Consider the following 57,671-nt stretch of genomic DNA (forward strand, 5'->3'; position numbering starts at 1 on the left):
CACCAAAGCTGGCGTGAGCCTGCTGATCGTGGCTATTGTGATCATGGTGGTGAACCAGCTGCGCTTTGTGCAGGCCATCGGCGCGGATCAGTCACAAGCCAGCACCGATTATCTCCGCGCGCTCCTTATCATCCGGAAGAAACAGGAATACACTTCCCGCACGATCATGTCCGTCTATTTCCTCCTGCTGACGGCCGGCGCCGCCTTATACCTGTTCGAGCCATTATCGCACAAGCCCGCCGCATGGCTGTTTGGCGGCTATGCCCTCACTTTTGGTTTCTTTGCCTACATGTGGTTTGTTGTAAGGCCAAAAAAAATAAAGGAACAGCAATCGGAGCTCAACAGCATCATCTCACGGATAGAGGAATGCCAGGCGCAATTGAGGGATGTGAGCATTTCTTGATTTACGGATTTTTTGATTTACGGATTTTTTGATTTGAGGGATACCTCAGTTCTCCCTAAATCAAGAAATTCGTAAATCAAAAAATCCGTAAATCAAGAAATCCGTAAATTTTCTTAGCTTGGAATGAATGTTTAGAATGGTTTATCTGCGAAAGTTAGTCACACTGCTGTTGTTATGCCTGTTATGCCAGGCCCTTGGCGCCCAGGTGCGCATCAGCGGTACGGTGTATGAGCGCACGGCCCGTATGGGCTTGTCGGGCGTGAGCGTGCGATCCGCTTCCGGAGCAGGCGCCGTCACCGACTCTATGGGACGCTATTCCATCAATCTGTCGAAAGAAGATACCATCTGGTTTTCTTACCAGGGGAAGCCCACCAACAAATTTGCCGTATCCGAGATCAATATACACCGCCCGCTGGATATCAAGATGCAGGTAGATGTACAAGTGCTGCGCACAGTGGAAGTGTCGTCCAGGAAGCTGAAAGACTACTACCGCGACTCCATCGAGAACCGGGAAGAATACCGCCGGGTATTCGATTATCAGCGTGAATATTTTTCCAATAGCGGGGGAGTGGCAGGCCTCAACCTCGATCTGCTCTTCGGCATCAAGAAAGCCAAGCGCATGGAGGCTTTCCGCCGCCTGCTGGAACAGGATGAACGCGACAAATATGTTGATAAGCGCTTCAACCGCGCTCTGGTGGCCCGTATCACCGGCCTCGTGCCTCCGGACCTCGACGTATTCATGGTACGCTATCGCCCTAGTTACGAGATGTTGTTATACTTCGCAAACGATTACCAGTTCTATGAGTACATCCGCGATAGCGGCGAATATTTTAAGGCGAACCGCCGCAGGGGCAAATAAGATTTTTTAGGTGGAAGCCATTTATTAGTCCTAACTTTAACATAGATAATCCCGATAGCACATACCCCCAAAAACAATGCATCGTAGTAGCCGACCCCGAATGGCTTGATATTCCCTCATTAAATACCTGATGTATGAAAGTCGTCATTATCCTCCTCATCCTCGGTCTGATCGTCATTTTTATTATCTGGCTTTTTTCTGCCGGACCTGTGGTAGCTGGCGCCTGTGGCCTGGTACGGCGTACCATCAGAAAAGACTATTGCAGCGGCAGCTGCGTACCTGGCGCTTTTTGTATTGTTACTGCCACGCGTTCCTGGGCTATCTTCGGTACGCAGGCAGCAGCCTGTAAATGTGCGTTTATCATCATGCCTGATGGCAGCCTGTATGAAGGCGGCGGCCTGCCGCCAGGATCGGGTATTGAAGAAGGCGCCATCCCTCATGGCGCCGATGTTATCTATATTGATTCGGGCCATTGCCTCGAGCTATGCCTCAGCATTAAAGTGGCTACCGACGCGCAAGGCAATCCTGTGATCGACGACAATCGCGTGAAGCGCGTGATAGATGGTATCAACAAGATCTGGGGCTGTGGCGGCACGGGCCAGTGTTGCCTGCGCTTTACCATCTCGGAGATCAAACATATCCAGATGAAAAATTTCATTGACCCATACGCTAACAATAAAGCCGATCTGGAAGATACGCTCAAGCTGTCGCGAAGCCAGACCTGCTACAATCTTTACTTCGTGGACAATATGCTCGCCGGTACGCCCGGCATCACGCAGTTCGGTTCCAACAACGATGGCTCACTAGTACGCACCAACGGTTATCCGAATGATGATACACTGATCACCATCGGAGCACATGAACTGGGCCATGCACTGGGCCTCGCAAGAGATACCAATGGCACTGACGATGTGGGCGTAGTGCACCACAGCAACCATCCTAAAAATCTGATGGGGCCTGTTGCCAACCTGCAAGTGGAACTGAACAGGATGCAGTGCCAGAAAGCGCGCACAAGCCAGCTGCTGAATGATACCAATACACCTTGTACCGAACAGGCACAGGAAAAATGAACCGGCTTAGATGTTGGTAGATCACTTTGGGCGGAGCTGATCGCATTAAGCCGCTGCAATCAGCTCCGTAGGAGCTAAAGCCCGGGTATTGTCACCCGTTTTTCCTGTTTTGTTGTAGTTCAGGTATGACCACGCAAATATTAAAACTCATCACCCTCGCGATACTGGCCGCTGCCTGCAGCAAGGGAGGACAGCCAACGCCAGATAACAATAGCAAGAAAGCGCATACCTACTATGTATCGCCACAAGGAAATGATAATAACAGCGGCGCGCCGGAGCTGCCGCTAAAAACCATGAAAGCCGCATTGAACAAGGCGATGGCAGGAGATACCGTGGTAGCCCGCGGTGGTATTTATTATGAGCAGCTGGTGTTTCCGCACTCCGGTACCTCCGATGCGTGGATCACGGTAAAGGCCTATCCGGGCGAAAAGCCCGTGATAGATGGCAGTTATATCACGGTGGATGGCTGGAAATCCCTCGTCGCCATCAGCAATACCCGCTATCTTTCTCTCGAAGGTTTTGATATCTGCAATCTCATCTCCAATGCTTTCAATACCGATCCGGAAGGCATCGCCATCAACGGGGATTCTCATCATATCAACATCAAAAATTGCAATATTTACAATATCAAGAACGGAGCTACCTTGCAGAACTGGCGCAGTGCGCACGCCATACTGGTGATCGGCAATGGCAGCAGCGCTATCACTAACCTGCTCATCACCGGCTGTACGGTACACGACACCTGGACCGGTACGAGTGAAAACATCACTATCGGCGGCAATGTAGACGGATTCACGATCAGCCATAACAAAATATATCACACAGAAAATATCGGTATCATCATCGCGGATGGCGGCGGCCTTAACAAAGGCGGCGCGCCTGCTACCAACTTCGCGCGTAATGGCGTAGTGAGCGATAATGAGCTGTATAATGTGTCCATGAGCAATAGCGTGGATGTATGGGGCGCCAACAACTACGGGGCCATCGCTATCTATGTTTGCGGCGGTACTAATACGGTGGTGGAACGTAATATTGTACATGATTGCGACCGGGGCATCGGCATGGTCAGTGAAAATGATCTCTTCCCCACGAAAACAACGATCGTACGTAACAATTTTGTATACAACTGCTGGCGCACTGGCATCTATATGGGCGGTTACCTGAACTTCACGTCTGGCGGCACTTACGACTGCCAGGTGGTGAACAATACCCTTTTTCAGAATGATAAGGCAAGCGGCGCTTTCGGGGAGATAGAAGGAGAGATACGGCTTACTGAAAATTGCTTTAATAACGTTATCCGGAATAATATCGTATATGCGCGACCGGTAGATATCTTCATCCATAAATATACCAATACCGGTTCTGGTAATGTGATCGATAACAACCTGTATTTCACTACCGGCACACCGCAATGGTTGTGGAACAGCACTAATGGCGCTCCCATCGCAAGTTTTGATAGCTGGAAAACTACCAGCGGCGCGGATGCGGCATCTACCTACGGTGCAGATCCGCTGCTGGTAAGCACTTCACAGCCCGATCTGCACATTCAGCCATCCTCGCCTGCAAAGAACAGTGGCCTGGTGATCAGCGATGCCGTGAATGGCACAACGGATATCGACGGGAATCCGAGGGTGCAATCCGGAAAGATCAGCGAGGGCGCGCAACAATAAGCCAGGTAGATGATGTACTAACTAGCTGCGCATCACGCTGTCGTATATCTCTTCAAACCCTTGTCCTTTGTGGCTTTGCCAGCTGCCGGTAAATTTTGTTTCCACGCCTTTGAGCAGCTGGAGGGCGAGTTGTTTATCGTCCTCGCTGAGGTCGTGCATCATCATTTCTGCGAGCTGGCTGATGCGCTTGCGGCATTGTGTCATCACTTTTTCTCCCTTCCCGGTTACTTTCAGGCGCTTGGATCGCTTGTCATCCGGATCATCGTATTCCTTGAGGTAGCCCTGCTTCCTGAGGCGGTTGAGTTTATCGGCGCCGGTAGACAGCTCTTGCAGGGCGGCATAGATCGCTTCTGTTTTGCGGGGCTCATGTAGCAACATGATCGCATTGAGCAGGGCGTATTCGTCAATATTGGCGATGCCAGTGCCTTCCAGGGCGGCGGCAGCGTAGATGGTGTGTAGTTTAAAAATGCGGCCGATGGTCCGCATGAGCATGCCCGCACTGGTATTGGGCTGGTATTTGCCGGGCTTTGCGGCCGGCGGCTGTTGTTGCTGTGCGAGGTAGTGACGGCAGAAATCTTCAAGACTGGCTTCCGGGTGCTGCGTATCAAATGCGCCCCAGGCGGTGATCAGTGTAACAGCTTTGTTCATATAGTTATTGCGTTTCCGAAGTAAATTTACAAAAAGTACTTCGGAAATTTGGATATTACTACTGAATCGTTATATCTTTGTGTAGATTACTTCGGATCTGTTATACCTTCCTGTTACATCTGTTCACTTAAAAACTGAAATCAGATGTCTACACAAACCCTTTTTCAAAGCCTGTTGCTGTTGCATATTATCGGGCTATTACTGTTTGCCGGCACCACTGTGGTGGATGCGGTTATCTTCCGTCAATTCTGGAAACAATATGACCGGGGCAGAGCCGGCGCCGGTATTGTATTACAGGCGATGTCGCCATTTATGTTGCTGATGCGTGCAGGCATTGGCCTGATCATTCTCACGGGCGTAGGCATGATGGCGATGACCCATGGCGTATTTGGCGAGCAGCTATGGTTCCGTATCAAGTTCGGGCTGGTGTTGTTATTGATCATCAACGCACTGGCTTTCGGCGGCAGACAGCGCAACCGCTTGCAGAAAGCCATGGCAGCAGGGGATAGCAATACCAACGATATGGTACTATTGAAAGGCAGGCTCAATACATTTCATATCGTGCAGCTGGCATTGCTTTTTGTCGTGATATTACTAAGTGTTTTCAAATTTTCCTGATGCCTTACTTCATCAACTCCTGAAACGCATCTGCAAACTGTCCTACCTGGTAGCCATCTACCAGTGCATGATGCACATGTATGGATACCGGCATTACGCGCCGTCCATCTTTCTGGCTCATCTTGCCAAATGCGATCTTCGGGCAGCTGTCCGGGAAGGAGAAGCAACGCGCATGGGATACCGACGTGAAATTGAGCCAGGGCATGGCGCTGTAGTGGATCACATTTTCGCCGCTGGTGGCGGGCACAAGGCCGGTGCTTTGCTGCACCTGCTCAATCTCTTTACTGCTGTGTTCCACAAAGGTTGGCAGGTGGGCATGATAATTCATGTAGGCAAATCCGAAAGTGCCATCGGGCCGGTTGATGGTAGGCGAAGCATGTACTTCATCGTATAGCCACACCTGCCCCTCGTTGATGCGATAGCGGAACGCGGGGATGCTGTTAGCCGCCACCAGCGAGGCATGCAGGTAGTACAGGAAAAACGAAACGTCTTGCGCCTTCGCCCGTTCATAAGCGCCGGTACAATCTATCTCTATACAAACGCCAAAAAATGGTTCTTCAAACTGGCGGAAGAAATGGAAATGATCTTTTCTTGCCCAGGTATCTATATTCAGCAATTGTTTCATGATATCAGGTGTGGAAGGATGTCGGCAATGGCGTCCACTTTGAAGAATTTCGGATCTTCTACATTGTGGGTCACCTCTTCGTGTATCCAGGTGATATGATAGGGGATATGTATCGCATAAGCGCCGAGGGCCAGCACGGGCAGCACGTCAGATTTAAGGGAATTACCCAGCATCAGGAATTCTTCCGGCTTGCAATCGAGGTGGCGCAGCAGTTTCCGGTAGTCTTTTTCTTTTTTGTCGCTCATGATTTCGATGTGATGGAAATAATGAGAGAGGCCGGATTTGGTCAGTTTCCGTTCCTGATCCAGCAGATCGCCCTTGGTAGCTACTACCAGCTTGTATTTGCCATGCAGCGCCTGTAACACGGTTTCTACATGGTCCAGCAGCTCGATGGGTTTGTTGAGCATCTCCTGGCCGTATTCGATCACCTTTTGTATCAGCAGGGGATTGGCCGTATTTTCCGATACCCGCAGGATGGTTTCTATCATGCACAGCATCAAGCCCTTAATGCCGTAGCCATACAGCGGAAGGTTTTGCATCTCTGTTTTGAAAAGCTCCTGTGATACGCTGTGGTGCGGGAGATAGTCTTCCAGCAATTGTGCGAATTTGTCTTCTGTTTCGCGGAAATAAGGTTCATTCACCCACATGGTATCGTCAGCATCAAAAGCGATTACTTTAATATGGTTGATCATCATTATTTTTACATTTAAGGAGCTACAAATTACATCCCGTATGATTGAAAAGCGGGAAATTTGTCCCGGAGACAAATATGCTTAGAACAAATCTACCTTTATTATCTTTTATGGAGCAGTTCTCCGTTACGGCGGGGGGCAATACCATTTACCAGAAAACCTTTACGGCGGGATCGCTGTTTATCCGCCAGGGCAGCCATATACAGCATGCTTATGTCATAATGGATGGCATCAGTAAGTGTTATATTTCGGAAGATAACGGTAAAGACTATATTTTCGAATTTCTTGGCAAAGGAGAGATCGTTGGCGACCTGGAAGGCCTGCGTGGAACGCCCTGTCTCTGCAATGTGGAGGCAGTAACAGACCTCAGCGTGTATGTGATCCGTCAGGATGTATTTACCGCTATGGTCAATACCGAACCCGCTTTTAACCGTTTGCTGATGGAGAGCCTTGCCATCCGCTTGGGACAGACCTGCGAACGCGCTTCCTATCAACAACTCTATCCCATTGAATACGGTCTGCTCCGCCTTCTGATGCTGGCCGCCGATCAGCAAATTTCTTTCTCCAAAAAGGACCTTGCAGATTACCTCGGCATCACCGTCCGCAGCTTTAACCGCACCATCCGCCAGCTCCGCGAAAAAAACGTCATCAGCCTCGCCGGCTTGCGTATTGATATCGGAAAACGCGAGCTGGAAGCGCTGTTGAAGGCGTACGCGGAATAGCGCGAAGGTTGTCTGGCTCAGGATTATTTTGATTGAAAGGATTACCATGATTTTTTTTGCAGGATTAATAAGGATTAAAAAAGATTTTCGGGTAGATCTTCGCGAATCCTTTCTTAATCCTTATTAATCCTGCAAAAAAAAATCATGGTAATCCTTTCAATCAAAATAATCCTGAGCCAGACAACCTTCGCTTGTATCTTCTTTTATTTTTGCGTATCATTAAGTATTCCTATTTCACGTTATAAAGCAATACTTCATGAGAAAACTAAGTTTGTTCCTATTGCTGTTTGCCTTCACGCAGGTGCGTGCGCAGCAGGCGGGGAGCTTCAATGGCCTGGATATGAATCTGGGCAATATATTCCGTCTTTCTGATGCGCAAACGCGGTCCATTAGTCCGGAGAATTTTACGGGGGAGAAGGGCAAGGGCGGGATGGCCCGTCCGGAAGATCAGTCGAAGCCGAACCAGGCCAATGCGGCAGGCGCCGCACGCGAGCTGGGGCAAGGCTGGAAGGTGAATCCTTTTATCGTGATCAATCCAGGGCAAACGGTGACGCTCGCGGAGATCGACGGCCAGGGCGCTATTCAGCATATGTGGATGACGCCTACCGGCAACTGGCGTTATTCTATTTTGCGCATCTATTGGGATGATGAAAAAGAACCTTCCGTGGAAAGCCCTGTGGGCGACTTCTTCGGCATGGGATGGGGCGAATATGCCTTGCTTACATCCTTGCCGGTAGCCGTGAATCCTGGCAGCGCCTTCAACTGCTACTGGCCGATGCCCTTCCGGCGGAAATGCCGCATCACCATGGAGAACCTCGATAAAGACGCGATGCGCCTTTACTACCAGGTGGATTATACCCTCACCACTGTGCCGGACGATGCCGCTTATTTTCATGCGCAATTCCGCCGCAGCAATCCCAACACTACTTCTAACTATGTGATCGTTGATAACATCAAAGGTAAAGGCCAGTACGTAGGCGTATACCTGGCCTGGGGCGTTACAAACAATGGCTGGTGGGGAGAAGGAGAGATCAAATTTTTCATAGATGGCGATAACCGCTTTCCCACGATCTGTGGCACCGGCACCGAAGATTATTTCTGTGGCTCCTATAATTTCGACAGAGAAGGAAAGTATACGCCTTTCTGCACGCCTTATTCCGGGCTGCCGCAAGTGTTGAAGCCCGATGGTACGTACCGGTCGCAACAGCGCTTTGGCTTGTACCGCTGGCATATCATGGACCCGGTGCGTTTCGGCAAAGATCTGAAAGTAAGCATCCAGGACCTCGGCTGGCGGCACGACGGGCGCTATCTGCCGCAGCATTCTGATATCGCCTCGGTGGTATACTGGTATCAATCGGAGCCGCATCAACCTTTTCCGAAGCTGCCTTCAAAAGATATGTTGGAAGTGAACTGATAAAAAAATCCCCTCGCAGCAGCGGGGGATTTTTTATAATGGGATAGTGAAGTAGTTATATTAAAACCCCCAGCTGCGCATGGCCTTGAGGTCTTCTTTTGCGCTGGCCAATGGTGTTTTATCCTGATACGATTCCTGTTCAATGATGAAGTATTTGGTGCCGCCGGCTTGCAGGCCGAGCTTGATGATATCTTTCACGGGGATGATGCCTTTGCCCAGTACGGTGCTTTCATAGCCGCCGCCCATCTCTCCTTTGCCGGAGGATTTAATTTCATCTTTCACATGCATCAGTTCAAAGCGGTTGGGATATTTTTTGAGGATATCCATCGCGATGCCGCCGGCGTGGTACATGTTACCGATATCCAGCTGTTGTGCTACCAGCGATGGATCGGTATTTTGAAGGATCAGGTCGAAGAGCTTCCGGCCATTGAGTTCCGTGCTGAATTCAAAGTCGTGATTATGGTAGCCGAATTTCATGCCGGACTTTTTACAAAGTTCACCACATTTATTGAAAACGTCCATGTATGTTTTGAAGTCGTCGTAAGTTTTGCGCAAACTTTCATCGAGCCATGGGCTGATCACATAGTGCTGGCCCATGGCGGCGGCATCTTCTACGGTATATTTCCATTCGTCGGTGAAATCTTTTTTAGCGGCATCCCAATGTTGCGGGCGCAGTACGGTATGACCACTCGGCATTTTGAGGCCGAGACCCTTGAGCAGTTTTTTAAATTCCGTGGTGGTATAGCCATAGAATTTGCGGTTCACATAGTTGGCATGTTCTACGGTGGTATAGCCCATGGCGGCGAGTTGTTTGAGGGTGCCGGCAGGGTCTTTCTTCATATCGTCGCGAACAGAATACAGTTGGATGCCAGTGATGCCTTTGCCTTTGAAGGCCGCCTGCAAGGTAGCCGGGAGCAATGCCGCGCCGCCGATGGCGAGGCTGCTGTACTTCAGAAAATTTCTTCTTGATTCATTCATGAGCATGATAATTAAGATCGTGGAATTTATGATGGGTCGTTTACATCAGATTTAAATTTACGCATTAAGCGCCGGAATTGCAACCGGCAGGCAATAAAAAAATCCCGTCTTTACGGGATATAAGGCACGGGAAGAATGCAGTAAATTCAGTTATATTTTTAAACCCTGTAATACCCACTCACAATGAAGCACACAAACAGCAAAAAACTGCAATTAGGAAAGATCAAAGTTGCCACCCTGAACCCTGCTGCCACTGCCAAGCAGCCTAATCAGTTCATTAGCAACTCCAGCTGCATGCACGTTTGCCCTACCATCTGCTCGCAGCGCTGCCCGACATTTGACTGCTTCTGAGACGCGAAGCTTGTCTTGCTCAGGATTATTTTGATTGAAAGGATTACCATGATTTTTTTTGCAGGATTAATAAGGATTAAGAAAGGATTCGCGAAGATCTACCCGAAAATCTTTTTTAATCCTTATTAATCCTGCAAAAAAAAATCATGGTAATCCTTTCAATCAAAATAATCCTGAGCAAGACAAGCTTCGCGTTTTGTAATTTAAACGCACTGTATTATTTTCACTATGCGTTTAACTGATACTGCCTTTGCTCCACGATAATGAAAAGGATCTGTTGCTCTCCATTGCCAACGGAGATGAGCGATGCTTCCAGGTGCTTGTAACAAGGCACTGGCCGCAGGTGTATGGCACCGCCCTCCGGCTTACGCGCTCGCCGGAACAAGCCAGGGACCTGACACAAGATATCTTCATCAAATTATGGAGCCATCGCGCGCAATTGCCCGCAGTGGAGAATGTACCTGTCTTCATCTATGTATGTGCACGTAATCTCATCATGGATCACCTCCGCAAAAAAGTGCTGCATACTGATAATATCGACTCACTGATCGACCAGTTGGCTGACACGCCTTTCAGCAATGCGCAGTCGGGACTGGAATACAAAGAACTCGAAAATGTACTGATGCGCGCCATCGAACACCTGCCGGAAAAGGTGCGGGAAGTATTTGTGCTGCACCGCTTCAAAGGGATGAGCCACCAGCAGATTGCAAAGCAGCTGAATATTTCGGTGGTCAGCTCCCAGACCTATATCGTCCGTGCCTTGAGAAGCATACGGGAGTACCTGCAACGCCATACAGAAATTGTTTTTGCCCTGCTGTTGCTGCTTTCAGGGCCTTTTCAATAATTTTTTAAATTTTACTGTCTTACCCCCGGTCATGCTTCCGTCCTTATGTATGGAAGGCCGATAATTCCACTGTGATATGTCTGATACCACTTTCGAAACATTATTCAAAGGCTATATGAATGGCACGCTGGATGCCGAAGGTATCCGCCGTTTCCGGGCGATGGCCTTGCAAAGGGAATACCAGCAACAGCTGTCGCAATTGCTGGAGGCGGCTTTCAGCGATCCGGCCTATATAGAGCGGGGAGATGTGGATGCCGCCGAGATGGCCCGGGAGATCACCGCAAAGATCCGCCAGCAGGATGCCGCGATCGAGGAACTGCGCGCACCACGTAAGCCGCTGCTGCTCCGTTTCTGGGCGCCTTATGCCGCCGCAGCGCTGCTCTTTCTGCTGGTGGCTATAGGTACTTTGCTATGGCTGCCCATGAAACGCCGCGCTGTGCGCACTGCCGAACCGCCTGCATTGGCCATGATCACAAGACCCACGCTCACGCTGGGCGATGGCTCCAGCATCGCGCTTGATAGCCTCGCCAATGGTACCATCGCACAGCAGAACCATACCAGCATCGTGAAGCAAGGCAACGGCCAGCTGGCTTACCAGGCCAGCGGCAGCGATAGCGGCCTGTTGTTCAATACCCTGCAAACGCCGCCCGGTACCACCTGGCAGATCACCCTGCCCGATGGCTCACGGGTATGGCTAAACGCTTCTTCCGCCATCCGCTATCCTGCTGCCTTCACGGGCAAAAACAGGAGCGTGGGCCTCACCGGCGAAGCCTTCTTTGATATCGTGAAAGATGATAACAAACCCTTCATCGTCAACGCCAAAAATGTACAGACGCAGGTGCTCGGCACCGCCTTCAACGTGATGGCCTATCCTGATGAAGAGAGCGTGAACACCACGCTGGTACAAGGTTCCGTGAAAGTGAACAGCCGCCTCTTACAAGCCGGCGAACAGGCGCAGGTGAACAAAGAGGGCGGTCTCCTCATCACCCGGCCCAGCCTGGAAGAGATACTCGGATGGAAGAACGGAGAGTTCTATTTCCGCAACACCAATATCCGCAATATCATGCGCGAAGTAGCGCGCTGGTATGATGTAGACGTGAAGTATGAAGGCGATATGTCGGAGATCACCATGTCGGGCATCGTTTCCAGAACGGCTGAAATCACACAGTTGCTGAAAGCATTAGAAATGACCAAAATCGTACGGTTCAGGATAAACGGGCGAACAATTACTGTCTTGCCTTACAAGGCCGGCTGATCATTATTTTTTTAATTCGGAAAAGACTGCTGAGAACCGCCGGAGGCGCCGCCGGCAGGGCATCCTATGCAGTGATGAAAAACAGGTTTCCACGTTGTTATGATTGCTTCATGTAAAAAAAATCCACGACTGAAAAATATGAAATTCTTCCTGACATGGTTGCTGGCCGCGGCATTGCTGCTCACAGGCCCGCTGGCCTATGCACAAAAAGTTTCCGTGGCGGTAAAGAATATGCCGCTGGAAAAAGTATTCTCCCTGCTCAAACAGCAAACGGGCTATTCCTTCATCTGGCGCGGCGAACAACTGCCGTCGTCTTTAAAAGTCACACTTGATTACAAGAACGCGCCTTTACAACAGGTGCTCGACGCCTGCCTCGAAGGCCTTCCACTCACTTATGAGATCACCGACAAGATCGTGGTGATCACCAGGAAAGAAAATGCACCAAAAGAAAATCTGCAAACCACCAAAATGGCGGTGAACGGTATGATCATGGACGAAAAGGGCGCTCCGCTGCCAGGAGTAAGCATCCGCGTAAAAGGCACTACCACCGGCGTTACTACCGATGGCAATGGCAATTACTCCATCAGCGTGCCTTCAGAGAACAGCGTGCTGCAATGCTCTTATGTAGGCTTCGAATCCCGCGAGATACCTGTGGCCGGCCAGCGTACGATCAACATCGTGCTGAAACAAAAGAGCGCTTCGCTGAACGACCTGGTAGTAATAGGTTATGGCGTACAATCTAAAAAGAACATGACCTCTTCCGTATCGTCGATCAAGGGCAGCGAGCTGACCGGCATCGCCGTAACCAGCCTGGACGCTGCATTGCAGGGCAAGGCGCCCGGCGTGCAGGTGGTACAGAACTCCGGCGCTCCCGGCGATGAAACGTATATCCGTATCCGTGGTAACGGCTCCCTCTTCGGGGAGAACAGGCCGCTGTATGTGATCGATGGCGTACCGATGAGTAATCTCCCGGCCGCGCAGTATGGCATCTCCGGCGATGGACAAAGGATCGCGACCACCAATAACATCAACCCGAATGATATACAGTCGGTAGAGATATTGAAAGATGCCGCCGCCACCGCCATCTACGGCTCCCGCGGGGCAAATGGCGTAGTGCTCATCACCACCAAAAGAGGAGCGGAAGGCAAGTCGAGATTTAATTTCAGCATGTACACCGGCGTGGCCAATATCCCGAAACGCCTGCCATTGCTGAGTGGCGACCAGTTCGTGGACCTCTTCAACGAATCCCGCACCAATGCCAACCTGCCGCTTGATCCGGCCATCGTGAAAACAGGCCGTAATACTGATTGGCAGGATGCCATCTTCAGAAATGCGCCGGTATCGGATTATAACATCTCTGTATCTGGCGGTACGCCTAAAACATCCCACTACGTATCACTGGGCTATCTCGATCAAACAGGTACCATCGTGGGCGTTCAACACTATAAACGTTTCAATGGCCGTGTGAACTTCGATTTTGCCGCTACCGACAAACTCAAAATAGGCGTGAACCTCACCGGGGTGCACAGCATCAACAACCGTATGGACAATAGCTTCTCCGGACAATCTGTACTCGCGCTGGCATTGATCGAAAATCCGAATGACCCGATCTATAATCCTAACGGTAGCTACTATACGGACCCTAACCGCCACTGGACCAACCCGGTGATGATCGCCAACAACCTGCGATTTCAGTCGATCGTGGATAGTTATATCGGCAACGTGTATGGCGAATACACCATCCTGCCTGGCCTGAAATTCAGGACCAGCTTTGGTTTCGATAACCAGCATGTAACCGACGACCGCTATCAGTCCAAACTGGTGAACAACGGAACTGCCGCCAGCGGCTTTGTATCTGTGTTCTCTCAATTCCTCTGGATCAATGAAAATACTTTGTCGTATGCGCCGGAGTTGAAAGGGAAACATAAATTGACGATCCTGCTGGGCGAAAGCTCACAGGAGGCGGCTGTGCGCAGGATCGGCGTTTCCGGCAATACCAATTCTACCGATATCATACAGGCGGTGACGGGCTTCACTACTTTGTCGTCGCCGCTGGATTACCGCTCGCAATGGGGCCTGGTATCTTATTTCGGCAGGGCTTCTTATAACTATGGCGATCGTTACCTGCTGGAAGGCGTGCTGCGCACAGATGGTTCGTCACGCTTCGGCGCCAATAAAAAATATGGCTTCTTTCCTTCCATATCAGCGGGCTGGCGTGTGATCAATGAATCTTTCATGAAAGGACAGCATATTTTCACCGACCTGAAACTCCGCGGCAGCGTGGGGGTTACGGGTAATAACGAAGGATTGGGTAATGACTTCCCTTCACTTGCTACCTATTCTACCGGGTACAATTACGGTAATGAAGCGGGCATTGCTGCTACCTCTTTATCGAACCGCGACCTGAGCTGGGAAGCTACCACGGCTACCAACCTTGCCCTGGATATGTCTTTCCTCGATAACCGCATCAACGTAACAGCGGAAGTATACCGCAAGGTCACCAACCGCCTCATCTTCAAGCTGGACCTGCCTTATACGTCGGGCTTCTTCCGTACCAATGGCGCAAATATCGGGCAGCTGATGAACAAAGGCCTGGAGATCGGCATCAATACAGAGAATATCCGCGGCGCCTTTACCTGGAACACGAATTTCAATTTATACTTCAACCGCAACAAGATTACGAGCTTACCTGAAACGGTGGCAGGAGATCCCTCCAGCTCCGATTTTACTGAAAGTTTGCCTGGCTCTTTCAATACCAGTTTGCCTACCAGCATTTTTCGTGTAGGTGAGCCCGTTGGGTCGTTCTTTGGTTATCGTAACAAAGGCGTGGACCCGGCTACAGGAAATATGATCTATGATGATATTAATAAAGATGGCAAGATCACGGCAGCAGACCGGGTGATCCTTGGCAATGCCTTACCCGATTTCACAGGCGGCCTCACCAATACATTCGGCTACAAAGGTTTTGATCTGAGTTTCTTCTGGTACTGGTCGTATGGTAACAAGGTGTACAACCAAACCCGCAGCATGCTGGAACGCATGAGCAGTTACAATAACGGTGACGCCAACACGCTGAGAAGATGGACGGCCGCCAATACCCATACAGACGTGCCCAAGGCGGTTTTCAACGATCCAGTTACGCCGGGCAGTTTAACGAACGGAGAAGTATCGCAGCGCTTTGTAGAAGATGGTTCTTTCCTGCGGATGAAGAATATCACCTTCGGTTATTCCCTGCCTGCCGCCTGGCTCAAACATGTAAAGATCAGCAGTGCGAGGGTATATGTGAGCGCGCAAAATCTCTTCCTGATCACCAACTATTCCGGTTATGATCCGGAATCACAGAACCAGTCTGTGAAGAACTCGCAACTGGGTATCGACTGGGCCGTACAGCCGCAGCCACGCACATTCCTGGCCGGTTTAAACGTGAATTTCTAAAAGCAGCACCATGAAAAGGACCACATTATTTTTGATAGCATTGGCATTTGTTTCCTGCACAAAAGTGCTGAACCAGGTGCCTGAATATACGATCGCAGACGAGAATTTCTGGCAAACCGGCAACGACGCCGAGAGCGCCGCAGTGGGCATCTATCCGGCAGTACAGAGCATTGCCATGCAGTTCCCGGTGGCATTTGACGCCGCCTCCGATGCGGCTACTGCCTTGCAGATCAACTATGCGCCTTTTAGTCAGCATGGCATCCCGGTGGATAATCCCGTGGTGGCCTCGTACTGGCAGAATAACTATACCGGTATCGGTCGGGCCAACGATCTGCTGAAACATGTGCCTGGCATGCGCGACAGCCTCTTCATCGGTAACCGCAAACAGGAGCTGATTGGCGAAGCCCATTTTTTGAGGGCCTACTTTTATTACAACCTGGTAAAAGCATTTGGCGCGGTGCCTTTGGTGCTGGAGCCATATACTTCTTTCAATGCCGACTTCACCATCGCGCGTACTGCTGTAGATTCCGTTTACAAACAGATCATTGCCGATCTGCGCATCGCTGAAACCAGCTTGCCGCCTACGTTTTCCGCTGTGGTAGATACCCGTGGCCGTGCCTCGCAGGGCGGCGCCAAAGCTTTGCTGGCAAAGGTATACCTGAGTGTGAAAAATTATGATTCTGCCGCTGCAAAAGCATTGGATGTGATCAACAGCCCGGTATACACATTGGCGAGCGGCGCCGCTGCTTACAGCAATATGTTTTCTGTGAATGGCAAGAACAGTTCCGAAGCTATTTTTGAAATACAATATGTCAATGCCGCGCAACAAAGCAATGGGCTTTTCAGTTTGTATATGCCCGTAAACGGTATCCCGGCTGCAAAGCAGCAGGGTAGCTATCAGATTGCACCTACCACGAAGATCATCAACCTGTACGAACCGGGAGATATCCGCAAGGCGGCGGCTTTAGGCATGAGCACCGGCAATCCCGCCGTGCCTTATGTCAACAAGTACGGCCGCCTTACCAGTGGTACCGAACCAGATATCATTGCATTACGACTGGCGGATATTATGCTGGTGCGTGCAGAAGCCTTGAATAGTCTTGGCCGCCAGACGGAAGCTATCGATCTTTTGAACAGGATTCGCCGTCGTGCCTTTGCCTTGCCGCTGGATGCGCCTTCTGCGCATGACTTCCCCGCCAATGGTGAAACAGATCTCGCATTAGCGATCGAGAACGAGCGTTTCAAAGAGCTGGCTTTTGAAGGCCATCGTTTCTATGACCTGGTACGTACCGGCAGAGCAAACGCCGTACTGGGCATTAGCAATGATCAAACGCTGTGGCCTATACCTTTACGCGAGATCGGACGTAACCCGCGGCTGGTGCAGAATCATGGTTATTAACCCGCCGGGCTACCAATATATCGCCCCTACGGGGCGAGGTTGGCGGTATCCTGCATTTCGGCTACCAATATTATGCCCCTACGGGGCAATATGTTGGTAACAAAACATTTGATCCGCCATATTGCGACCCATCGGGGCGATATATTGGTAGCAAAACATTTGATCCGCCATATTACGCCCATCGGGGCGATATATTGGTAGCAAAACATTTTGATCCGCCATATTGCGCCCCATCGGGGCGATATATTGGTAGCAAAACATTTTGATCCGCCATATTGCGCCCCATCGGGGCGATATATTGGTAGTAGCAAAACATTTTGATCCGCCATATTAGGCCCCATCGGGGGCGATATATTGGTAGCAAAACATTTGATCCGCCATATTGCGCCCCATCGGGGCGATATATTGGTAGCAAAACATTTTGATCCGCCATATTGCGCCCCATCGGGGCGATATATTGGTAGCAAAACATTTGATCCGCCATATTACGCCCCATCGGGGCGATATATTGGTAGCAAAACATTTGATCCGCCATATTACGCCCATCGGGGCGATATATTGGTAGTAGCAAAACATTTTGATCCGCCATATTAGGCCCCATCGGGGGCGATATATTGGTAGCAAAACATTTGATCCGCCATGTTACGCCCCATCGGGGCGATATATTGGTAGCAAAACATTTTAATCCGCCATATTACGCCCCATCGGGGCGATATATTGGTAGCAAAACATTTTAATCCGCCATATTACGCCCCATCGGGGCGATATATTGGTAGCAAAACATTTTGATCCGCCATATTACGCCCCATCGGGGCGATATATTGGTAGCAAAACATTTTGATCCGCCACATTGCGCCCCATCGGGGCGATATATTGGTAGCAAAACATTTTAATCCGCCATATTACGCCCCATCGGGGCGATATATTGGTAGCGAAACATTTGATCCGCCATATTACGCCCATCGGGGCGATATATTGGTAGCAAAACATTTTAATCCGCCATGTTACGCCCCATCGGGGGCGATATATTGGTAGCAAAACATTTTAATCCGCCATATTGCGCCCCATCGGGGCGATATATTGGTAGCAAAACATTTTGATCCGCCACATTGCGCCCCGTAGGGGCGATATATTGGTAGGGGTGAAATAACAAAATCTTCATATCGCCATTTTAAATACGAAATCTTTTTATCAGTCTAAATTTTAAAAAGATGAAAAAAATTCTATCCCTCTATTTGTTGCTGACAGCGTCGGCAAGTACTATCTATGCCCAGTACACTACTACCTGGGTGGGAAATACCTATCCCGATGTAGCCAACCACGTAGGCAACTGCGCCCGTTCCATGTGGGTATCGCCGGAAGGCGTGGTATATACGGCCTCCCTCTGGGATGAAAAGGCACGTAACATTGGTATCTATCAAAATGGCGCTGTTCTCGGTTCGATGGGCGGCAACAAAGACTCGCAAGGCAGTGCCATCGGTGGCGATGACACTTATATTTTTACGGCACAGCAGGCGCCCAACAGCGGCAAGATCGGGCGTTACAACCGCGCTACCAAAGTGCGCGATCTGCTCTTTGCCGCCAGCGCCGGCACCGTGGATGCGGTGCGTGGTATCGCCGTATCCGCCGGCCGCGTGTTTGCGACAGATTCTGCGGGCAACCGTGTTGCGGTGTTCACCACCGGCGGCGTATTTATCCGCCAATGGCCGGTGGCCAATCCCGGCGCTATTGCGGTAGACAGCTCCGGTAATGTATGGGTAGCGCAACCTGCCGCCGGCGCCGTGCTGCAATTCGATTCTACCGGCGTGCCAGGTGTTAGCATCGCGATGGGCGCCAGCGCAAGGCCTTCGGCCTTGTATGCAGACAGCGCCCGCGGCGAACTGCTGATCGGCGACCAGGGACCTGACATGAATATCAAAATTTACAATAACCTAACGGGAACGCCTGTACTGAGTAGCACCTTCGGCGATACCGGCGGTTATCTTAATGAAGTGACTGGCATCCGTGGCCAGACCGGCCCTAAACGTTTCACCCGCGTAGTGGGCATCGGACGTGATAAAGCCGGCAATCTTTATGTGCTCAACAATCCCTGGGGCGGCACCTGGGACCTGGGCCGCAATGGCGCTACCGACATCCATTGTTACAATGGCGCCGGCAATTTACAATGGACCCTGCAAGCCCTCAACTTTGAAGGCAATGCTTCCGCCGATGCCGGCACCGATGGTCAGGACCTCTACAGCGGTAATATCATTTATACTTACAACGGTACCGATGGCGGCGTGTACAAAGCCAATACGGTTGATCCTTACCGCTATCCGCAGGATGCCCGCATCCAGTGGAGCGATCATTCCCGTGGCGAACATTTCGGGCATCTCGCGAATGTAGGCGGTCATAAGATACTAGTGGCCTGTAACCAGAATGCAGACATCTTCTATACTTATTATTTCAACCCCGCCACAGACGGCTATATCGCTATCCCCGGCGACACCATTTCCAAAGTGCGCAATGGCTTCTGCCTGGATTCTCTCGGCGGCCTCTGGGTTTCGCTGGATAAAACCAATGCAATCCAATATTATCCGCTCACCGGTTTCGCGGCCAATGGCAAACCAATCTGGGGGCCGGTGGTATCTACGCCAACACCTGCGTCTATTGCCAGGTTGAACCGCATTGAATACATTCCCGCGAGCGATGTGATGGTGCTGGCCGGCGGTAATACCGACTGGACGCTGATAGGCAACAGGATCGAAGTATACCGCGGCTGGCTGGCCGGCAACCGCACGCCCAACCTGGTGATCACGCTGAGCCGCGCACAGGCCAAGTCCATGTCTGCCGCAGGCAATTATCTTTTTGTAGGTTATTATGCTATTCCTGATATCGACGTGTTTGATCTGACTACCGGTACGCTGGTGCTCACCATGACCTCCAGCAACGCCGTGTATGTAGGCAACGACGTGGATTCTGAATACGGCATCAAAGCGTATCATCGCAGCAATGGAGAATATTACATCACCAAAGATGATTACAATGGCAACAAGATCGTGCTGCATCGCTGGACGCCGGCAGTGGCGCCGGCGGCGGCCGACAGCATAGCGCATCCCGCAGCTACGGAGGCCAGGTTACTGGTATTTCCAAACCCCACGACTGATGTATTGCATATCACACTCAAACAAAGCAAGGTGCAGCAGTTGCGATGTAATATCTACGATCTCTCCGGTAAATTGATCAGCACTACACATCTGCAAAATAACGGGCAGTTGCAGGTAGATGTAAGCCGTTTGCCCGTAAACGCTTATGTACTCATACTTTCAGACGCTGCCACCGGCAAGGTGGTAGGACAAAGAAAATTTATCCGACAATAATTTATGAAGAGAGGTACCGGTATGCTGATGCTCGCGATGATCGTCAGTTTCAATAGCATGGCACAGATGAAAGCGCCACAGGAATGGGTGAATTATGAACAGGTGTTTGGCGTGAAGAATAATCAGCGGCAATACGATTATGATGTAACGGTGATCCGTTCTTCCACGCACAGCAATGTGCTGTGGCCGGGAGAGCAGCCATCTTACACCTTACAGATAGTGAACCATCTCAAAGCGCCGCTGGTAGCCGATGGCAGGATAGACGTGATCAGCTATGGCACCCGCGGAAGGCCTGGTGATATATGGCTGCCCGAGGTGGTGAAATTAAAGGAGATAGCATCGATACCGGTAAAGATAAAGATAGCGGCAGATGGATATGTGAACATCGATCAGGCGCCGGAGATACCCGATACCTTTGGTGGTTATGCGCTGGTGATGGACCTCGGCCGCTATGGCCGTCGTTTGGTGACCAGCCTGGTGCGCACTTATGCCGCCTCGCCCAAAAGGATACAGTATCCGAAGCAGTCGCTCGATGACATGGGCGCCGACTTCCTGCAACGTGTAGGCGTACAGGCGATACGTATGGGCGTGGATTATACGCCTACTACCGCCGACGACTATACGCAAAAGATGCAGGAGATAGACCGTAAGCTGAAAGAGTACCAGTCGAAGAACATCACGGTATTGCTGATGTTCGGCGCTGGCAGCGCTCCGCAGCCGCTGGGCCGGCCGCGCGCTTTCCTCGACTCGGCACATGTGATGAAGAAGACCAAACAGGATTATGTGTGGCTGCCTTCGTATGATGATGATTTCCGCCGTTTTGTAAACCGCCTCTGTACACAATACGGATGGCCCAAAGGGCCTGTAACAGCTGTGAGCTTATGGAATGAGCCATGGGAAGGACTTTCCATCTCCGGCTGGCAGGCTGATATTCCACGTTATCGCGAGATCTATAGAGCGATGGCAAACGCGGTACTGGATGCCCGGAAAACAGGAGCCGACGTGCTCGTAGGTGGCGGCGATTCCAATTCCAATGCCTGGGATAAACTCTTCGCAGATGGCAAGATGACCTTTCTACCCATCTTCGATTTTTGTTCTATTCATTACCAGGGAATTGAATCGCCGGCTATCTATCCGGAATGGATACAGCGGCAATCGCCCCGTGGCCGCGTGAAAATATGGGACACCGAAAGCTGGGTGGGTAATACCGATGATCGTATAGGCCTCAGCGTAGCCACCTGCCGCTCCGCCGGATACGACCGCTCCATGGGCATTTACGCCGGATATATGTACACCGGCGGCCGTGGCGGTGAACACTTCACGGTAAAAGAACGTACGCCATCCGGCATCAGGGAGATCGACCGCATACCTGATACCTGGTCGCCCGCTGCGGCCCTAGGCGCTGTGCAACACCTGGTAGGAGAGCGTAACTTCAAAACATTACTTTTTACCAAAGGACTGCCCTGGATCATGGTGTTCGATGGCGAACAAGCCGCGGATGACGGCACTGCCGTAGTGTGTGGAGATATTGGAGAAGCTTTCGGCCCGGAGCATGTGCTTTTCCGCAATGTGCGCGGCCTGTCTGAAATCGCGGCGAAGGAAAAGATCAGGGCCGCCATCGCCGCAGGAGCGCCGGTGAGCGATAGCCTGCAACAATTACTCAATAGCTGGCAGCCGCTGAGCGGGGGAGAGCTGACCCTGCCCGACGACTCACGGTTCCGGCTATACGATTTTTATGGCAACCGCATGCCGTCTGCCAATGGCCACCTGCGCGTTCCGCTCAACAGTCAGGGATACTACCTGCGTACCGATGGCTCCAAAGGCTCGTTTGCCGCTTTGCTATCTGCCCTCAAAACCGCCCGCATCAAGGGTTATGAACCGGTAGAGATCATCCCTAGAGATATGACCGCCCGCATCAGCGAATCGCCGGTGATGCCGCTGCAACTCACGAATATCCTCAATCGTCCGATACAGGCGAAATTGCAGGTGTCCTTAGCCGGCCTGCAAACCGATGCACCGGCGAGTATTACACTGGCGCCGCATGAAACGAAAACCATCCCGGTGAAGATCACCGGCGGCACAGCCGCTGCCAACAATACCTATCATCTCCGTGTGCACCTCGATGCCGGCGCCGATGGCATCGCCGTACAGGAAGAAGATATGCATGTGAACACGATATCACGCTTACGCATATACGTAGATGGAAAATTAGACGACTGGGCAAGCGCCCTGCCGCAAACCGTGAGCAGCAAAGGCGCCGCGGTGGTGAGCCTGACCGAGGCGGCCTGGTATCCGTTTAAAAACTTTGATACCAAAGCTACCGGTTATGCCACCGGCTATTTCGCCTACGACGAACATAATTTTTACTTTGCCGCGAAAGTGGCCGACAGCACGCCGCATCCGGGCGCCTATCGTTTTGAGCAGCGCCCGGACGACGAGTTCTTTTATCCCGATACCGCCTATGCGATGGATATGCAGCGTGCCCTGCTCAGCAAGGAGAGCGCTGTGCCAGTCGCGATGCAGGACAGCTCCGCATTGCAACACCCGCAGGGCGATGGCCGTATCCTGCGCTATCTCGAAAACGGCGATAACACGAACAGCTTTGGCATTAGTTTGCAATTGCCGCCGGGCCGTGTTATGCAGGCAGCCCTGTACCTGCCCAACCTGCGCGTATCCGGTGCAGCGATGGAAGTGTATGACAGCAGCGGCCGGCAACTGTTGCAAAGGAATATCGGAAATCTCTGGAATGGCGCCTGGGAAGTGTTGCGCCTGTCAGGCAAAGTACGTATCGTATTGCATAGCTATGGCTGGTGGTATACTGTTAAGCTCGGCGCCATACTGCTTGATGACTTGCCCGGCGAAGCCAGCGGCAATACTGCCTCTCTGATAAAAGAAGATTTCGACACGCGCGGCAACTGGAAAAACGTATATGGCCGCGCGGGATATTATTTTCCCGGCTTGGCCACACAACTGCCGTCCGGTGTGGCTTTGCTGCCATTGCAGGAAGAAGTGAAATGGCCATTGATATGGCCGGCAGGCGTGCGGCATTTCACTTATCAGAAGAATCCCGTTACGCCGGATAATTCCGGTTTGGGTTATGCCTACGACAATGTGCTGCTGGCTTTCAACGTGCTGCCTGAAGGCCAGGATGGTATGCTGGCTTGTCCGCCCGGCACGATGCCGCGCTACACAGGATATAAATGCACTGATTACGAATACGCCCTCAATCCCGTAGCGGAGCGTTATGGCGGCGGAACGGAGATCTGGCGCCTGCTGGCGCCGGGCATGAACCGCAAACACTTTTTCCCGCGGCAGCCGAAGTCGGCACAGGAAGGTCCGGTGAAGAAGGGGCAGCTGGTTATCCGCCGTGAAGGCAACACGGTTATCACCGAATGCGCCATCCCCTGGGAAGAGCTACCCGACGTGAAAGCCGCGCTGGATGCCGGTCGCCGCGTGAAGCTTTCCTTCCGTGTGAATGATAATGGCGCCCCTGGCAGCTGTATGGAACTGGCCAGGGACCGGAGTGTATCTAAACTGAATGCACGTGCCTTTCATCCTGACTGGAAAGTGCATTGGGCGAATGAGGTGGAGTTTGAGTTTGAGAAGAAATGACGGATAATCTGCTTTTTATTTTATGGATTTGAGGACGGACGATTTGCTTCAATCAGCTCACGCCAGGCATCGCCTTTTTCTTCAGAAATGATTAAGCCAGTCTTGGTGATAGGATCAAAGTAATTCCTATACCATTTGTTGAGATAAAAGATTCTTTTGCTTCCATCTTTAAAGGTAATAATCATTGGGAAGGTCGCGCCTGTCCAATAAAATGGGGCAGGGCCCTTTAGTATTTGAGTTGTTCTCAGGATATCCAGCGTCTCCTTCAAATCCAATTTTTTGCATGGCTGTTTTCTAATATCGGCTTCTTTAAGTGTGATGATCGTCTCATCAAACCTGATCCACTGAAATAGTTCTATAGAAGTTGCCTGATCCCAGTCCGGTATCGCTGATTGATTTGGAGCGGGCTTTAACATCATGAAGGCTGCAATAATTACGAAGATATTCATATGTAAGATTTTATTTGCAATTTCCAGTGTCGCTTGGAGCATTGCCTGGCGATTTATTTGCACCCGGCGTTTTTCGTATATCCTCTCCCAAATCTGCCGGATTACAACCAGGGAAAATTGATCCCTTTGTATATGGAAGATTTAGTCCAGCTGCATTGGCAACATCCAAAGCAAAATTTGTGCAATTATAACTGTAAAGATTGTACATTGATGGCGCTGAGTACGCAACATTCAGGATGGCTGATAACTGTGTTCCTGTAACATTGGTAGAAATGCTAACACTGAATGCATGTGCCTCGTCAATTCCAAATGCCTGTATATCGCTAGGGTCCAATACACCAGCATGATTCTTAGGGTAAAAACCAAATGTACGTACAACGGTTCCCGAAGAAGTGGTCTGTTCAATCGAAATAAACGCATGTCCTACTCGCTGCTGTCCAAATATGCCATCAATTACCACCCTGCTACCGTCCTTTGGTTGTTCTGCAAAAATGGTCACCTTAGCGCCACTGGTAGGAACAAAACATCGCAGATATTCCTTGATGTTAGTAATAGGATGCGCCGGCGCAACCATTACGTAACCTTCCAGGGCCGGGTTGCTTCCACCGGTCCCTCCTGGGTCTGTTGGAAGAGGATTGGGATTGGGATCAGGATTTGTATCTGTGCAGTTGCTCGTCTCTGTGTTAGTCAGTTGCCACCCTGACCCGGCGCCAATTGTTCCGCAGTCAATGACCTCCGGACCATCTTCGGGATATGGACAGCTTGCGCCCGCCTCGCCTACTGTAACTGTCACATTTGGCCCCCTTTCACACCATTTGGTCCAGGTACATTCATTATCACAAACAATACTCTCTGTTGTTGTTCTGCCAGCAATAGTCTTTTGCAGTTTGCCTGCCTTGTAACGATAAACATGAATCCCGTTAACAAAATTATCCAGGAGCATTTTGCCCGAGAAATCCACGAACCTGAACTGACTTGAAGCGGTTTTACTTTGGGTTCGAACGTATCTCGCTTTGGAAAAACTAAACACTTCTGACCTCAGTTTTACGATTAGAAAATCTTTGTACCCCACCTGATTGACCAGATACCAATGTGTGGAAGTAGATAGCATGCTCACAAGAGGAATATAAAAGAATGTAGTGGTGTCGTTTTCGACCTTTTGAGTCAGGTTTTGCCAGTCGGGTATTTCGTGAATAGTAAGTGAGTCTTTAAAATAGCGCGATAACCTGCTATTTATTCCTTGCTTTTCAAATGCTGTTTTTATCTTGTCAACCGGGATGGTTGACGGTTGCCCATGCTGAATGTTGAAGGCTTCCCTTCGACATGCATAGATGGTACATAGTCCTAACATGACAATAATCAGGAAAAATCTTGTTAGTTTGGTGGGTAACATATTTGGAGTTGTTAATTACTAAACAGGGTTAATTGTCAAATCGGACATCAAAATAAGATATTCTGAACAAAGTGCAGGTTAAGGTTTTATTGTCATAGAGAAAAATTTTGTACCTTCATTTCTCTCCCCGCTACAGCCGGAGCTATTGATGAGTATAGCTTTTTCCCGGAAAACTCCGAGATTTGAATAACATAAATCATCTCTTATGAAAGAGTTCATGCTGCTGATCCGCAACCAGGGCGATGCCAAAGCGGCCCTGCCAGCGGAAGAACATACTGCCTTCGTCAGGCAGTGCGAAGTATACATCAATGCGCTGAAAGCCGCAGGGCAACTGATTTCTGCGCAGCCCCTCTTGCGCGAAGGAATGGTGCTTTCCCGCGCCGGTGGCCACTGGGAGCAAAGGCCGCTTGCTACCAGCGGCGAAGTGCAGGTAGGCTACTATCATATACTGGCCGGGAGCCTGGAAGAGGCCATCGGCATCGCGCAACGTAATCCTGAATTTGACTATGTACCCACTGCGAGCATAGAAGTGAGGCCTATCAAAACAAAAGAGGTCGCCACCGGTTTTGAATATCCTAATAAATAAGACTAGCCCCTCACTAAAGGCGCGGGATTTTTTAATTCATTGTTATGCTTATCCGAATATTAAACACCGCATTAATTCTCTTCGCCGTATACATGGGCCTCAAGCAAGGCTGGGCCATGTGGAGCGGCAAACCTGAGATGCTGGAGATGTTTGAACGCTGGCATTTCAATAGCGGCGCAGTAAAGCTCACCGGCGCTATTACGATGCTCAGCGCCATGTTGATACTCTGGCCGCCCACCTTTATTGCGGGTAACTTCCTGATGGCGGCAGGCATCCTGCTGATCATCTGTTTGCAATTGTCGGTGCAATCGCTCAAAGGAGCTGCCATCGAAGTGCCTTTCCTGTTGCTCAACCTGTTGATCATCTACCTGCAACATCCACTTTCAAAAACAACCCCGTCATGAATACTGCTTTGCTCACCAACGCTGCCGTGAAAGCCGCCATAGCGGCCTTACAGGCGGGCGACAGCCACGCATGGTATGCCTGCTTCACGCCAGATGCGACGCTTACTGACGATGGCCGTCAGATCAATTTTCATGTGTTTTTCGATCAGGCATTAGGACATGAAAAATTTATTTCTATCGACAAGGTAGAAGAGCATGGCCTCGCCGTTTACGGCCGCTATCACAGCGATCAGTGGGGCGAGTTCAAAACATTTTTCCGTTTCCGTACCAATGGCGCGTCATTGTTTTCCGGATTGGAGATCGGGCAGGCAAACTATTAATCCCCTCAGGCTCCTGGCCGCAGAATAACCTTGATAAGAAGCATCATCTTTTGGTGGATCATCTCCCTGTTATTGCACTATCTTTATATCTAACCTGTACCACTATATGAAAAAAATAATGTTGTTATTGCCGCTGCTGGCCTGTCATCTTGTAACCCTTGCCCAGTTTGATTTTGGCATTAAAGGTGGCTATACGCTTTCCAACATCCGTTCTTTCTTCAAGCCGATGGCAGATGCACCACGGGTGCGGGAACGCTACGATGTGCTTTCTACTTTTCATGCAGGCTTCACGGTAGATATTCCTTTGTCGGCTAATTGGTCAATGCATCCGGACCTGTTATATAGCCGGAAAGGCTATAAGGGAAATGGAATCACCACGCTTGACGGTGGCGGAACAGTGAGTTACACGACCAGACTGGGTTATATTGAGCTGCCAATAAATGTGTTGTACAAGCTGAAAGCCGGATCAAACAAATTTTTCGCAGGGATGGGGCCATATCTGGCTTTCGGTGTAGAAGGAATGATCAAAGCCAAAACCAGCAGCGGGCGCAGGATTGAGGAACATATCAAGTTCAGCAAACAAACAGATGCCAACGATGTAGCGCCTCACTACCGGCCTTTCGATGCCGGCGCTAATTTCATAGCAGGCTATGAGCTGCACAGTGAATGGGTCTTCAGTGTCAATTACAGCCTGGGACTGACCAATATTACTTACTCCGACATATATACAGAGAAGAACCGCTACCTCGGCGTAAGCGCCGCTTATCTGCTCCGCAGAAAGAAATGATAACAAAATCCCCGATTATTACTATATCTTTGCCGCGCAATGGTTCGCTGGCGTCCATCCCGGATGCCGGTGATTAAAAGGGAACTCGGGTGCAAATCCCGGACAGTCCCGCTGCTGTAAGTCTCGCAAATGCACAGGCCCTCATACAGGCCACTGTTGGTTTTCAATGGGAAGGCCGCCTGTCGCAGAGATAAGTCAGAATACCTGCCATGCATGTTGGTTTTCGAAGCTTTCGTGGAATGAAGCTTGGAAATAATCATATGGCAGGCATGCCCTGCATACTTATTATTTCATATTGATCTTTCCTGAAACGAAGGCCGTTGATATTTTATCAAACCGGTTAGCATGATGCGTTTCCATGAACGGGGATATTCGTTTATAAAAAAGGTCAGCGGCTTGTTGCTATTGGCCGCCACTGCACAGGCGCAGCAGCAAGACAGCCTGCAGCTCACACACCTGCGCGAAGTGTCGGTAACGGCGCCCCGCAGCGCCCGTGAGGTGATGCCGGGACAACAGCTTCAGGGCGCCACTTTACAAAGACTCGGCAGCCAGTCGGTAGCTGATGCCATCCGTTTTTTCTCCGGTGTGCAGGTAAAAGATTATGGCGGTATCGGCGGCCTCAAAACCGTGGATGTACGTGGCATGGGCACCAGTCACACGGGCGTATTCTACGATGGCATCCAGCTCGGCAACGCGCAGAACGGACAAATAGATCTCGGGAAATTCTCACTCGATAATATGGAGTCCATCACGCTGTACAATGGCCAGAAGAGTAATGTGTTCCAGCCCGCGCGCGATTTCGCCGCTGCCAGCGCCATCTACCTCAGCTCCCTGAAACCGCATTTCGAAGAGGGCGTCCGCACGCACCTGAGAGGTACCCTGAAAACCGGCTCCTTCGGGCTTTTCAACCCCTCTTTGTTGTGGCAGCAACGCATCAGCAAAAAGGTATCCGCCACGCTCAGCACCGAATGGGTAAATGCCAACGGGCGCTATAAATTCCGCTATAGCAAAAAAAATGGCTACGATACTACCGCCATCCGGCTGAATGGCGACGTCAACGCCGTGCGCGTGGAAGCAGGCCTCAACGGCGTGATCAACGGCGGCGAATGGAGCGGCAAAGCGTATTTTTATAATGCCGAACACGGCCTCCCGGGATTTGTAGTGAACGGGGTTTTCGGGCATGTGGACCGGCAGTGGGACCGCGACATCTTCGTGCAGTCGAGCTTCCGCAAGGATATCAGCAAACATTACAGCCTGTTGCTGAATGCAAAATACGCTAACGACTATACGAGATATCTCGCTCCCGATTCCACCGCATTATACGTAGATAACCACTACCGGCAGCAGGAAGTTTATTGCTCTGCCGCTAATCAGTTCACCATCACCTCCTGGTGGAATGTGGGGCTGTCGGCCGATTTCCAATGGAACCGCCTCGATGCCGACCTGGTGAACTTTGCCTATCCCCGCCGTTATACCACGCTGGTAGCCGCCGCTACTGCTATCAATCTTACGAAGTTCAGCGCCATGGCCAGTTTGCTCGGTACGGTGGTGAATGAAGACGTGCAACGCAAAGTGGGCGCGCCTTCACAGCAACAGCTTACGCCAGCCGTATTTGTGTCATGGCAGCCTTTCGGCCCCGCCTGGCGCCTGAAGGCTTTCTACAAGCGCATCTTCCGCATGCCCACATTTAATGATCTCTATTATTCAGAGATCGGCAATGCTTATCTCAACCCTGAATTTACTACGCAATACGACCTGGGCCTGTCCTGGAACAAAACTTTCACCGGCAAAATATTGCAGCAGCTGAACATAGAAACCGACGCTTATTACAACCATGTTACCGACAAGATCGTGGCGATGCCCACGGTGAGCCAGTTCCGCTGGACGATGATGAACCTCGGCAAGGTAGAGATCAGAGGGGTAGATGTGAAAGCCGCTGCCGCCTGGCAGATCGCCAATGCTGTAACATTGAACACACGCCTCACTTATACGTACCAGCACGCACAGGATTTTACAGACCCTAAAAGCAGCTATTATGGCGACCAGATATTATACATCCCCTGGCATAGCGGTTCCTTCATCCTCGGGGCGCTGTATGGCAAGTGGGACGCGAATTACAGCCTGATCTACACTGGCGAGCGGTATAACGGCAAAGCCAATATACCGGAAAATTATGTGCAGCCCTGGTACACCAGCGATATCGCTTTGGGGCGGCAACTGCAATGGCGTAAAACCGCCATACGCCTCTGCGCTCAGGTCAATAATCTGTTCAATCAATATTACGATGTCGTGCTGAATTACCCGATGCCCGGCAGGAACTACAAGTTCATCTTCACTATCAATATCTGAAAATTATGTGTATGAGAAAATCGTTTATGCGTTACTGTTGGATGCTGCCCCTGGCCGCCTTACTGTTGCATAGCTGCCGTAAGGAAGATGCCATCGTGGCGCCGGTGGAAACGCCCTTGCAGCCGCCGGTGAATAACAGTATCCGCGGCTTCTACCTGCTCAATGAAGCGAACATGGGCAGCAACAAAGCGTCTATCGACTTCTTCGACTATACCACCGGCATCTACCGGAAAAATATCTATGCTACCGTCAACCCTAATGTGGTAAAGGAATTGGGCGATGTGGGCAATGATATACAAGTGTATGGCGGCAAACTGTATGCGGTGATCAATGTATCCAACAAGGTAGAAGTGATGGATGCCGCCACCGCCAAAAGGATTACACAGATAGATATTCCCAACTGCCGTTACATCACCTTTGCTAACGGTAAAGCCTATATCAGTTCTTATGCCGGACCGGTAAAGATCGATCCCAATGCGCCCATCGGCGTGGTAGCGGAAGTGGATACCGCCACCCTCCAGATCACCCGCAGCACCACCGTAGGCTACCAGCCGGAAGAAATGGCTATCGCAGGCAACAAACTATATGTAGCCAATTCCGGCGGCTATCTCGTACCCAAGTACGACAGCACCATTTCCGTGATCGATCTTGGTACTTTCAAAGAGATCAAAAAGATCAATGTGGCCGTGAACCTGCATCACCTGAAGGCCGACAGCTATGGCGATTTATATGTGAGCTCCCGCGGCGACTACTTCAAAATACAGCCCGATATCTTTGCGATAGATACCCGCACAGACGCTGTGAAAAAGCGTTTCGGCGTACCCGCCAGCGATATCTGCATCTCCGGCGACACCGCTTATATCTATGGCTCTGCATTCAGCTACCAGACCAGCGACTGGAAAGTGACCTATTCCATGATCAACGTAAAAACAGAAACAGCGATCAACAATAACTTCATTACCGATGGTACCGAGCTGCAGATCAAAATGCCTTATGGCCTCGCAGTGAATCCTGTTACAAAAGATATTTATGTAACAGACGCCAAAGATTACGTATCGCCCGGAACCCTTTACTGCTTTGATAAAGGCGGTAAGAAGAAATGGTCGGTGACCACCGGCGATATCCCCGCACACATTGCATTTCTCCCCAGGTAATTATCAACACAAAAAATAAAATATGAAGCAGAGACATTTACTCGTGATGATGTTGATGGGAACAGCATTCGCCAGCTGTTCCAAGCACGACGACACCCCCGGGGTTGCTAAACCGGAAGTGAGCATCACCGTGCCCGGCGGCGGTTTCAGCGTAGACCAGCTGCAATGGCTGCGTATCAATCCCGTAGTAAAGAACGCCGACAAAGCGCAATTCTACTGGACGATGGGCAATGATACCCTGGCGCTCACACAAAACCTGGCAGAGGTATTCCCGAAAGCAGGTACTTACACGCTGGTGTTCACCGCCGCTAACAGCGCGGGTTCCAGCAAACAGGAAGTAGTGGTGAATGTAGGCGCTAAAACCTATCGTAACGGCGTTGCGAAAGTATTCGATTACCAGCCCGCACCCGGACAGTTCGTGCATGAGATGCCAAGCTGGAATTCCGGCGACAATGAAGCGGCCATGATCAAACGTGCTGACAGCACGCTGGTGCACGATGGCATTATCCACCTCGGCGGCTTCGGCGGTTATGTAGTGATGGGCTTCGATCATACCATCCGCAATGTAGCCGACAGCTTCAGCTTCACGGTAAAAGGCAATGCCTTCACCAATTGGTCGGAACCCGGTATCATCCAGGTATCTTACGATGCCAATGGCAATGGCTTGCCCGATGATGAATGGTATGAGATCGCCGGCTCTGAACATGGCAAACCCGGTACGATCAGGAACTACCAGATCACTTACTACAAACCCAACGAAAATAAAACGCCTGAAACCAGCGATAAGTATCCTTACTTCTCTGATACCAGCTATATCCGCTGGAAAGATAACCAGGGAAATAAAGGGTATCTGTCGCGCAACGTTTTTCATAGCCAGCCTTACTATCCGCAGTGGAAGGGCGATAGCATTACTTTCACCGGCACGCGTCTCTCTGCTGAAAACGTGAAAGACCAATCCGGTAATGGCAGCTATTTTGTGAGCACGGCCGTGCTTTTCGGCTATGCCGACAACTGGGCCAATAACGATGATAAGGCCAGGATCAAGATCAGCTGGGCGGTAGACAAGAACGGGCAGCCGGTAAAACTGAAAGGCGTAGATTTCATCAGAGTATATACCGGCGTACGCGCAGAAGGCGGCTGGTTAGGGGAGATATCTACAGAAGTAGCGGGAGTGCAGGATTTGAATTTGTAATTAAACAAAGAAAGCCCTTGAAGCGCTTTGAGCGCTTCAAGGGCGGTAGCCTTAATGCGTTCCACATTATTACTAATGTAGCATAACTGCGGTTAGAAGGCCTTGAAGCGCTCAAAGCGCTTCAAGGCCTTCGGCATGAATATCTCCCCATAAATCCGTAATTTCATCTTCATGTATCTCGATCAAACATTCGACTCTGCTTCCTTCTCCGCTCAATCCTTTTCGGAAGAAGAATATGAAAACTGCCAATTTGTACGATGCGATTTTTCAGACAGCGATTTTGTTGCCTGTAAATTTATTGACTGTACATTCGAAGGCTGTAACCTGACGATGATGAAGATGAAGGGCACTACGCTGAACAATGCACAGTTCAAGGATTGTAAGATGATCGGCATTCATTTCAATACCTGCAATGATTTTCTCTTCGGTGTGGCCTTCGATAATTGTGTATTGGATTATTCCTCTTTTGCCAGCAAGAAAATGCCGAAAACGATCTTTGCCGGATCATCATTGAAAGAAGTAAATTTTATGGAAACGGATCTTTCGGGCGCCGTATTCCGTTCCTGTGACCTGGCGGCGGCGAACTTTGCACAAACCAATCTTAGTGCCACAGACTTCAGTACGGCCGTGAATTTCGTGATAGATCCCAATAATAATAAAATGGCAAAAGCCTGCTTCTCTGTATTTGGTTTGCCGGGGCTGCTAACGCAGTACCAGATCAAAGTTGTTGACTAAAGCAATTACAGCGTCAGCACTTTGGTCCATAGTTTTGTGAACCCGGTTTGTGTTGCTACTATTTCTATTTCATAGCCGATAGATTGCAGATAGGTGCCCCATGCTGCATTCACAACGGTGCTAACGCTAACCCTTGCGGCGGAGAGGCCCGCCTGTCGCGCAGCCTGTATGGCAGCCTGTTCAAAGGCTGCCGCCATCAGCCGGCCCAGGCCTTTGCCTTGCGCCGTACCCCGCAATGTGTTTTCAATAGATAAGCGTGTGATGCGCAGGGTGGTGCCTTCCACGGTGGCTTTGACGCCGCCGAAATTAACGCCTTCCACTGCGATGCTGTCTTCCACGCCAGGATTGGCGATCAGTTTTGTGAAGAACTGTAACAGTTTGGGTATGGCCCTGGCGCTTACAGCGTCTACGGTGGCGGCGCCTGCACCGCTGCCGATACGGCCTGCACCCCTGCCAAGGGTGCCGCTACCGCCGCCCGTGCCCAGCGTGCCGGGCGCGCCGGAAGGCAGGAAGCCTCTCAGGATAATGATCGTCTTCAGTTTTTCCAGTATCTGCACCATTCCTTTGGCTACGGCATCAAATTGTTTGATCCACTCTACCTCCGCCGTGCGCAAGGTTTCGCAGAGGATGGGCGCCGTAACGCTGTTGATGATGGTGGGCATGATACGGCGACTGGCAGCATCCACATGGAAGGTGGCCCGCTGCCGCGCAAACTGGATCACGTCCTGCGCGCTCATGCCTGGCGCGGGTTTGATCTTCCTCACGTTAGGCACAAAGTCAACACTGCCGGTTTGCCCTGGTTCGGGGACCATCTGCGCATGTTCGCTCCTTACGGTATGGTAGTCGATGCCTTCCAATGGCGGCTTCACCCAATCGGGTACCAGGCCTATTAACAGGTCGGTGCCGTCGTTATAGTGGATGGTGGCCTGTTCGCCGGCCCAGTAGGTAAGGCTTTTGATATTGTTATCGATATAATTATCATCCCGCATGATGTCTGCGGCCGGTGTGGCAGCCAGTTGTGGCTCATCGATAAACCTTTGCACCTTTCTGGCGGCGCCGCCGGACTGTTGCAAGGTATGTGCGAGTTCATGTGCCAGGAGATGCTTGCCACTGGCTGTTTCCGGCTCATATTTCCCTTCGTTGAAATAGATGTCATTGCCAACTGTAAAGGCCTGTGCCTGTAAGTCGCGCGAGAGCGCTGCCGCCTCCGCATCATGATGGATGCGTACCTGGGAGAAATCCGCCTGCATGCCATTTTCCATAAAGCGCCTGGTATTGGCGGGCAGCTCATTTCCGCCGCCCCGGCTGCTGTTGATGGCGGCAGTGGTGCTGTCGCTGACAGCCTGTTCTTTCCTTTGAATAAAAGGATCGGAAGGCCGCAAATGGATCTGTTCCTCTTCCTCCTGGCAATGCGCGCATTTGCGTTGTATTATTGGCTGTTCGGGCATCTGCATGATTTGTCCGGTGCTGGCATGTGGGGCGGCCTCTGTGGCAGGTGTTTCAGCTCTTTCAGTTTTTCTGATAAGCGTTTGCATTTGTTTCAATTCAAAATGTCAACAATTGGGGTATACTATGATGGGGTTACGTTTATCCAAGGTAGCAAAAATTGATGGATTTTCAAACAAATGCTGGCATGATCAGCGCCCTATGTTGTCATGATTTCCCCGTATATTTTATGGTAGTATGCGGCAATTTTGTATCATTAACCTATAAAACTACATGTCATGCCCAACAAACAATTCTCTATTCTCATCAATGCCCCGCGCAACAAGGTGTGGGACGTACTCTGGACAGATGACAGCTACCGCCAGTGGGCGGCTATCTTCTATGAAGGCTCTTGTGCAAAAACAGACTGGAAGAAAGGCAGCAAGATACATTTCGTGGACAGTACAGACAGCGGCATGGTAGCCGAAGTAGCAGAAAGCATCCCTGGAGAATATATGTCTATCCGCCATCTCGGCACCGTAACCAATGGCGTGGAAAATTATGAAAGTGCAGACGCGCAGGAATGGAACGGCTCCCTGGAAAACTATACACTGCGCGAAAAAAACGGACAAACAACGCTGGAGGTGCAGATGGATATCGCACAGGATTACCTGTCTTATTTCGAAGATACCTGGCCCAAGGCCTTGCAAAAAATAAAGGAGCTGGCAGAGCAATAGAATTTAGGGATTTATTGATTTAGGGATTTATTGATTTGATTGAAGCGGAGAGGAGCAATGCCGCCATCTCCGCTTCAATCAAATCAATAAATCCGTAAATCAATAAATTCGTAAATCCTTCTTAGTTTTACTTCATGAGTAACTTCTGGGATAAGGCAGCGCGTTATCATCCGCTGTCGGCGGAGAGCCGGCAGGCGTGGGAAGGGATTATTACAGAGCGTATCTACAAACGGCATGAAACGCTGGTGGCAGAAGGGCAGGTGCCGCGGATGGTGGCTTATGTGGTGAAGGGATTGTTCTCACAATACTATACGGCCCCGAATGGCGATGTGGTGATCAAAAGGTTTTTCCCGGAAACATTTTTCGCCGCATCTGTGAGTGCCATGCTCACCAAAAGCCCCAGCCAGTTTACGATTAAGGCATTGGAAAATACCACCGTGCTGGAATATCATTTTGATGAATTTAAAAAGCTGACCACCATCTATCCTGATATGGCGGCGCTATATATCCGCTACCTCGAAATACATTGGGTGATAGAAAAAGAACCACAGGAAATATCCCTGCGCTATGATACCGCTAAAAGCCGCTATGCCGCATTCCTGGCGCAATTCCCCGCATTGGAACATCGCTTGAAACAACACGAGATCGCTTCCTATCTTGGTATTACTCCCACGCAATTGAGCCGTATCCGCGCTGAACTATAATTTTTTTGAAGTATCAACATTTGTAAATGTTTTTCGTGCTGGCTTGCCGGAATTTTGTCTTCATAAAATTTAAATATTATGAAACAGATAGATTACCTGGAAGATCAACTCGCCAATAACGCTACTATCCATCAGCCCGGCGCCGGAGAACGTATAGGCGTGGGCGGTATATCCTTTACTTTCAAGGTAACCAGCGAAATGTCCAATAGCCGGCTGGGCGTGTATGAGATCGTGTTGCCGCCGCATACGGTGGGCGCCAAATTGCATTATCACCGCTTTATGGATGAAACGTTTATTGCCAATAAAGGTACGCTCACGGTATATGCCGGCGATGATACCCATTACCTGCAGCCCGGATCAGTAGTGTATGTGCCGCGCTTTACGCCGCATGGCTTTGCCAACGATAGCGATGAAGAAGTAGTGCTCACGCTCATCTTCAACCCCTCAGAGAAAAGAGAAGGCTTCTTCCGCGGACTGGTAGACATTTTCAGCGAACAGCCGGTAGATCCTTCCAAATTCCTGAAGCTGTACAACAAGTACGACAGCTTCCCGGTTGATCTCAATAATATGGTACCGGGAGCGAAGGACTAATAAGTAATCAAAGATCTTCGCGAAGATAGCCCTTGAAGCGCTTCGAGCGCTTCAAGGGCTGGAACCTCGTTGATCTTCCTGCTAATCCTTTCAATCAAATAATCCTGAGCCGACAATCTTCGCGTTGTCGGTTTTATTCTATTTTCCCGGTAGGAGCCGCGGTACTTTTGTTTCAAATCAATACAAGCTATGAAACACTTTATCGCGCTCTCCATACTGATGGCCTTTGCTGTAGCGGCTTTCGCCAATGATAATGATCACGACGCCAAAGAAAAGGCTTTCAATATCCTGAAAACAAAATGCAATAGCTGCCATGTAAAGATGAACCCTTTCCGGGTGTTTAACCGTAACAATATGATGCGCCATGCGCCGGCAATTTATGAAGAAGTGTTTGTGAAAGGCCGCATGCCGCTGGGCGATGAGGTGAAGCTGTCTGAAGAAGAACGGCAGACCCTGAAATCATGGCTGGTGGCTCAACAGCGGCGCTAGGGCGGTAATTTGCCGGGTGATGCCCCTCCACGAAGCGTGGAGGGGCATCACTTTTTTTACTTACTTGGTTCTATCTATGTATATAATAATTAAGAATTATAAATAATACGAATTTAATTATTAAATAATAATATTTGTTACTAATTTATACCTCTGAAAACACAGCCATTGTAAATGGGAAACCCGGCTTGTTCTAGCCATATAATATAAATTATATTCCACGGTATGATTTATATAAAAGAAGCGATATGAATATAAACGATGCTGAACTGGTTGTACGGTTGCAAAATAACGATGTAAATGCCTTTGATAGCCTGTACTGGAAATATCATCAGGCGGTGTACCGCAACATATTCAAGTTTGTGAAGGATGCTGTTGTTACGGAAGATATACTGCAAGAGGTATTTGCGCGCCTGTGGGAGAAGCGCGGAGGGATCCGGTCAGACCAGTCTGTCAGTGGCTGGCTTTTCGTGATCAGCTTTAACCTATCGGTCACGTATGTACGAAAAAAGCTGCGGGAACAAGAGCTGCATCGCAGCTTCCTCTCCCTTGAAACAGACGACCCGCCGGCTAATCCCCGGATGAATGAAGAACAATATAACCTGCTCGTAAAAGCGATCGAACAGCTGTCTCCAAAGAAACGAACGATTGTTACCCGTTGTAAGCTGGAAGGTAAAACCTATGATGAGGTAGCCCATGAACTGAATATTTCCCGCAATACCGTAAAAGAACATTTATCTGCCGCGATGTCTATGCTCAATGATTATATGCAACGAAACGGAGATCACCGGTATATTTTGTTACTGTTGTTTTTCCTGAACTATCATGACGGTGGTTGAAATTCGTATTATGATTAAATTAATATGAAATTTTTATTAAAAAAGATGAAAACCCACCCACCCATTTTTTACACCTAAGCGTATTTACAATAAACCATCGCGATAGTGTATAACACAAAAGCATATCTCAGGCAACTGTTACATCAGGAAAAATGGTCTGCAACGGAGCAGGACTGGATGCGGGCTTATCTCGATGGCGAGGACCTGTCGGACCTGGAATCCGTGGCCCGGGAAGATTTCCGGTCGGACCTTGAAGGGATGCAGGAGCAGCTGGACAGGCGCCTGTCTGAGCGCTTGCTGAGCCAGATCCACCGGCGTGCGGGCATTGGCAGGAAAGCATTTAGAGGAACATTCAATATATATCGCCGCATAGCGGCAGCCGCCGTGGCTGTGATCGTGCTGAGCACGGCCTGGTACCTGGTGGCACACCGGCAGGTGAAGCAGCTCGCCATCCACACGGTGAGCGAAAGGAAAAAAGTAGCGCTGCCCGATGGCTCGCTGGTATTCCTGGAGAAAGGCTCCAGCATCAGCTACCCGGAGAATTTCGGGAAAGCCTCCCGCAGGATCACGCTCAGCGGCGAAGCCTTTTTTGATGTGAAGAGCGATGCCTCACATCCTTTCGTGATCTCGTCTGCCCTGATCAATACCACCGTATTAGGTACTTCCTTCAATATGGAAGTGCGCGACGGGAAAGCCGCCAGGGTAGTGGTGGTATCAGGAATGGTACAGGTGAATACCAGCGCATCGCAACATCCGCTGGTGCTCACCGCCAACAAAGGGGTGGTGCTTCATCCCGGATCACAACAGCTGCAATTGCTGGATGGTACCGACGATGCACGCTTTTTCGAACAACGCCGCAATGGCAGGTTCATCTACAAAGGCCAACCCGTAGCGCAGGTGCTCAACGACCTCCAGCGGTATTACAACGTACCGGTAAAGGTGTCTGCTAAAACAGGCCAGTGCGGGTTTTACGGAGATTTTAGTACGAACGATGATTTAAATAAAGTGTTAACATTGATTGCCGTAACGTTAAATGCCAGGATCGAAGAGGAATCTAAAGGAAACGGCTATACGATAGTAGGTGGCAACTGCCAGTAGTCAACCAGAATTATCTGTTAACCATCCCTGCAATGCCGGAGATCCTTGTATTGCAGCAGACAACACAACCGTAGCGTATGTAGTATTACCGGAACTATCCTGCTGACTTTATTTGCAAGGTTTTTCATGCCCGGTTTTCTCATGCATGGCCAGATACCTGTATCAGCCAGCAGGGCTACCTATTGCCAGTATTGTTTCAAACAAAGCATTTATCCGTTTTTATATCAACCGAACTAAACGACTTATGATGACAACAACTATATTCCTTTCAGGTTAATCCTGCTGCTGTTTTTATTGCCCTGAAGACCCATGCTGCACCGCAGCCGGCCTTCTGTTGCCCGGTTCCGCCCTGGAACCGGAACGGGACTCCTATTTCCGGTACCGAACCCATAACATTTATTTATGTCCAGAACAACCCGTTACTATGTCTACGTCTTCCTGCTGCTGCTGGCATCCGTGCAAGCGCAGGCCGGCACGCAGGATGCGCTGGATAAAAAGATCACCCTGCAATTGCATGATGTGCTGTTGAAAGACGCCCTGGAGAAGATCGGTAACCTTGCAGAAGTATCGTTCGTTTATACCAGCAATGAAGCCCTTACGGTCAACAAAGTGAGCATCAACGCCCATAACGAAAAAGTAGGCGACCTGCTCAGCAAGCTGCTCACGCCCTATTCGCTCTCCTTTAGTGTGATGTACAACCGTATCGTGATCAAACAGGATAACAGTCACAAATCATCACTAACGGTAACGAATACACTAAAACAGCACCATCCCCACATCCTGGACATCAAAGGAACAGTGACCACCGAGAAAAAAGAACCGCTGCCCGGCGTAACCGTGATCGTGAAAGGCTCTTCCCGCGGCACCACTACCAATGCCAAAGGCGAATTTGAACTGAAGCGCATCGCCCCCGATGCCGTACTGGTATTCAATTTCACCGGTTACAGGATGGAAGAGATCAGTTCCTCACAATTCCGGAGCGGCATCCTCAACGTGATCCTCCGTGAAAAACCCACCCGCCTGCAGGAAGTGGTGATCACCGGTTTCCAGAACATCGACAAGAGCAAATTTTCCGGTGCGGCCACCCGCCTCAAAGGAGAAGAAGTGAAGATGGAAGGCCTCACCGATGTAAGCCGCATGCTGGAAGGCCGCGTAGCCGGCGTAGCGATACAGAACGTATCCAGCACCTTCGGCGCAGCGCCCAAAGTGAGGATACGCGGCGCCACTTCCATCAACGGCGATAACAAGCCCTTGTGGGTAGTGGATGGCGTGGTGCTCGAAGATGTGGTCAACATCTCCAACGACCAGCTCTCCTCCGGTGATCCCACCACCTTGCTGGGCTCCGCTGTGGCCGGCCTCAACGCGAACGATATCGAGAGCTTCGATATTCTCAAAGACGCCGCCGCCACCGCCCTGTACGGCGCCCGCGCCATGAACGGCGTAGTGGTGATCACCACCCGTAAAGGGCGTATAGGCAAGCCCGTTATTGCCTACAGCGGTAACTTCAGCACACAGCTGAAACCCGATTATCGCAACTTCAATATCATGAACTCCGCCCAGCAAATGTCTGTGCTGGCGGAGCTCGAACGCAAAGGCATCCTCACCTCCGATATCCTCTCCCGGGGCGATATCGGCGTTTTCGGCAAATTATACGAACTGCTCAACGGCGACGAGAACGGCAACTTCCCCGTACGCAACGATCCCGATTCCCGCAAAGCCTTCCTGCTGCGCTATGCCAACGCCAACACCGACTGGTTCGGATTGCTCTTTCGCAACAATTTCGTACAGGAACATTCGCTGAGCATCTCCAGCGGAACAGATCGTTCGCAGTCCTACTTTTCTACCAGCTTCTATAGCGACAACGGCTGGACGCTGGCCGATAAAGTAAGCCGCTATACCCTCAACTACCGCAACACCTACCGGCTCTCGGACCGCCTTAGCACGGGCTTCTCCGCCCTTGCCTCCGTACGCCAGCAACGCGCGCCCGGCGCCCTCACACGGAGCAGCAACCCTGTGGAAGGACAGTACGACCGCGACTTCGACATCAACCCCTTCAGCTATTCATTGAACACCAGCCGCACTTTAACAGCCTACGACACACAGGGCCAGCTTGAGTATTTCAGAAGAAATTATGCGCCCTTCAATATCATCAATGAGCTGAAGAATAACTACCTCGACCTGAATATGATGGACCTCCGCCTGCAAGGCGACCTCGCCTGGAAACTCACGCGCCACCTGCGTTACGAGTTCACCGGCGCCATCAGGTATGTGAAGTCGTCCCGCGAACATCAGATCACCGAATACGCCAACATGGCCAATGCCTATCGCGCTGCCGGCAACGCCACCATCGCGGCACATAATAAATTCCTCTACCGCGATCCGGCCAACCCCGACGCGCCGCCCATAGTAGTGCTGCCCGCCGGCGGATTTTATAACCGCACCGAAGATCAGCTCATCAACTACGACTTCCGCAATGGCCTGCACTATAGCGATACGTTTGCTGTTAAACATCATCTCAATGTGCTGATAGGCCAGCAGGTGAAAGCGGCCGACCGCCAAAACGCATCCAGCACGGGCTATGGCTACCAGTACGATAACGGCGGCGCGCCATTCGTAGACTATCGCATCCTGAAACAAACGATCGAAAGCAATTTCCCTTACTATGGCATGGGCCGCGATTACGACCGCTTTGCCGCCTTCTATGCCACCGGCACTTATGCATACAACAACAAATACAATATCACCACTACCGCGCGCTATGATGGCTCCAACAGAATGGGGCAATCGAAACGCGCACGCTGGCTGCCGACCTGGAGCGTGGCCGCCTCCTGGAACATAGACCAGGAGCCATTCCTGGCGAAATGCCGCGCCATGGATTACCTCACGCTGCGCGCCAGCTATGGCCTCACCGCCAGCATGGGCCCTGCCACCAATTCCAATATTGTATTTCAAACCGTTAATACCAACAGGCCGCACTTATCGGAAGTAGAATCGGTGATCCGGCTGGCGCATCTGCAAAATGATGACCTCACCTGGGAGAAGCTCTACACGGCTAATATCGGCGTAGATGGCGGTTTCTTCAACGGCCGGCTCAACTTCGCGGCAGACGTATATCACCGCCGCAGCTTTGACCTCATCTCCCTCATCAAAACATCCGGTATTGGCGGAGAGATGTACAAAGCAGCCAACTATGCAGATATGGAATCGCATGGCGCAGAGCTGATGATCGGCGGCGATCCGGTGAGAAAAAAACACTGGGGCTGGAAAAGCAATATCACCTTCGGTTACAACACTAACCGCATCACCAATGCCCGTAACATTCCCGGCATCTTTGACCTCGTGGTGGCCGAAGGCGGCAACAAAGAAGGCTATCCGGTGCACAGCCTTTTTTCCTTGCAATACAAAGGCCTGGATGCCAAGAACGGCGCGCCGCTCTTCATCAACCAGGATGGCGCTACCAGCCCGGATGTATTTCTGCAAGGATTAAATACCAGTCATCTTGTTTACGAAGGCCCCGTTGATCCGCCTGTTACCGGCGGTTTCTCCAACACCTTCCGTTATAAAGCATTTTCGCTGAATATATTTTTTACCTACCAGTGGGGCAACAAGATCCGCTTGTATCCTGCCTTTAAAACAGGTTACTCCGATCTCGATGCGATGCCCAAAGAATTTTACGACAGGTGGATGATGCCGGGAGATGAAAAATATACGTCCGTGCCTTCCATCCTCGACGCTTATGAGCAGCAGCTCATGCGGGGCGCTTATCCTTATAACAATTACAACTACTCTACGGAACGAGTAGCCAAAGGTGATTTCATCCGGCTCAAAACGGTATCGCTCACCTGGCAGCTGCCGCCCGCGCTTACGCGCAGGGCCAACCTGAATAATGTGACCATCACAGGCGCGGCGATCAATCCCTGGCTGATCTATGCAGACAAGAAGCTGCAAGGGCAGGACCCGGAATTTTTCAATGCAGGCGGCGTGGCGCAGCCCATTCAGAAACAATTCACCCTTTCCATCAGAGTAGGTATTTAAACAACCGATATGAAACAGCGCACTATAACGATCACGTATATACGTATGGCGGCCCTGCTGCTGACGGTCGCGGTATTGCTGGGCGCCTGCCGCAAATACCTCGAACAGGCGCCGGACAGCACCTGGACCGATCTCAACACGCCTGCCAAAGTATCTAAATTGCTGGGCACCGCCTACCCGCAGGCCAACTACATCGCCATGTGCGAGGCCATGACCGACAACGTGGCCGATAAAGGCATCGGCATCATCGACCGTGCTAACGCCGACGCCTATACGTTTAATGACATCGCCTCCATCCTCGACGATTCGCCGGAGGCATACTGGAAAGCTGCCTATGCCGCCATTGCCGCTGCCAACCAGGCTCTGAAAGCCTGCAACAAGCCCGACTCCGCCAGCTATCGCCCTCAGCGCGGCGAAGCGCTCGTAGCCCGGGCATATGCACATTTTATGCTGGTAAACCTCTTTTCAAGATCATACGATTCCGCTACCGCCGCCACCGATCCCGGCATCCCTTATGTGACCGAACCCGAAACGGTAGTGGTGAAACAATACGACCGCAAAACAGTGGCCTATGTATACGACAAGATAGAACACGACCTGCTCGAAGGCCTGCCGCTCATCAACGACGACGCTTATGCGGTGCCTCATTATCATTTCAACAGAAGCGCCGCCTGTGCTTTCGCCACGCGTTTCTATCTCTATAAAAAAGATTATCTGAAAGTGAGCGCCTATGCCGATCTCGCTTTTCCCAACAACGACGTGGCCGCTCATATGCGCCCCTGGAATACGCGCTACAGCTCCATGTCGCCCGCACAGTTGTTCGATACCTATGCCAACGCTTCGGAAGATGCCAACCTGCTGCTGGTGGAAACACCCTCGCAGTACGGCCGCTATGTAGGCCGCTATCGCTTTGATATGGACTATGCCCACCAGGTACAGATCCTGCGCCACAACGTTACCGGCGGCCTTTGGTGCTACCCGGTATATTACTACGGCTCGCAGGATTACCTGGTGCCGAAGCTGACGGAGTATTTCGTGAAATCTTCTGTGAACGCCACCATCGGGCAGGCCTTTGTGATGGTGCCGGTGTTCACCACCGAAGAAGTGCTCTTCAACCGCGCCGAAGCCAACGCTTACCTGTTGCATGCCGACGAAGTGCTACGTGACCTGAACCTCTTCGCAAGCAAACGTATCCGTAACTATAACGCCAACGTACACACGATTACGCTGCAAAGCATCCGCAACTACTATGGCATTAGCGATGTGAAAGCCGGGCTGCTGCAAACGGTGCTCGATTTCAAGCGGGCGGAATATGTGCAGGAGGGAATGCGCTGGTTTGATATCATGCGTTACAAGGCGCCGGTAACGCATCGCACCGCAGACGGCAACGTATACCAGCTGAAGGCCGACGATCCGCACCGGGTGTTCCAGATACCGGCATCAGCGGCTATGTCGGGCATAGCGCCAAACCCGCGGTAGGACAGCATTTGCAGACATGTCAACCAAATATAAAAATCTAAACAACGCATTATGAGATCATTTTTATTACTCATCCCGCTATGTTGCCTGCTGGCCTGCAGCAAGCAGTCGGGCATAGACAGGGTGGATGATATTCCCGGACTGGGTGGCGACACCTGGGTGAGCAGTCCGCTGGATAAATGGTTATATGATTCCCTTACCGTCCCTTTTAACATCGCCGTAAAATACAAGTGGGACCAGTTCGAGTTTCAGCTGAACAAGACGCTGGTGCCGCCGAAAGAAGAACAGGTAATACCTGTGATGACAGCCATCCGCCAGGTGTGGGCGAACACCTATATCGCGGAGGCAGGGCCGCTTTTCTTCCGGAAATACTGTCCCAAATTTTTCATTCTCTCCGGCAGCGCAAGCTGGAACCCGGATGGCAGCATCACCCTGGGCACGGCAGAAGGCGGCCGTAAAGTGGTGCTGTATCTGGTCAACGATTTCCTCACCAAAGGAATGCCCGGTTATGAACCGAAAGACTCTGCCATCGTGAAACAGCAGTTCCGTGTGATCGAACATGAGTTCGGACATATCCTGCACCAGACCGTGATGTACCCGGTAGAATACAAACAGATATGCGCCGGCTTGTACACCGCCAACTGGAACAATATTTCCGATGCAGCCGCCCGCCGCGACGGATTTGTAAGCGCCTATTCCATGAGCGGCTATGATGAAGATTTTGTGGAGATGATTGCCGTGATGTTGGTAGAAGGAAAGGCTGGCTTTGACCGCATCGTGAATAGTATTCCACCGGGTATGAGCGACAATGGCGTGCCGCAGGCCGAAGCACAGGCGCGCCTGCGCAAAAAGGAAGCGATGGTAGCGAGCTATTTCCAGACCGTATGGCATATCGATTTTTATCATCTGCAAAGCCGTACCAGGAAAGCAATTGATCAGCTGCTTTATTAAAACTGCCGGTATGAAAAAGATACGCTGCTGTTTAATACTGTTATTGATGATGGTGTATGCCTGCAAAAAGGAGACGGACGCGGTGTTTATAAAATCGCCGGACGAGCGTCTCAACGACACTTTGCACAAATACCAGGACCTGCTCACGGGCGCGCCCTATGGCTGGAAAGCCTTGATATATCCCGCCGGCGCGCCGAACAGCGTGTTCGGGTTCTATCTCCGTTTCAATGATTCGAACCGCGTGCAGATGTTGTCCGATTTCGATGCCGCATCGCTGCAAACGTTGCGGGAGAGCAGCTGGCGGCTGAAAGCCCTGCAACAGCCCTGCCTCATCTTCGATACTTACTCTTACATCCATGTGCTCTGCGACCCTGACGGCAGCCATAACGGCGGCCAGGATGGGGTAGGGCTGGGCTCTGATTTTGAGTTCGCGATCGATGGCCTCTATGGCGATACCCTCGCCCTCAGCGGTCGCCTGCATAACAGCAAAGCCTTGCTGGTAAAGGCTTCGGCAGAAGAGCGCGACAGCTATCTGCAACACCGCATCAGCCGTGACATCGACAGCATACACACGATGCTCACCTATTTCAAGAAGCTGGTAACCGCCAACAACCGTTACGATGTGCGCGTGAACACCGCCCTGCACCAGGTCAACTTCACCTGGGTGGTTAGCGGCAAAGCCAGGTCCGTAACTACCGGTTACTACTATACGCCCGGCGGTATAGGGCTGTCGCCCGCCTTCGACGACAGCAGCAACAATATCCTGCGCGCCATCAGCCAGATACGCTGGAACAAAGGACAGCTGGACTGTAGCGTGAACGGTATTCGCGCCGTGATCGCTGAAACAGTATACCCCGTAGCCATTGATGTAAATGCCGCAAAGCGATGGTACCAGACGGCGCTCGCACAACAGGCATACTGGTTTTCGTTCACAGGCTTCCATGTGAACGGTGTGGACGATGGCTACGGCATTCAACGCCTGCCGCATTTTGCCGGGATCACCTACTGGCCCAGAACATACGGGCCTAACATCGACTTTGATATGCTGGGCTTTGTACTGAAGTACGGAGGAGAGAGCGCCCAGGTATACTACGGTCCCGGCTATACGGCGCCCACTTTCACCACCGACGGCCGCGTCGTGTTCAATGATATTGGTCTTTATGGCGACAGCCTCCCTGCCGATCTCGCGCCAGTGCTGCGTTCACAGGCACGCATGGCCGATAAGCAAGGCTTCTTCATCATACAGACCGCCGCCAACAAATACGATATGGTCAGCGCCAGAGATGGCAAGGCATGGATATCCTGGCAACGCTGACGATTGACATCCCAAAATCAATGCACATGAGAAATTATACTTTTTCTGTTCTGTTAAAAAGCGCCTGGCTCGCCAGCCTGTTACTGATGCTGGTAGGCCGGCTATCGGCACAATCGGATATCAGGATAGGGAACGACACCTCGGGCAACAGCTCCACCAGTTATCCTTGTCCCTTACAGGATTACTACGAAGGAAACCGGGCACAGTACCTGATCCTGGCTTCCGAACTCAGAGCCGCCGGTATGAACACCGGCGTGATCAGCGGCATCAGGTTCTTCGTCAAGAACCTCAATGGCGCCGATACGCTCGAACAATACGCCATCAAAATTGGCAGCACCACCGCCACCACACTGGATGCCAACTCCTGGCTGAGTGGCGCCACCAACGTGTTTGGGCCCGTAGACTACGGCCTCAAAGCCGGTAACAACTCCTTCACGTTCTCTACTCCCTTCTTCTGGAACGGGACAGATAACCTCGTAGTAGAAGTGTGTGACGGCTCACCCAACTCTACTAACGGCGACTACTATACGTATAACGCCGAAGTGCCTTATACCACCGGCCTTTCGTTCAATGCATCCCATACCTACCGCGCAGATAACCAGGATAACCTCTGCGGCACCACCAGTACCACCAACTACGGCAGCATGACCACCCGGCCCAATATGATACTGGTGTGGACCGCTGCCGCGCCCTGTACCGGCATGCCCACTGCCGGCACCGCAACTGCTAACATGACCACCGTGTGCCTCAATGCACCTTTTACGGTCACGCTCAGCGGCACTACGGTGGCCTCGGCATTGTCGTATCAATGGCAACGCTCCACCGACAATGTCAACTGGACCAATATGCCCAACGATACGGCCAATGTGCTTACCAGTACGCAAAGCGTTACTTCTTACTACCGTTGTAAGGTCACCTGTGGTACCTCCGGCGCATCGGCCTTTTCCAACAGTGTGTCCGTCACATCGCCGGCCCTGATCTCCGGTACCTTTACCATCAACAGGGCGCAACCTACGGGCGGTACCAACTTCAAATCTTTCAACGACGCCTATAGTTATATCAAATGTGGTATCAACGGCGCCGTTACATTCAATGTAGTGGCGGGCAGCGGGCCATATAACGAACAGCTGGCGCTCCAGCCAGTTCCGGGCGCCTCCGCTACCAACACCATTACCTTTAACGGTAACGGTGATACGTTGATGTTCAACTGTACGTCCACCAACCGCGCTGTAATTAAAATAGATGATGGTGACTACTTCACTTTCAAAAACCTGGTGATCAAACCGCTGGGTACCGGTAGCAGCGGCTATGGATGGGGCGTGCATCTCATCAACGATGCAGATTATAACAACATCGTTAATTGTAAGATACTGCTCGATTCCACTTCTACCGCTACCAACTATGCCGGTGTTGTGATCAGCAGCTCTACCACTTCGCCCACCAGCACCGGCGATGCCAAGTGCGATTTCAACACCTTCGATGGCAATACCATCAATGGCGGCTACTATGGCGTGGTGATGGCAGGCAGTATCAACTTTGCCAATGGTAATAACAAGATCATCAACAACAGCATTACCAACTTCTACAACTATGGTATCTATATAAATGGTTCCTTCAATGCCCTCCTGGAAAATAACCTCATCAGCAGACCTACGAGGGCCAGCGTCAGTACTTTCTATGGTATCTATTTTACCAGTCTGAGTACCAAGGCAAATATCACCCGCAACAGGATCTTCAATCCTTTCGGTGGCAGTCCTAACAGTACCAGCGCTGCATATGGCATCTATTTCAGCAGTACGCGCGCTTTGTCGCAGCTGGAGAATGTGGTGAGCAATAACCTCATCTATAATTTTACAGGTAAGGGAGATGTTTATGGTATCTACAATTCCAGCTCCGACAACGTTTGGTATTATCACAATACTATCGCGATAGACGGGGTGGGCAGCAGTTCTACAGCCTATACTGCGCGTGGTTTTTATCAAACCACGAAAGCAGACGGTATTGAGTTCCTGAATAACCTGATCGCAGTAACCCGCGATGGTGGCGGCGCTAAGTATGCCATCTACCTGGGCACTACTACCAGCACCATCCACTCTAATTTCAATGACCTGTATGTTGCATCTGCCACTGGCAGCAACTATGCCGGTTACTATAACGCCAACAGGCCCAGTTTGCTCGACTTCCAGACGGCGGCGCAGCAGGATACCAATTCGGTAGCCTCCAATCCCTTGTTTGTAAGCGTGGCTACCGGCAATTACCAGCCAGCCAATGCCTCTATCGACAATAAAGGCACGCCGGTAGGTATCACTACAGATATCAACAATGCCGCGCGCAGCGCTACCACGCCGGATATCGGCGCCTATGAATTTACGCCTGGTCCTTGTGTAACGCCGCCTACGCCCGGCAATGCGCATGTAAACATCACGCCGGTGTGCGTGAACCGGAAAGTGGCGCTGACGCTGTCGGACAACAGCATTGGCCTCGGACAAACCTATCAATGGCAATGGTCCGCTACAGCTACCGGCACTTATGCCAATATCGGCGGCGTGCTCACCAACCCGGATACCGCAATAACGGCTACGGCTACACGCTATTACCGCGTGGCAGTAACCTGTAGCGGCAATACGGCCTATTCAGCGCCGGTATTGCTTACCGTAACGCCGGCTTTCCCGGGTGGTACCTATACTATCAACAAGGCACAGCCTACCGGCGGCGCCAACTTCGTGAGCTTCAATGCTGCCAAGGCGGCCATGGAGTGCGGTATCGCAGGGCCTGTGGTATTCAACGTAGTACCTGGCTCCGGCCCTTACCTGGAACAGCTGACCCTCGATTCTATTGCGGGCGCTTCTGCGATCAATACCATCACCTTTAACGGTAACGGCAATACGATCAAGTTTGCACCTTCCGATGGCAATGAAAGAGCCGTGATCAAGCTGAGAAGCGCAGATCATGTTACCTTCGACAGCCTCACCATCAACGCTACCGGCGGCGCCTACGGCTATGGCGTACAACTCTGGAATAATGCCGACAGCAATACCATCAGCAGGTGTAACATTCTCACCGATGCTACCAGCTCTTATTCAGATTACAATGGTATCGTGGTGAACGGGGGAGATGGCAGCGCCACTACTTCCACCGCCAATCTCTGCGATGGCAACGTGTTCCGTGGCAACAGCATCACCGGTGGTTATTATGGCATCGTTATTTACGCGGATGGTAATAGTCCTGCTACCGGCAACAGCATCCTCAATAACAAGGTGCTGGATTTCTATGCAGATGGTATTGACCTGAACAGTACGGTAAACACTGTGATAGATCATAACGATATTTCACGCCCCACCCGTAACAATGAAAGCTATTATCTCTATGCGATAGAGATAGGAGGAAAAGGCGATGGCATCACGGTAAGCAATAACCGCATCCATAATCTCTATGGCGGGCATCTGAGCAGCACTTCCAGCACTTACGCACTGGAGTTCTCCTATGCCAGCGCTACTGCCGCAGCGCCTGCGCGCGTATTTAATAACATCGTTTACGATATCCGCAGCGCGTCTTATATCTATGGTTTCAGCAACTATAGCTCGGCCAATGTGCAGTATGCGCATAATACGATCGTGCTGGATGATAGCAAGAATACTTCCAACAGCACTACTTCCGGCTTCCTGCAATCCGGTAATGTGGGTGGTATCACTTTCTACGATAACATCGTGGCGGTGACCAGGGCTGGTGGCGGAGATCGTGTCGGTCTCTCCTTGTCTACCAACAGCACCATCCTCTCTGATTATAACGATATCTTCGTGAAGAGCAGCAGTAACAGGGCTTACACGGGCCGTTTGGGTATCAACTCCATCACCCTGGCCGACTGGCGCGCTGCTACCAAACTGGATAGCAATTCCATCGCTGTAGAGCCGGTGTTTGCAGATCCTGCCAATGGCAACTACGCTCCGGTGATCTCTCCGCTGGATAATACCGGTCATCCCGCAGGTGTGGCGAAAGATATACTGGGTGTCACGAGAAGCGCTACCACACCGGATATGGGCGCTTATGAAGTGGACATCCCCAATTGTACCAAACCCGTGATCCCGGGTACCGCCACCGTGAGCCCGAATACGTCGGTGTGCATGGGCTCACAGATTACGCTGGACCTCAGCGGCAATAGCAAAGGCGGCACACAAACCTATACCTGGCAACGTGCAGCCAGCGCCAGCGGCCCATGGGACAATGCCAGCGAGGCGCAGTATGTAAGCCTCTTCTATACAGAGCTGGGCGCGAAGAAATACTACCGCTGCATGGTGATCTGCGGCGGCACTGATACTGCCTATTCTACGGTAGTAATGGCCAACCAGAACCCGCCGCTGCTGGCAGGTACCTACACCATCAATCCTGCGCTGCCCGCCAGCACCACCAACTTCCAGTCGTTCGCCAGTGCGGTGGCCAAACTGGAATGCGGCATCGCCGGCGCCGTTACCTTCCTGGCGGCCAATGGCACCTACAATGAACAGGTTACCATGCACCACATTCCTGGCGCTTCCGATACCAGCCGCGTTACTTTCCGTAGCGCCGCAGATACGGCGTCGGCGGTAACGCTGGCCTGGAAAGGATCTTCAGCCGCTAACTATGTACTGTTGCTCGACAGCGCAGACTATATTAGCTGGAGAACCATCACCTTCCAGCCGCTGGATACCATTTATGCTAGCGGCGTGGTGTTCAACAAAGGCGCTTCTTACGACAGCGTGATCAATTGTACCGTGAAGATGCCAGTTACCCTGAGAACAGGCACGAACATGAGCGGCGTATATGCGTCTACGTTAACCGGCGTGAAAAACGTGGTGAAAGGCAATACCATCCTCAATGGTACCAATGGTATCTATATGAGCGGTTCCTATAGCCAGTCGGTACGCGCAATGGCGCTGGATAGCAATACCATCACGGGTCCGCATGATTATGGTATCTACGCCTATTATGCAACCCGTCCGTTCCTGAACAAGAACAGCATCTCGCTGTCTGGCAACCTCGCCACTTCGGCATATGGTATCTATCTGTCTAATTGTGATTCGCTGTTTACGGTTACACGTAACAAAGTGAAGGCCGGCAATACCGCTTCAAAAGTAGAAGGTATCTATCTCTACTATGTTGGCGCGCAAGGCCAGAAAGGCGTGGCCAACGGAAATGAAATATACCTGAGAGGCGGCCTCACAGGAAACGTGTATGGCCTGCATCTCTACCAGGTATCCTTTGCAGCCGTAGTGAATAACGTGATCAGCGTACAAACCACTGGCAACAATGCATACGGCCTGTACAGTGAAAGCAGTAACAATATCAATTACTACAACAACAGTGTGCTCAACAGCGCTACCAGCACCGGCAATAACTATGCGGCTTATTTCTCGCATACCTATTCTGGTTATGGTAATATCAAGATCAAGAATAACATCTTCGCGTCAGATACCAGCGGCCGTGCGATGTACATTGCCATGCCGGATTATCTGAAGAGCGATTACAACACCCTCTATACCAAAGGGACGGTGTTGGTAAGCCAGAATGCAGGACCGGCGGGCAATTTCGCCACCTTGCAGGATTATCGCAATGCCGATACGCTGGATATTAATTCCATCGTGTACAAACCGGCATTCGTGAGCGCTAACGACCTGCACCCCGATATTGCCGCACCGGATGTTTGGGCGATCCATGGCCGTGGCGTGCAGATAGAAGGGAACGACAAAGACCTCAATGGCGACAGCCGTCCTACCACGCTGAAAGCCGGCGTACCGGATATGGGCGCCTATGAGTTCCTGCCCAGCTCCGTGCCGCCTGTGCTGCCTGCCTTCCCGGCAACGCCTGCCCCTGGCGTAACGCAGCGGTTCATGTTCGGTACGGATACCGTGAGCAAGATCACCTGGAACCCCGGTACTACCGTGCCTTCCGATATCAAGGTAAGGCGCTACTCCGGCGTGAAACCGCCGAACCTGGCCACTGGCGCCGATTTCATGTACTTCTATGTAGATGTGGACGCTACGCCATCTTCCGCAATTTATAATTTTAACATCCAGCAATTCTATGTGGATTCCTGGCAGGGTTATATCAAACGTCAGCGTGATATCCGCCTGGGCAGGACCGACAGCCTGAACACCTGGCATGTTGACTCTACCAGCAAGGTGAATGAGATCGCCAATGTGATCACCGACAGCACCCTGCATTATCTCTACAAATTCACCGGCCTCAATGGCGGCGATAGCAGCAGGCAGCTGTTGCAACCTTCCGACAGTTCCAACCGTGGCACGCGCTTCTGGGTGGGTTATGGCCACCACCAGTTCTTTGCGCAGGACAACTCGCAACAAATGGTGCTGTACCTCAATGCACAGGATTCTGCCAATGTAACGGTGCGTATCAATGGTACTACCTGGGAGAGGATTTATCATATCCCGGCGCATACTACCATTACCACCGAGATCATACCGAAGACCGGTTTGAACGATGCCCGTTTGACCGAAGAAGGATTATCAGATAAGGGTATCAGCATTGAAAGTGACGTGCCCATCGTGGCCTATACGCACATCTATGGCAGCGCCTCTTCCGGCGCCACCATGCTGCTGCCGGTAGGTACCTACGGTTACGACTATAGTACCTTGGGATCACGCCAGTACTATGGTTCCAACAATTGCTATTCCTGGTTCTATGTAGTGGCAGATTATGATGATACGAAAGTAGAGATCACGCCTTCTGTGCCTACGCTCGGCGGCAAGCCTGCCAATGTGCCTTTCACCGTTACCCTTAACAAAGGAGAGGTGTACCAGGTGCTCGGCGCTATGCAGCCCGATGGCAATGAAGGCTATGATATCTCCGGCAGCCATGTCCGCGCCGTGCTCAACGATGCCGGCAAATGCTATCCCATGGCGGTGTTCAGCGGCAGCAGCCGTACCGCATTAGGTTGCGGCGGCAGTTTGGGTAGCTCCGGCGATAATGCGATCCAGCAGAACTTCCCGTCGCAGGCCTGGGGCCGCAAATACCTCACCGCGCCCACTTCCAACAGTACTGCGGCCAACAGCCTGATGACGAATATTTACCGCGTGCTGGTAAAAGATCCTACGGTACCAGTGAAAAAGAATGGTACGGCATTGACCGGCTTGATCAACAACCGCTTCTATCAATTTGAAAGCAATACCGGCGATGTGATCGAATCTGATGCACCGGTGATGGTGGCGCAGTTCATGTCTTCCGAGGGTGATTGCCCCGGCACCAATGGTTTGGGCGATCCTGAAATGATCTACCTCAGCCCGATAGAGCAGGGCGTCAAATCAGTAGGACTGTACCGCACTACGCTGGAAGCGATCACGATCAACTATCTCACCCTGATCGTGCCTACCGGCGGCGTAAGCTCCCTGATGATCGATGGCAGCAATACCTTCGACTACACCTATCCGCATCCTAACGCAAACGGATATACGATTGTAGTGAAGAGATGGTCTGCTTCCAGGGCACAGTGTAATGTTACCTGCGATTCTGCCTTTACCGCCACTACCTATGGCCTTGGCAGCGTGGAAAGTTATGGTTACAACGCGGGCACGCTCGTGAAGAACCTCAACATCCTGCCTTCGTTCAACAACGTGTTGAACACCACCGGCAGCGTCAACACCTACACTTGTGCCAAAACGCCTTTCCGTTTCTCCCTGATGATACAGGTGAAACCTGTTACGCTGACCTGGAAGTTCAGCGAAGTGGCCGACCTCGCACCCAGAACAGATGTGTTGCAGAACAACCCTGTGCCAGTGGATTCTGTGGTGGTGAACGGACGTACCTACTACCGCTTTGAGCTGAAGGCCGATTACATTTTCGCCAAACCGGGCATGTACTATGTGCCCATCCAGATCACGCATCCGGATATTGAAAGTTGCAGTAACTCCTTTGAGAGCATCCTGCCGGTGAAAGTGATCCCGGCGCCGGTGGTGGACTACACCGTGAGCTACAGCGGCTGTCTTAACGACCAGGCTACCTTCAAAGGCAGCGCCACCACCAGCAATGGCGCTGGCATCAACAGCTGGCGTTGGGACTTCTCCGACACCACTTACAGCAGCGCCAAAGATACTGTGAAAACGTTCCACCGTCCGGGCATACACAATGTGAAACTGGGCATCGTAGCGGCCGAAGGCTGTATCGGTGATACCACCAAGCCTGTAGAAGTGTACGACCCTGCTACCGCCGCGCTGGTGAAAGATTCCATGACCGTATGTAACGGCACCGATGTAACGTTCACCGTAAAAGACCCGCAGCCCGGCGTGCTGTACAACTGGTACGACGCTGCCAACGGCGGCAACCTGCTTCATACCGGTAACGACTATACGATTTCCGCGATCACTGCCAGCGGCACTTATTATGTGGAAGCCATCACGCATGGCTGTCCGGGCCCTGCCCGCGCCAAAGCCCTGGTGCATGTGCTGCCGGTGCTGGTGAAACCAGTGGTAACGGTAGACAGTACAGGCGTGAACCTCATCCGCTTCAAATGGTCGCCGGTACCTAATGCCACCGGATACGAAGTATCCATAGACGGCGGTTTGAACTGGACTGCGCCATCCGGCGGAAGGGAAGGCCTCGAACACGTAGTGACCGGCCTGCAACCTGTACAGAGCGTGAAGCTGCTTGTAAAAGCCAAAGGCTGCGAAGATAAAATATCCGACCCGGCAGAAGGAAAGACGCTGCCGGATGGTATCTACATCCCGAACACCTTCACTCCTAACAACGATGGCAAAAACGATGTGCTGCTGGTATATGGCTACATCATCCAGCAAATGCATATCGCCATCTTCGACCAGTGGGGCGAAAAAGTGTTCGAGTCCAACAACCAGCAAAGAGGATGGGATGGCACTTACAAAGGCAAGGCGCTGCCTTCCGGCGTGTACATCTATGTATGTCACCTCACCCTCAAAGATGGCAGTACCGTGGAAAAGAAAGGAGTGATCAACCTTATACGATAAGTGATATGAAACATTTTCTCTTGATAATAACCGCAGGTGTAATGCTGCACGTGGCTTCGGCCCGTGCAGCCGCACACTGCCCCCGGCAAGGGATTGACAGCCTGCTGAACCGCCAGCGGATCTACGTATATCCGAACCCGGTAGCCACCGCGCTGAAGGTAGAAACGGTGAAGCTCATCAAAGAGATGGCCATCTTTTCTGCCGAAGGGCGCCTTGTAAAACAACAGGGCAGGAGTGGTAACAACAGCCTGTTGCCCGTGCCCGAATTGCCGCACGGGGCCTACATCCTGCGGATCGTCTTTGAAGATGGCACCCGTGCCTCGAAGATGATCATCAAACAATAATCCTGTCAACCAGCAAAATTGAACAAGATGTTAACCAGCATATTATCACAGGCCTTTTGCCTTGCTGCACGCAAGGGCAAACCTGTAATATCCTTGTTAGTGTTGCAGTTCGTAGCCCTGTATGGATTCGCCCAGAATCTTTCCAACAAAGGGAAAGATTTCTGGGTGGGCTACGGACACCACCAGTTTATGGAGATGGGGGGAGATAACAGCCAGAACATGATCCTGTACCTGAGCGCGGAACAGGCGGCCACCGTAACGGTAACCATCAATGGTACCGCATGGACCCGCACCTATAATATCCCCGCCAATACGGTGATCGCCTCTGACCTGATACCCAAAGCTGGCGCCTTTGATGCTCGCCTGTATTCACTGCCGCCTTCTTATGGCGGCACCGGTGGGGAAGGCGTTTTCACCAACAAGGCCATACACATACAAAGCAATGTGCCCATCGTGGCCTATGCGCACATCTATGGCAGCGCCTCTTCCGGCGCCACCATGCTCATGCCCGAAGAAACATGGGGTTATTCTTACATCTCAGTGAACAGCCAGCAGAACTATTCCGATAACTGTTTCAACTGGATGTACGTGATCGCCAACCAGGACAATACCGTGATAGAGATCACGCCATCCGTGCTTTCCCGCAACGGGCGCGTGCCGGGCGTGCCATTCACGGCTACGCTCAACAGGGGCCAGATCTACCAGCTGGTAGGCGGTTCCCTCGGCGGCGGCAAGGGCCGCGAGCTGACGGGCACCACTATTAAATCGATCGCCAACAGCGCCGGGCAATGCTATCCCGTAGCGGTGTTCAGCGGCAGCAGCCGCACCTCTATCACCTGCAATGGCAGCGGCAGCAGCGGCGATAACGATATACAACAGGTGTTCCCCTTCCAGGCATGGGGCAAGCGTTACCTGACAGCGCCCTTCTCGCAGGATTTTACGCCATCTACTTTTCAATACAGTATTTACAAGATCGTGGTGAAAGACAGGACTACTAACGTTAAGAAGAATGGGGTCCTGATACCACAGGCAAGTATGAATCCCGCGGGATATTATGAGTATGTCAGCAATACGGCGGATTATATAGAATCTGATAAACCCGTGCTGGTGGCGCAATACATGTCGTCGTCAGGGGCATGCGGCAATACTAACTCACTCGGCGATCCGGAGATGGTCTATCTCAGCCCGATCGAGCAATCCATCAAGCGCGTAGGCTTCTACCGTAATAACCGCGAGTTTATCACTGTTAATTATCTCACGCTCATCATCCCGCAGAAGGGACTGGGTTCTTTGAAGATAGATAATTCGGCACTCTATGATTATGCTTACGATCATCCCAATTTACCCGGCTATAAAGTGGTGATCAAGAAAT

Annotated in this window: 43 protein-coding genes and 1 riboswitch (2 of these 44 running past the window's edge); of the genes, 35 read left to right on the forward strand and 8 right to left on the reverse strand. The window is 51.2% G+C overall.

The annotated features are described in order from the left end of the window. From FPG75_RS07820 to FPG75_RS07835, 4 genes are all read left to right on the forward strand, one after another. Positions 1-403: the 3' portion of a hypothetical protein gene (locus FPG75_RS07820; protein ID WP_143306203.1), read on the forward strand. It extends 197 nt beyond the left edge of the window; 403 of the gene's 600 nt are visible here — the last part of the coding sequence; the start codon falls outside the window, past its left edge; the stop codon is at positions 401-403. Positions 404-539: 136 nt separating this feature from the next. Then, positions 540-1,262 (forward strand): peptidase associated/transthyretin-like domain-containing protein, encoded by a 723-nt coding sequence (locus FPG75_RS07825; RefSeq protein ID WP_143306204.1) that lies wholly within the window; start codon positions 540-542, stop codon positions 1,260-1,262. Between the two features lie 134 nt (positions 1,263-1,396). Beyond that, a complete protein-coding gene (locus FPG75_RS07830; protein WP_143306205.1) occupies positions 1,397-2,332 on the forward strand; it encodes a zinc metalloprotease in 936 nt (311 codons plus the stop codon). Positions 2,333-2,457: 125 nt separating this feature from the next. Continuing rightward, entirely contained in the window at positions 2,458-4,002 is a 1,545-nt protein-coding gene (locus tag FPG75_RS07835) for a right-handed parallel beta-helix repeat-containing protein (protein WP_143306206.1), read from the forward strand. Between the two features lie 21 nt (positions 4,003-4,023). Here the strand turns inward: FPG75_RS07835 and FPG75_RS07840 are convergent, their stop codons facing one another. Then, a complete protein-coding gene (locus tag FPG75_RS07840) occupies positions 4,024-4,650 on the reverse strand; it encodes a MarR family winged helix-turn-helix transcriptional regulator (RefSeq protein ID WP_143306207.1) in 627 nt (208 codons plus the stop codon). Positions 4,651-4,794: 144 nt separating this feature from the next. On the opposite strand from FPG75_RS07840, the gene FPG75_RS07845 reads away from it, so the two are divergent. Beyond that, positions 4,795-5,268, forward strand: a complete 474-nt coding sequence (locus FPG75_RS07845) for a hypothetical protein (RefSeq protein WP_143306208.1) — start codon at positions 4,795-4,797, stop codon at positions 5,266-5,268. Positions 5,269-5,272: 4 nt separating this feature from the next. Here the strand turns inward: FPG75_RS07845 and FPG75_RS07850 are convergent, their stop codons facing one another. Together FPG75_RS07850 and FPG75_RS07855 are read right to left on the reverse strand one after the other, a co-directional pair. After that, positions 5,273-5,893: a chloramphenicol acetyltransferase gene (locus FPG75_RS07850; protein WP_143306209.1), complete on the reverse strand. Its 621-nt coding sequence runs from the start codon at positions 5,891-5,893 to the stop codon at positions 5,273-5,275. Next, entirely contained in the window at positions 5,890-6,588 is a 699-nt protein-coding gene (locus tag FPG75_RS07855) for an HAD family hydrolase (RefSeq protein ID WP_236652745.1), read from the reverse strand. The genes FPG75_RS07850 and FPG75_RS07855 overlap by 4 nt, the downstream gene beginning before the upstream one ends. 107 nt (positions 6,589-6,695) lie before the next feature. On the opposite strand from FPG75_RS07855, the gene FPG75_RS07860 reads away from it, so the two are divergent. Both FPG75_RS07860 and FPG75_RS07865 read left to right on the forward strand, forming a co-directional pair. Further along, complete coding sequence (locus tag FPG75_RS07860) at positions 6,696-7,307, forward strand: Crp/Fnr family transcriptional regulator (RefSeq protein WP_201747907.1); 612 nt, start codon at positions 6,696-6,698, stop codon at positions 7,305-7,307. Between the two features lie 256 nt (positions 7,308-7,563). Continuing rightward, positions 7,564-8,721, forward strand: a complete 1,158-nt coding sequence (locus tag FPG75_RS07865; RefSeq protein ID WP_143306211.1) for a glycoside hydrolase family 172 protein — start codon at positions 7,564-7,566, stop codon at positions 8,719-8,721. Between the two features lie 60 nt (positions 8,722-8,781). On the opposite strand, the gene FPG75_RS07870 is transcribed toward FPG75_RS07865, so the two are convergent. Further along, the gene (locus FPG75_RS07870; protein ID WP_143306212.1) at positions 8,782-9,699 is read right to left on the reverse strand and encodes a TIM barrel protein; all 918 of its coding nucleotides are present in this window, start codon (positions 9,697-9,699) and stop codon (positions 8,782-8,784) included. 183 nt (positions 9,700-9,882) lie between these two features. On the opposite strand from FPG75_RS07870, the gene FPG75_RS25980 reads away from it, so the two are divergent. The 5 genes from FPG75_RS25980 to FPG75_RS07890 all read left to right on the forward strand — a co-directional run bounded on the left by FPG75_RS25980 (position 9,883) and on the right by FPG75_RS07890 (position 16,983). Beyond that, complete coding sequence (locus tag FPG75_RS25980; RefSeq protein ID WP_161596718.1) at positions 9,883-10,050, forward strand: hypothetical protein; 168 nt, start codon at positions 9,883-9,885, stop codon at positions 10,048-10,050. 250 nt (positions 10,051-10,300) lie between these two features. Continuing rightward, entirely contained in the window at positions 10,301-10,894 is a 594-nt protein-coding gene (locus FPG75_RS07875) for an RNA polymerase sigma factor (RefSeq protein WP_161596719.1), read from the forward strand. Positions 10,895-10,970: 76 nt separating this feature from the next. Next, on the forward strand, positions 10,971-12,149 hold the full coding sequence (locus tag FPG75_RS07880) for a FecR family protein (protein WP_143306214.1): 1,179 nt from the start codon (positions 10,971-10,973) through the stop codon (positions 12,147-12,149). Between the two features lie 138 nt (positions 12,150-12,287). Continuing rightward, positions 12,288-15,584 (forward strand): TonB-dependent receptor, encoded by a 3,297-nt coding sequence (locus FPG75_RS07885; RefSeq protein ID WP_161596720.1) that lies wholly within the window; start codon positions 12,288-12,290, stop codon positions 15,582-15,584. A 10-nt stretch (positions 15,585-15,594) separates the two neighbouring features. Then, complete coding sequence (locus FPG75_RS07890; RefSeq protein ID WP_143306216.1) at positions 15,595-16,983, forward strand: RagB/SusD family nutrient uptake outer membrane protein; 1,389 nt, start codon at positions 15,595-15,597, stop codon at positions 16,981-16,983. Positions 16,984-17,155: 172 nt separating this feature from the next. Here the strand turns inward: FPG75_RS07890 and FPG75_RS07895 are convergent, their stop codons facing one another. After that, positions 17,156-17,584, reverse strand: a complete 429-nt coding sequence (locus FPG75_RS07895) for a hypothetical protein (protein ID WP_143306217.1) — start codon at positions 17,582-17,584, stop codon at positions 17,156-17,158. Between the two features lie 610 nt (positions 17,585-18,194). Between FPG75_RS07895 and FPG75_RS07900 the strand changes: the two genes are divergently transcribed. Both FPG75_RS07900 and FPG75_RS07905 read left to right on the forward strand, forming a co-directional pair. Continuing rightward, a complete protein-coding gene (locus FPG75_RS07900) occupies positions 18,195-20,342 on the forward strand; it encodes a T9SS type A sorting domain-containing protein (protein WP_161596721.1) in 2,148 nt (715 codons plus the stop codon). A 3-nt stretch (positions 20,343-20,345) separates the two neighbouring features. Then, the gene (locus FPG75_RS07905) at positions 20,346-23,954 is read left to right on the forward strand and encodes a DOMON domain-containing protein (protein ID WP_143306218.1); all 3,609 of its coding nucleotides are present in this window, start codon (positions 20,346-20,348) and stop codon (positions 23,952-23,954) included. Between the two features lie 20 nt (positions 23,955-23,974). Here the strand turns inward: FPG75_RS07905 and FPG75_RS07910 are convergent, their stop codons facing one another. Together FPG75_RS07910 and FPG75_RS07915 are read right to left on the reverse strand one after the other, a co-directional pair. Then, the gene (locus FPG75_RS07910) at positions 23,975-24,403 is read right to left on the reverse strand and encodes a hypothetical protein (protein WP_161596722.1); all 429 of its coding nucleotides are present in this window, start codon (positions 24,401-24,403) and stop codon (positions 23,975-23,977) included. Positions 24,404-24,413: 10 nt separating this feature from the next. Further along, on the reverse strand, positions 24,414-25,796 hold the full coding sequence (locus FPG75_RS07915) for a hypothetical protein (RefSeq protein WP_143306220.1): 1,383 nt from the start codon (positions 25,794-25,796) through the stop codon (positions 24,414-24,416). A 205-nt stretch (positions 25,797-26,001) separates the two neighbouring features. Between FPG75_RS07915 and FPG75_RS07920 the strand changes: the two genes are divergently transcribed. The 8 genes from FPG75_RS07920 to FPG75_RS07955 all read left to right on the forward strand — a co-directional run bounded on the left by FPG75_RS07920 (position 26,002) and on the right by FPG75_RS07955 (position 33,323). Next, positions 26,002-26,382 (forward strand): YciI family protein, encoded by a 381-nt coding sequence (locus FPG75_RS07920; protein WP_143306221.1) that lies wholly within the window; start codon positions 26,002-26,004, stop codon positions 26,380-26,382. Positions 26,383-26,426: 44 nt separating this feature from the next. Next, complete coding sequence (locus FPG75_RS07925) at positions 26,427-26,786, forward strand: hypothetical protein (protein WP_143306222.1); 360 nt, start codon at positions 26,427-26,429, stop codon at positions 26,784-26,786. After that, positions 26,783-27,106 carry a hypothetical protein gene (locus FPG75_RS07930; protein ID WP_143306223.1) on the forward strand — a complete coding sequence of 108 codons (324 nt, stop codon included), beginning with the start codon at positions 26,783-26,785 and terminating at the stop codon, positions 27,104-27,106. The genes FPG75_RS07925 and FPG75_RS07930 overlap by 4 nt, the downstream gene beginning before the upstream one ends. Before the next feature lie 106 nt (positions 27,107-27,212). After that, the gene (locus FPG75_RS07935) at positions 27,213-27,893 is read left to right on the forward strand and encodes a porin family protein (RefSeq protein WP_143306224.1); all 681 of its coding nucleotides are present in this window, start codon (positions 27,213-27,215) and stop codon (positions 27,891-27,893) included. Between the two features lie 23 nt (positions 27,894-27,916). After that, positions 27,917-28,118: riboswitch (cobalamin riboswitch) on the forward strand. Between the two features lie 120 nt (positions 28,119-28,238). Then, entirely contained in the window at positions 28,239-30,242 is a 2,004-nt protein-coding gene (locus FPG75_RS07940; RefSeq protein ID WP_201747908.1) for a TonB-dependent receptor, read from the forward strand. Between the two features lie 11 nt (positions 30,243-30,253). Next, positions 30,254-31,396, forward strand: coding sequence for a YncE family protein (locus FPG75_RS07945; protein ID WP_143306225.1), 1,143 nt, complete (start codon positions 30,254-30,256; stop codon positions 31,394-31,396). A 22-nt stretch (positions 31,397-31,418) separates the two neighbouring features. Next, a complete protein-coding gene (locus FPG75_RS07950; RefSeq protein ID WP_143306226.1) occupies positions 31,419-32,588 on the forward strand; it encodes a PKD domain-containing protein in 1,170 nt (389 codons plus the stop codon). Between the two features lie 171 nt (positions 32,589-32,759). Then, a complete protein-coding gene (locus FPG75_RS07955) occupies positions 32,760-33,323 on the forward strand; it encodes a pentapeptide repeat-containing protein (RefSeq protein WP_201747909.1) in 564 nt (187 codons plus the stop codon). A gap of 5 nt (positions 33,324-33,328) precedes the next feature. On the opposite strand, the gene FPG75_RS07960 is transcribed toward FPG75_RS07955, so the two are convergent. Further along, entirely contained in the window at positions 33,329-34,858 is a 1,530-nt protein-coding gene (locus FPG75_RS07960; RefSeq protein WP_143306228.1) for an eCIS core domain-containing protein, read from the reverse strand. Positions 34,859-35,047: 189 nt separating this feature from the next. Here FPG75_RS07960 and FPG75_RS07965 point away from each other — a divergent pair, with 189 nt between their 5' ends. The 13 genes from FPG75_RS07965 to FPG75_RS08025 all read left to right on the forward strand — a co-directional run. After that, positions 35,048-35,485 carry an SRPBCC family protein gene (locus FPG75_RS07965; protein WP_143306229.1) on the forward strand — a complete coding sequence of 146 codons (438 nt, stop codon included), beginning with the start codon at positions 35,048-35,050 and terminating at the stop codon, positions 35,483-35,485. A gap of 134 nt (positions 35,486-35,619) precedes the next feature. Continuing rightward, the gene (locus FPG75_RS07970) at positions 35,620-36,189 is read left to right on the forward strand and encodes a Crp/Fnr family transcriptional regulator (RefSeq protein ID WP_143306230.1); all 570 of its coding nucleotides are present in this window, start codon (positions 35,620-35,622) and stop codon (positions 36,187-36,189) included. 78 nt (positions 36,190-36,267) lie between these two features. Then, positions 36,268-36,780, forward strand: a complete 513-nt coding sequence (locus FPG75_RS07975) for a cupin domain-containing protein (RefSeq protein WP_201747910.1) — start codon at positions 36,268-36,270, stop codon at positions 36,778-36,780. Positions 36,781-36,969: 189 nt separating this feature from the next. After that, on the forward strand, positions 36,970-37,269 hold the full coding sequence (locus FPG75_RS07980) for a hypothetical protein (RefSeq protein ID WP_143306232.1): 300 nt from the start codon (positions 36,970-36,972) through the stop codon (positions 37,267-37,269). Positions 37,270-37,517: 248 nt separating this feature from the next. After that, positions 37,518-38,108 carry an RNA polymerase sigma factor gene (locus FPG75_RS07985; protein WP_143306233.1) on the forward strand — a complete coding sequence of 197 codons (591 nt, stop codon included), beginning with the start codon at positions 37,518-37,520 and terminating at the stop codon, positions 38,106-38,108. A gap of 105 nt (positions 38,109-38,213) precedes the next feature. After that, positions 38,214-39,206, forward strand: coding sequence for a FecR family protein (locus FPG75_RS07990; RefSeq protein ID WP_143306234.1), 993 nt, complete (start codon positions 38,214-38,216; stop codon positions 39,204-39,206). A gap of 402 nt (positions 39,207-39,608) precedes the next feature. Beyond that, positions 39,609-43,241, forward strand: a complete 3,633-nt coding sequence (locus tag FPG75_RS07995; protein WP_143306235.1) for a SusC/RagA family TonB-linked outer membrane protein — start codon at positions 39,609-39,611, stop codon at positions 43,239-43,241. A gap of 9 nt (positions 43,242-43,250) precedes the next feature. Then, positions 43,251-44,720: a RagB/SusD family nutrient uptake outer membrane protein gene (locus tag FPG75_RS08000; RefSeq protein ID WP_143306236.1), complete on the forward strand. Its 1,470-nt coding sequence runs from the start codon at positions 43,251-43,253 to the stop codon at positions 44,718-44,720. A 51-nt stretch (positions 44,721-44,771) separates the two neighbouring features. Then, complete coding sequence (locus FPG75_RS08005; RefSeq protein ID WP_143306237.1) at positions 44,772-45,671, forward strand: zinc-binding metallopeptidase; 900 nt, start codon at positions 44,772-44,774, stop codon at positions 45,669-45,671. Between the two features lie 10 nt (positions 45,672-45,681). Next, positions 45,682-46,986: a DUF4302 domain-containing protein gene (locus FPG75_RS08010; RefSeq protein WP_143306238.1), complete on the forward strand. Its 1,305-nt coding sequence runs from the start codon at positions 45,682-45,684 to the stop codon at positions 46,984-46,986. Between the two features lie 26 nt (positions 46,987-47,012). After that, complete coding sequence (locus FPG75_RS08015; RefSeq protein WP_161596723.1) at positions 47,013-55,955, forward strand: Ig-like domain-containing protein; 8,943 nt, start codon at positions 47,013-47,015, stop codon at positions 55,953-55,955. A 5-nt stretch (positions 55,956-55,960) separates the two neighbouring features. Next, on the forward strand, positions 55,961-56,299 hold the full coding sequence (locus tag FPG75_RS08020; RefSeq protein ID WP_161596724.1) for a T9SS type A sorting domain-containing protein: 339 nt from the start codon (positions 55,961-55,963) through the stop codon (positions 56,297-56,299). A 27-nt stretch (positions 56,300-56,326) separates the two neighbouring features. Next, positions 56,327-57,671 carry the beginning of a PKD domain-containing protein gene (locus FPG75_RS08025; protein ID WP_143306241.1) on the forward strand. 2,780 nt of this gene lie beyond the right edge of the window, so the window shows 1,345 of its 4,125 coding nt (coding positions 1-1,345); the start codon lies at positions 56,327-56,329; its stop codon lies beyond the right edge, outside the window.

The organism is Chitinophaga vietnamensis, from assembly GCF_902167635.1.
Classification (GTDB): Bacteria; Bacteroidota; Bacteroidia; order Chitinophagales; family Chitinophagaceae; genus Chitinophaga; species Chitinophaga vietnamensis.

Bases quoted from the DNA above. Each gene is read 5' to 3' on its own strand.
- FPG75_RS07920 (WP_143306221.1), top strand. From the start codon at position 26,002: ATGAAAGAGTTCATGCTGCTGATCCGCAACCAGGGCGATGCCAAAGCG.
- FPG75_RS07830 (WP_143306205.1), top strand. From the start codon at position 1,397: ATGAAAGTCGTCATTATCCTCCTCATCCTCGGTCTGATCGTCATTTTT.
- FPG75_RS07935 (WP_143306224.1), top strand. From the start codon at position 27,213: ATGAAAAAAATAATGTTGTTATTGCCGCTGCTGGCCTGTCATCTTGTA.
- FPG75_RS07900 (WP_161596721.1), top strand. From the start codon at position 18,195: ATGAAAAAAATTCTATCCCTCTATTTGTTGCTGACAGCGTCGGCAAGT.
- FPG75_RS07995 (WP_143306235.1), top strand. From the start codon at position 39,609: ATGTCCAGAACAACCCGTTACTATGTCTACGTCTTCCTGCTGCTGCTG.
- FPG75_RS08005 (WP_143306237.1), top strand. From the start codon at position 44,772: ATGAGATCATTTTTATTACTCATCCCGCTATGTTGCCTGCTGGCCTGC.
- FPG75_RS07945 (WP_143306225.1), top strand. From the start codon at position 30,254: ATGAGAAAATCGTTTATGCGTTACTGTTGGATGCTGCCCCTGGCCGCC.
- FPG75_RS08015 (WP_161596723.1), top strand. From the start codon at position 47,013: ATGAGAAATTATACTTTTTCTGTTCTGTTAAAAAGCGCCTGGCTCGCC.
- FPG75_RS07885 (WP_161596720.1), top strand. From the start codon at position 12,288: ATGAAATTCTTCCTGACATGGTTGCTGGCCGCGGCATTGCTGCTCACA.
- FPG75_RS08020 (WP_161596724.1), top strand. From the start codon at position 55,961: ATGAAACATTTTCTCTTGATAATAACCGCAGGTGTAATGCTGCACGTG.
- FPG75_RS07930 (WP_143306223.1), top strand. From the start codon at position 26,783: ATGAATACTGCTTTGCTCACCAACGCTGCCGTGAAAGCCGCCATAGCG.
- FPG75_RS08000 (WP_143306236.1), top strand. From the start codon at position 43,251: ATGAAACAGCGCACTATAACGATCACGTATATACGTATGGCGGCCCTG.
- FPG75_RS07835 (WP_143306206.1), top strand. From the start codon at position 2,458: ATGACCACGCAAATATTAAAACTCATCACCCTCGCGATACTGGCCGCT.
- FPG75_RS25980 (WP_161596718.1), top strand. From the start codon at position 9,883: ATGAAGCACACAAACAGCAAAAAACTGCAATTAGGAAAGATCAAAGTT.
- FPG75_RS07845 (WP_143306208.1), top strand. From the start codon at position 4,795: ATGTCTACACAAACCCTTTTTCAAAGCCTGTTGCTGTTGCATATTATC.
- FPG75_RS07870 (WP_143306212.1), bottom strand. From the start codon at position 9,699: ATGAATGAATCAAGAAGAAATTTTCTGAAGTACAGCAGCCTCGCCATC.
- FPG75_RS07975 (WP_201747910.1), top strand. From the start codon at position 36,268: ATGAAACAGATAGATTACCTGGAAGATCAACTCGCCAATAACGCTACT.
- FPG75_RS07980 (WP_143306232.1), top strand. From the start codon at position 36,970: ATGAAACACTTTATCGCGCTCTCCATACTGATGGCCTTTGCTGTAGCG.
- FPG75_RS07825 (WP_143306204.1), top strand. From the start codon at position 540: ATGGTTTATCTGCGAAAGTTAGTCACACTGCTGTTGTTATGCCTGTTA.
- FPG75_RS07910 (WP_161596722.1), bottom strand. From the start codon at position 24,403: ATGAATATCTTCGTAATTATTGCAGCCTTCATGATGTTAAAGCCCGCT.
- FPG75_RS07925 (WP_143306222.1), top strand. From the start codon at position 26,427: ATGCTTATCCGAATATTAAACACCGCATTAATTCTCTTCGCCGTATAC.
- FPG75_RS07895 (WP_143306217.1), bottom strand. From the start codon at position 17,584: ATGGGGCCTAATATGGCGGATCAAAATGTTTTGCTACTACCAATATAT.
- FPG75_RS07855 (WP_236652745.1), bottom strand. From the start codon at position 6,588: ATGATGATCAACCATATTAAAGTAATCGCTTTTGATGCTGACGATACC.
- FPG75_RS07985 (WP_143306233.1), top strand. From the start codon at position 37,518: ATGAATATAAACGATGCTGAACTGGTTGTACGGTTGCAAAATAACGAT.
- FPG75_RS07965 (WP_143306229.1), top strand. From the start codon at position 35,048: ATGCCCAACAAACAATTCTCTATTCTCATCAATGCCCCGCGCAACAAG.
- FPG75_RS07860 (WP_201747907.1), top strand. From the start codon at position 6,696: ATGGAGCAGTTCTCCGTTACGGCGGGGGGCAATACCATTTACCAGAAA.
- FPG75_RS07890 (WP_143306216.1), top strand. From the start codon at position 15,595: ATGAAAAGGACCACATTATTTTTGATAGCATTGGCATTTGTTTCCTGC.
- FPG75_RS07905 (WP_143306218.1), top strand. From the start codon at position 20,346: ATGAAGAGAGGTACCGGTATGCTGATGCTCGCGATGATCGTCAGTTTC.
- FPG75_RS07915 (WP_143306220.1), bottom strand. From the start codon at position 25,796: ATGTTACCCACCAAACTAACAAGATTTTTCCTGATTATTGTCATGTTA.
- FPG75_RS07950 (WP_143306226.1), top strand. From the start codon at position 31,419: ATGAAGCAGAGACATTTACTCGTGATGATGTTGATGGGAACAGCATTC.
- FPG75_RS08010 (WP_143306238.1), top strand. From the start codon at position 45,682: ATGAAAAAGATACGCTGCTGTTTAATACTGTTATTGATGATGGTGTAT.
- FPG75_RS07840 (WP_143306207.1), bottom strand. From the start codon at position 4,650: ATGAACAAAGCTGTTACACTGATCACCGCCTGGGGCGCATTTGATACG.
- FPG75_RS07940 (WP_201747908.1), top strand. From the start codon at position 28,239: ATGATGCGTTTCCATGAACGGGGATATTCGTTTATAAAAAAGGTCAGC.
- FPG75_RS07850 (WP_143306209.1), bottom strand. From the start codon at position 5,893: ATGAAACAATTGCTGAATATAGATACCTGGGCAAGAAAAGATCATTTC.
- FPG75_RS07955 (WP_201747909.1), top strand. From the start codon at position 32,760: ATGTATCTCGATCAAACATTCGACTCTGCTTCCTTCTCCGCTCAATCC.
- FPG75_RS07960 (WP_143306228.1), bottom strand. From the start codon at position 34,858: ATGCAAACGCTTATCAGAAAAACTGAAAGAGCTGAAACACCTGCCACA.
- FPG75_RS07880 (WP_143306214.1), top strand. From the start codon at position 10,971: ATGTCTGATACCACTTTCGAAACATTATTCAAAGGCTATATGAATGGC.
- FPG75_RS07970 (WP_143306230.1), top strand. From the start codon at position 35,620: ATGAGTAACTTCTGGGATAAGGCAGCGCGTTATCATCCGCTGTCGGCG.
- FPG75_RS07865 (WP_143306211.1), top strand. From the start codon at position 7,564: ATGAGAAAACTAAGTTTGTTCCTATTGCTGTTTGCCTTCACGCAGGTG.